This is a genomic window from Streptomyces sp. NPDC002537, assembly GCF_053594975.1.
On sequence record NZ_JBSFWT010000044.1, the window covers coordinates 19,696 to 62,473 of the forward strand.

The 42,778-nt window shown below is 71.1% G+C and carries 35 protein-coding genes and 1 CRISPR repeat array; of the genes, 17 read left to right on the forward strand and 18 right to left on the reverse strand.

The genetic code is table 11. The annotated features are described in order from the left end of the window. Nucleotides 1-368: 368 nt before the first annotated feature. The 6 genes from ACWD4A_RS20465 to ACWD4A_RS20490 all read right to left on the reverse strand — a co-directional run bounded on the left by ACWD4A_RS20465 (nt 369) and on the right by ACWD4A_RS20490 (nt 9,303). Nucleotides 369-2,159: a trypsin-like serine peptidase gene (locus ACWD4A_RS20465; RefSeq protein ID WP_451195739.1), complete on the reverse strand. Its 1,791-nt coding sequence runs from the start codon at nt 2,157-2,159 to the stop codon at nt 369-371. 145 nt (nt 2,160-2,304) lie between these two features. Beyond that, nucleotides 2,305-3,459, reverse strand: a complete 1,155-nt coding sequence (locus tag ACWD4A_RS20470; protein WP_451195741.1) for an XdhC family protein — start codon at nt 3,457-3,459, stop codon at nt 2,305-2,307. Nucleotides 3,460-3,811: 352 nt separating this feature from the next. Then, a complete protein-coding gene (locus ACWD4A_RS20475; RefSeq protein WP_451195743.1) occupies nt 3,812-5,275 on the reverse strand; it encodes an NCS2 family permease in 1,464 nt (487 codons plus the stop codon). A gap of 182 nt (nt 5,276-5,457) precedes the next feature. Beyond that, nucleotides 5,458-7,848 carry a xanthine dehydrogenase subunit D gene (gene pucD, locus ACWD4A_RS20480; RefSeq protein WP_451195745.1) on the reverse strand — a complete coding sequence of 797 codons (2,391 nt, stop codon included), beginning with the start codon at nt 7,846-7,848 and terminating at the stop codon, nt 5,458-5,460. A gap of 1 nt (nt 7,849) precedes the next feature. Continuing rightward, nucleotides 7,850-8,425: a (2Fe-2S)-binding protein gene (locus ACWD4A_RS20485; RefSeq protein WP_451195747.1), complete on the reverse strand. Its 576-nt coding sequence runs from the start codon at nt 8,423-8,425 to the stop codon at nt 7,850-7,852. Further along, nucleotides 8,416-9,303 (reverse strand): FAD binding domain-containing protein, encoded by an 888-nt coding sequence (locus ACWD4A_RS20490; protein WP_451195748.1) that lies wholly within the window; start codon nt 9,301-9,303, stop codon nt 8,416-8,418. The genes ACWD4A_RS20485 and ACWD4A_RS20490 overlap by 10 nt, the downstream gene beginning before the upstream one ends. Nucleotides 9,304-9,548: 245 nt before the next feature. Between ACWD4A_RS20490 and ACWD4A_RS20495 the strand changes: the two genes are divergently transcribed. Next, complete coding sequence (locus tag ACWD4A_RS20495) at nt 9,549-11,246, forward strand: PucR family transcriptional regulator (RefSeq protein WP_451195750.1); 1,698 nt, start codon at nt 9,549-9,551, stop codon at nt 11,244-11,246. A gap of 107 nt (nt 11,247-11,353) precedes the next feature. Here the strand turns inward: ACWD4A_RS20495 and ACWD4A_RS20500 are convergent, their stop codons facing one another. Continuing rightward, nucleotides 11,354-11,794: a hypothetical protein gene (locus ACWD4A_RS20500; protein WP_451195754.1), complete on the reverse strand. Its 441-nt coding sequence runs from the start codon at nt 11,792-11,794 to the stop codon at nt 11,354-11,356. 176 nt (nt 11,795-11,970) lie between these two features. Between ACWD4A_RS20500 and ACWD4A_RS20505 the strand changes: the two genes are divergently transcribed. From ACWD4A_RS20505 to ACWD4A_RS20515, 3 genes are all read left to right on the forward strand, one after another. Continuing rightward, nucleotides 11,971-12,588 (forward strand): hypothetical protein, encoded by a 618-nt coding sequence (locus ACWD4A_RS20505; protein ID WP_451195756.1) that lies wholly within the window; start codon nt 11,971-11,973, stop codon nt 12,586-12,588. 5 nt (nt 12,589-12,593) lie between these two features. After that, nucleotides 12,594-13,352, forward strand: coding sequence for an isocitrate lyase/PEP mutase family protein (locus ACWD4A_RS20510; RefSeq protein WP_451195758.1), 759 nt, complete (start codon nt 12,594-12,596; stop codon nt 13,350-13,352). A gap of 109 nt (nt 13,353-13,461) precedes the next feature. Beyond that, nucleotides 13,462-13,845, forward strand: a complete 384-nt coding sequence (locus ACWD4A_RS20515; RefSeq protein WP_451195760.1) for a VOC family protein — start codon at nt 13,462-13,464, stop codon at nt 13,843-13,845. A gap of 49 nt (nt 13,846-13,894) precedes the next feature. Here the strand turns inward: ACWD4A_RS20515 and ACWD4A_RS20520 are convergent, their stop codons facing one another. From ACWD4A_RS20520 to ACWD4A_RS20530, 3 genes are all read right to left on the reverse strand, one after another. Further along, nucleotides 13,895-14,083 (reverse strand): DUF397 domain-containing protein, encoded by a 189-nt coding sequence (locus tag ACWD4A_RS20520; RefSeq protein ID WP_451195762.1) that lies wholly within the window; start codon nt 14,081-14,083, stop codon nt 13,895-13,897. After that, the gene (locus ACWD4A_RS20525) at nt 14,080-14,889 is read right to left on the reverse strand and encodes a helix-turn-helix domain-containing protein (RefSeq protein WP_451195764.1); all 810 of its coding nucleotides are present in this window, start codon (nt 14,887-14,889) and stop codon (nt 14,080-14,082) included. The genes ACWD4A_RS20520 and ACWD4A_RS20525 overlap by 4 nt, the downstream gene beginning before the upstream one ends. Nucleotides 14,890-15,002: 113 nt before the next feature. Further along, complete coding sequence (locus ACWD4A_RS20530) at nt 15,003-15,596, reverse strand: nucleoside deaminase (protein WP_451195766.1); 594 nt, start codon at nt 15,594-15,596, stop codon at nt 15,003-15,005. A 199-nt stretch (nt 15,597-15,795) separates the two neighbouring features. On the opposite strand from ACWD4A_RS20530, the gene ACWD4A_RS20535 reads away from it, so the two are divergent. From ACWD4A_RS20535 to cas2e, 8 genes are all read left to right on the forward strand, one after another. Continuing rightward, complete coding sequence (locus tag ACWD4A_RS20535) at nt 15,796-16,251, forward strand: pyridoxamine 5'-phosphate oxidase family protein (RefSeq protein WP_451195768.1); 456 nt, start codon at nt 15,796-15,798, stop codon at nt 16,249-16,251. Nucleotides 16,252-16,769: 518 nt separating this feature from the next. Next, nucleotides 16,770-17,409: direct repeats of the CRISPR family, unit length 30 nt; unit sequence GTGATCCCCGCGCATGCGGGGGTGGTCCCG. A 330-nt stretch (nt 17,410-17,739) separates the two neighbouring features. Continuing rightward, complete coding sequence (gene casA, locus ACWD4A_RS20540) at nt 17,740-22,557, forward strand: type I-E CRISPR-associated protein Cse1/CasA (protein ID WP_451195769.1); 4,818 nt, start codon at nt 17,740-17,742, stop codon at nt 22,555-22,557. Next, complete coding sequence (gene casB, locus ACWD4A_RS20545) at nt 22,554-23,441, forward strand: type I-E CRISPR-associated protein Cse2/CasB (RefSeq protein WP_451195771.1); 888 nt, start codon at nt 22,554-22,556, stop codon at nt 23,439-23,441. The genes casA and casB overlap by 4 nt, the downstream gene beginning before the upstream one ends. 162 nt (nt 23,442-23,603) lie before the next feature. Further along, nucleotides 23,604-24,818 (forward strand): type I-E CRISPR-associated protein Cas7/Cse4/CasC, encoded by a 1,215-nt coding sequence (cas7e, locus tag ACWD4A_RS20550; protein WP_451195773.1) that lies wholly within the window; start codon nt 23,604-23,606, stop codon nt 24,816-24,818. Continuing rightward, on the forward strand, nt 24,815-25,561 hold the full coding sequence (cas5e, locus tag ACWD4A_RS20555; protein WP_451195775.1) for a type I-E CRISPR-associated protein Cas5/CasD: 747 nt from the start codon (nt 24,815-24,817) through the stop codon (nt 25,559-25,561). The genes cas7e and cas5e overlap by 4 nt, the downstream gene beginning before the upstream one ends. Next, the gene (gene cas6e / locus ACWD4A_RS20560; RefSeq protein WP_451195777.1) at nt 25,561-26,283 is read left to right on the forward strand and encodes a type I-E CRISPR-associated protein Cas6/Cse3/CasE; all 723 of its coding nucleotides are present in this window, start codon (nt 25,561-25,563) and stop codon (nt 26,281-26,283) included. The genes cas5e and cas6e overlap by 1 nt, the downstream gene beginning before the upstream one ends. Next, nucleotides 26,280-27,227 carry a type I-E CRISPR-associated endonuclease Cas1e gene (gene cas1e / locus ACWD4A_RS20565; RefSeq protein ID WP_451195778.1) on the forward strand — a complete coding sequence of 316 codons (948 nt, stop codon included), beginning with the start codon at nt 26,280-26,282 and terminating at the stop codon, nt 27,225-27,227. Before cas6e ends, cas1e begins: the two co-directional genes overlap by 4 nt. Further along, on the forward strand, nt 27,224-27,589 hold the full coding sequence (gene cas2e / locus ACWD4A_RS20570) for a type I-E CRISPR-associated endoribonuclease Cas2e (RefSeq protein WP_451195779.1): 366 nt from the start codon (nt 27,224-27,226) through the stop codon (nt 27,587-27,589). Before cas1e ends, cas2e begins: the two co-directional genes overlap by 4 nt. Nucleotides 27,590-28,020: 431 nt before the next feature. Here the strand turns inward: cas2e and ACWD4A_RS20575 are convergent, their stop codons facing one another. Together ACWD4A_RS20575 and ACWD4A_RS20580 are read right to left on the reverse strand one after the other, a co-directional pair. Beyond that, nucleotides 28,021-28,773 carry a hypothetical protein gene (locus ACWD4A_RS20575; protein WP_451195781.1) on the reverse strand — a complete coding sequence of 251 codons (753 nt, stop codon included), beginning with the start codon at nt 28,771-28,773 and terminating at the stop codon, nt 28,021-28,023. A gap of 137 nt (nt 28,774-28,910) precedes the next feature. After that, nucleotides 28,911-29,456: a Uma2 family endonuclease gene (locus tag ACWD4A_RS20580; RefSeq protein WP_451195783.1), complete on the reverse strand. Its 546-nt coding sequence runs from the start codon at nt 29,454-29,456 to the stop codon at nt 28,911-28,913. A 129-nt stretch (nt 29,457-29,585) separates the two neighbouring features. On the opposite strand from ACWD4A_RS20580, the gene ACWD4A_RS20585 reads away from it, so the two are divergent. Then, the gene (locus ACWD4A_RS20585; RefSeq protein ID WP_451195785.1) at nt 29,586-30,464 is read left to right on the forward strand and encodes an ATP-grasp domain-containing protein; all 879 of its coding nucleotides are present in this window, start codon (nt 29,586-29,588) and stop codon (nt 30,462-30,464) included. A 13-nt stretch (nt 30,465-30,477) separates the two neighbouring features. On the opposite strand, the gene ACWD4A_RS20590 is transcribed toward ACWD4A_RS20585, so the two are convergent. Both ACWD4A_RS20590 and otr(A) read right to left on the reverse strand, forming a co-directional pair. Then, nucleotides 30,478-31,458 carry a PrsW family intramembrane metalloprotease gene (locus ACWD4A_RS20590; RefSeq protein WP_451195787.1) on the reverse strand — a complete coding sequence of 327 codons (981 nt, stop codon included), beginning with the start codon at nt 31,456-31,458 and terminating at the stop codon, nt 30,478-30,480. A 94-nt stretch (nt 31,459-31,552) separates the two neighbouring features. After that, nucleotides 31,553-33,589 carry a tetracycline resistance ribosomal protection protein Otr(A) gene (gene otr(A), locus ACWD4A_RS20595; protein ID WP_451195789.1) on the reverse strand — a complete coding sequence of 679 codons (2,037 nt, stop codon included), beginning with the start codon at nt 33,587-33,589 and terminating at the stop codon, nt 31,553-31,555. Nucleotides 33,590-34,077: 488 nt separating this feature from the next. On the opposite strand from otr(A), the gene ACWD4A_RS20600 reads away from it, so the two are divergent. Further along, on the forward strand, nt 34,078-34,881 hold the full coding sequence (locus tag ACWD4A_RS20600; protein WP_451195803.1) for a hypothetical protein: 804 nt from the start codon (nt 34,078-34,080) through the stop codon (nt 34,879-34,881). Between the two features lie 101 nt (nt 34,882-34,982). On the opposite strand, the gene ACWD4A_RS20605 is transcribed toward ACWD4A_RS20600, so the two are convergent. After that, nucleotides 34,983-35,792: a GntR family transcriptional regulator gene (locus tag ACWD4A_RS20605; protein ID WP_451195791.1), complete on the reverse strand. Its 810-nt coding sequence runs from the start codon at nt 35,790-35,792 to the stop codon at nt 34,983-34,985. A gap of 454 nt (nt 35,793-36,246) precedes the next feature. On the opposite strand from ACWD4A_RS20605, the gene ACWD4A_RS20610 reads away from it, so the two are divergent. Then, the gene (locus ACWD4A_RS20610) at nt 36,247-37,293 is read left to right on the forward strand and encodes a DUF2637 domain-containing protein (RefSeq protein WP_451195792.1); all 1,047 of its coding nucleotides are present in this window, start codon (nt 36,247-36,249) and stop codon (nt 37,291-37,293) included. Between the two features lie 33 nt (nt 37,294-37,326). Here the strand turns inward: ACWD4A_RS20610 and ACWD4A_RS20615 are convergent, their stop codons facing one another. Both ACWD4A_RS20615 and ACWD4A_RS20620 read right to left on the reverse strand, forming a co-directional pair. After that, nucleotides 37,327-37,830: an ATP-binding protein gene (locus tag ACWD4A_RS20615; RefSeq protein ID WP_451195793.1), complete on the reverse strand. Its 504-nt coding sequence runs from the start codon at nt 37,828-37,830 to the stop codon at nt 37,327-37,329. A 152-nt stretch (nt 37,831-37,982) separates the two neighbouring features. Continuing rightward, nucleotides 37,983-39,038 (reverse strand): protein phosphatase 2C domain-containing protein, encoded by a 1,056-nt coding sequence (locus ACWD4A_RS20620; protein ID WP_451195795.1) that lies wholly within the window; start codon nt 39,036-39,038, stop codon nt 37,983-37,985. A 1,634-nt stretch (nt 39,039-40,672) separates the two neighbouring features. On the opposite strand from ACWD4A_RS20620, the gene ACWD4A_RS20625 reads away from it, so the two are divergent. Both ACWD4A_RS20625 and ACWD4A_RS20630 read left to right on the forward strand, forming a co-directional pair. Beyond that, entirely contained in the window at nt 40,673-41,371 is a 699-nt protein-coding gene (locus ACWD4A_RS20625; RefSeq protein WP_451195796.1) for a LuxR family transcriptional regulator, read from the forward strand. Nucleotides 41,372-41,471: 100 nt separating this feature from the next. After that, entirely contained in the window at nt 41,472-41,954 is a 483-nt protein-coding gene (locus ACWD4A_RS20630) for a DUF456 domain-containing protein (RefSeq protein ID WP_451195798.1), read from the forward strand. Nucleotides 41,955-41,997: 43 nt separating this feature from the next. Here ACWD4A_RS20630 and ACWD4A_RS20635 read toward each other — a convergent pair whose 3' ends face one another. Further along, the gene (locus ACWD4A_RS20635; RefSeq protein ID WP_451195800.1) at nt 41,998-42,495 is read right to left on the reverse strand and encodes a methylated-DNA--[protein]-cysteine S-methyltransferase; all 498 of its coding nucleotides are present in this window, start codon (nt 42,493-42,495) and stop codon (nt 41,998-42,000) included. Nucleotides 42,496-42,778: the final 283 nt, after the last annotated feature.

Here is a 42,778-nt window from a genome sequence, read left to right on the forward strand (position 1 = left end):
CAACCGGCGGGTTCAGCCGACCGGCGCCACCCGTTCATCGGCTGACGCTCAGCCGGCCGGTGAATGCCCGGCGAATCCCGGGCGTCCGGCGCCTCTTGCCCAGCTGACGCCGGATCAGCCGGTACCGACCGGCGGGTTCAGCCGGCCGATGCCCGTCGCCCTTCACCGGCCGACACCCGGTCGGCCGGTGAAGGGACGGCGTGCCCCAGAGGCCGATGGTCCCTGCCGTGGCTGACGCCGGCAGGCCGGTGCTGACCGGCAAGTTCAGCCGGCCTGCGCCGGGCTCTTCACCGGCTGACGCTCAGCCAGTCGGTAAGGGCCCGGCGAACGCCGGGCATCCGGCACTCCCCGCCGTGACTGACGCCGAGTCAGCTGCCGTTGACCAGTGGGATCCACGTGCCGAGGGTGTCCGCGGTGGTGCCTTCGTAGAGCGAGGTCTCGCCGTCGAGCCAGCGGACGAGGAGGCCGTCGGCTCGGCCCGAGCCGCTGAAGTCGCCCGCGGTCATCGCCGGGGACGCCCAGGACGCGTTGGGGGCCTGGAGCCGGGTGCCGGAGAGCCCGCTGCCGGTGAGCGTGAAGCTGCCCAGGGAGCCGTCGGCCCAGCGGGCGATCAGCCGCGAGCGGTCCTGGCCCGCGGGGAGCGCGCTGGTGAGGGCCGCGGAGTTGCGCCAGAACGAGCCGGGGTCGGCGAGGCGGCGCTCGGTGCCCGTGCCGGCCGGACCCACGCCGCTGTGCAGGGTGACCTTGCCGTCGGCCCAGCGCACGATCACGTCGTTCGCCCGGTCGGAGGTGTAGCGGCCGGCCGTGATCTGCGCGGCGTCCTTCCAGGCGGAGCCCCCGGCGGCGAGGGTGTACTCCTTCTTGTTGTCGAAGCCCGTCGGGTCGACGTCCTCGTAGTAGCTGACCTTGCCGGTGTCCCAGCGCACCATGACGTCGGGGCGGCCGGTGCCGCTGAAGTCGCCACTGGTGACGGCCTGGGCGCGCTTCCAGTAGCTCTGCGGCTTGGCGAGCTGCCGCTCGGCGCCGAAGCCACCCTTGCCGTCGCCGGGGTAGAGGGTGACCTCGCCGTCGCTCCAGACCGTCAGCAGGTCGTCGCGGCCGTCGCCGTCGTAGTCGCCGGAGACCGTGAACCTGGCATGGCTCCACGTAGACGCGCTGCCGGCCAGCCGGGCGCCGTCGGACGGCGGCTGGTACGGGTCGCGGACGGGCGTCCGGTCGGCGACCGCGTCCTGGTAGAGGTCCTGGATCTCGCGGCCGTGGACCGGGGAGTAGCTGATCCAGTCGTCGCCGGTGGCGTTGCCGCCGCCGTTCCAGCCGCCGAGGTTGCCGATGACGTCGCCAGTGCGGTTCTTGGCGTCGTAGTTGGCGATCCAGGGGCTGCCGGAGGTGCCGCCGTAGAAGCCGCCGCACACCATCTGGAGCTGGCGGTAGCCCGCGAGCCGCGAGGTGGGCACGGTGCAGCTGACGGCCTTCTGGTCCGGGTTGCGCGAACCCGGGTAGCCGGTCACGGTGACCGTGCTGGTCCAGCGCGGGGTGGGGGTCAGCCGGAGGGCACCGGTGCTGTCCTCCACGGTGGCGCCCCGGGCGTTCGGGGAGACGCGGGCGAAGCCGAAGTCCAGGTCGGAGTCCGGCCCCTTGCTGTTCCTGGTGTAGCGGGGGTCGGTGAAGACCCGGTCCACGGGGAAGACGCCGTACGGCTGGCGGGCCGCGTCCAGGCCCTTGCGGTACTGCGGCACGAAGATGCGCTGGCCGCCGCCCGCGAGGGACTTGGCGCAGTGGCCGGCGGTGAGCACGAGGTTGCGGCCCGCGCTGTGCACCACGCTGGCGGTGCAGTACGTGGGGCCGTCGGGGCCCGCGCTGCTGAAGAACGTCCCGACCATGGGCAGGCCGTCGCCGTACGTGCCCTGCGGCGTGCCGGACGGCGCGGCGGCGGCCAGGCCGCGGGCGCGCGGCGCCATGGCGGCGGGTGCGGTGGCGCGGACCGCGTCGGCGGGCTTGGCACTCGCCATGCGCTCCGCCGTCCAGTACTTCTCCGCCGCGCGCGCGTCGGACGGGGCGGGTGCCGGGGCGGCGAGGGCCGCGGTGGCGGCGGCGGTCGTGCCGCCCGCCGCCAGACAGAGCGCGACGGCGAGGGTCCGGGACCATCTGAAGGAAGCCAAGGTAACTCTCTGAGCTGGGAAAACAGGACAGTGCGGGGCATCGTGCCACACGGCATGAACACGCCCGGCAGCGGCGTCCGGAACCCCAGCTTCCGAGGTCTGCGAGATCTGCGAGATTTATGAGGCGTATGGGGTCTATAAGTCGTCAGGCCGCTCGCGCGTCCCGGTGGATGGGGGTGTGCGCCCCGGTGAGCGGTGTCCCCGTGCCGCCGCGGCGGGCGGCGACGATCTCGGCGGCTATGGACAGCGCGGTCTCCTCGGGGGTCCGGGCCCCGAGGTCCAGGCCGATGGGCGAGCGCAGCCGGTCCAGCTCCCGCTCACCGACCCCCGCCCTGCGCAGCCGCCCGAGCCGGTCCTCGTGCGTGCGGCGGGAGCCCATCGCGCCGACGTAGGCGACCGGCAGCCGCAACGCCCGTTCCAGCAGCGGGATGTCGAACTTCGCGTCGTGGGTGAGGACGCACAGCACCGAACGGCCGTCCAGCTCCTGGGAGTCGAGGTAGCGGTGCGGCCAGTCCACCACGACCTCGTCGGCGCCGGGGAAGCGGTCGGCGGTGGCGAAGACGGGGCGGGCGTCGCAGACCGTGACGTGGTAGCCGAGGAACTTGCCGACGCCCACGAGCGCGGCCGCGAAGTCCACCGCCCCGAAGACGACCATGCGGGGCGGCGGGAGGCTGGACTCGACCAGCAGCACCACCTGCTCTCCGCAGCGCGAACCGCTCTCCCCCGCCCCGTCGGCGCCGTACGCCACCCGCACGGTGCCCGTGTGCCCGAGGTCCAGCAGCGCCGCCGTCTCCCGCGCGGCGGCGTCGTCGAGCGCGCCGGGACCGCCGAGGGTGCCGGAACGCGTGCCGTCGGGCCCTACGAGCAGGGGGCGGCCCAACAGCGCGGGCGGGCCCTCGACGACGCGCGCGAGTGCCGTCGTCCCACCGCGCGCGGCGGCGGCCAGCGCGGCCGCGTGCACCGCCCGGTCCGGGGCGTCCGCCCGTACCGGGGTGACGAGGATGTCGATGACGCCACCGCAGGTCAGCCCCACCGCGAAGGCGTCCTCGTCGGAGTAGCCGAACCGTTCCAGCACGCTGGTGCCCGCGGCGCCGTCCGCCAGTGCCTCCCGGCAGAGGTCGTAGACGGCGCCTTCGACGCACCCGCCGGACACCGACCCGATGGCCGTACCGTCCCGGTCCACGGCGAGAGCGGCCCCCGGCTGCCGGGGCGCGCTGCCGCGCACGGCGACGACGGTGGCCACCGCGAAGTCTCTGCCTTCTTCGCACCAGCGGTGCAGGTCCTCTGCGAGGTCGAGCATGGTTCTGTCCCCTCGGTATGTATTCCAGTGTGCGGCCGGTGGGTGGCGGCGGGCTTTGTTCCCCAGCCCCGCCCCTTCCCGCAGCATCCGATGTGCGGCTCCGCCGCGTGGCGGGGGAGACCCCCGGACCCCCGACCGCGCTCCGCGCGATGTCGTCCTCAAACTCCCCCAGCTACCTCCCCCAGACTCCGTCCGGGGGGACCCCCAGGAGGTGCCCCCAGGACGGGCTGAAATGCCCGCAGGTTGCGGACTACGGCCGGCAAATCCAGCCCGTCCGGCGTTTGAGGACGCGGCCGCAGGCCGCCACCGCCGCAGGCGCGAACCGGCCCGCAGGCGACAGCCGACGTCAGGGCTACCCCACCCCCAACCACCCCTCGATCGGATGCAGCGCGAAGTACACGCCGAAAACAACGGTGAGCACCCACATGAAAAACCCGGGCTCCCGCCACTTGCCCTCCGCCGTCCTGATCGCCGTGTGGGCGATGATCCCCGCCCCCACCCCCGCCGTGATCGAGTACGTGAACGGCATCAGCACCACGGTCAGGAACGCCGGCACGGCCACCGCGCTGTCCCCCCAGTCGACGTGCCGCGCGTTGCTCATCATCATCGCGCCGATGACGACGAGGGCCGCCGCCGCCACCTCGCCGGGCACGATCCGCGTGAGCGGGGTGAAGAAGAGGCAGGCGGTGAAGAAGAGTCCGGTGACGACGGAGGAGAGCCCCGTACGGGCGCCCTCGCCGACGCCGGTGGCCGATTCGATGAAGACGGTCTGGCCGGAGGCACCGGCGACGCCGCCGATCGCCCCGCCCGCGCCGTCGATGAACAGGGCCTTGCTCAGCCCCGGCATCCGCCCCTTGTCGTCCACGAGCCGCGCCTCCGTGCCGACGCCGATGATGGTGGCCATCGCGTCGAAGAACCCGGCCAGCACCAGCGTGAAGACGATCATCCCGACGCTCATGGCGCCGAGCGAGCCCCAGCCGCCGAACTCGACGTGGCCGAAGAGCGAGAAGTCGGGCATGGAGACCGCGCTGCCCTTGAGTGCGGGCGCGCCGTTCTGCCAGGTCCTGGCCGGGAGGCCGGCGACGGCGTTGACGACGACCGCGAGGACGGTGCCGGCGACGATGCCGATGAGGATCGCGCCGGGGACCTTGCGGGCCTGGAGCATCAGGACGGACAGCAGGGTGATGCAGAAGATGAGGACGGGCCAGCCCGCGAGTTCGCCTGCGGGGCCGAGGGTGACCGGCCCGCCGCCGCCCGTGGCGGCGTGCACGAACCCGGCCTTGACCAGGCCGATCAGGGCGATGAACATGCCGATGCCCATGGTGATGGCGTGTTTGAGGGCCTGCGGTATCGCGTTCATGATGAGTTCGCGGAGGCCGGTGACGGCCAGGAGCACGATGACCGCGCCGTAGAGCACGCACATGCCCATCGCCTGCGGCCAGGTCATATGGGGGGCGACCTGGGTGGAGAGCACTCCGGAGACGCCGAGTCCGGCGGCGAGGGCGAGCGGCACCTTGCCGACGAGCCCCATGAGCAGGGTGCAGCCGGCGGCGGCGAGCGCGGTGGCGGTGATCAGGGCGCCGTGTCCGAGGGTGTGCCGGCCGGCGTCCGGGCCGGACAGGATCAGCGGGTTGAGGAGCAGGATATAGCACATCGCCATGAAGGTGGTGACGCCGCCGCGGATCTCGCGCGCGACGGTGGAGCCTCGCTCACTGATGTGGAAGTACCGGTCGAGCCGGGACCGTCCGGCGGGTGGACACGGGCCCGCGCCCGTGTGCTCCGCCGTGGTCCCGGTCTCCACGGACGAGTGGGTCATGATGCCTTCCCAAGGTTCAGAGGGGCACCCGCGGGCGACCGGTGGAACCGGTGGAACGGCCACGGGATTTGGGAGGTGGAGCGGCTGCACGACCCGGGGGACGGCCCGAGACGAAGGGAATTGGACCACACTGCTCGGACCGCACCACCCGTAGGGGGCTGACGGGCGCGGTCGGATGTCGGTCAGGTGCCGGTGAGGTGTTCGGGCCGCACCGGCACCCGGTTCAGCGGCAGCCCGGTGGCGGCGCGGATCGCGGCGACGACGGCCGGGGTGGAGGACAGGGTGGGCGCCTCGCCGACGCCGCGCAGGCCGTACGGGGCGTGGTCGTCGGCGAGTTCGAGCATGTCGACCGGTATGGCCGGGGTGTCCAGGATGGTGGGGATGAGGTAGTCGGTGAAGGAGGGGTTGCGGACCCTGCCGTCGGCCGCGACGACGATCTCCTCCATGACGGCCAGTCCGAGGCCCTGGGTGGTGCCGCCCTGGATCTGGCCCACGACCGAGAGCGGGTTGAGGGCCTTGCCGACGTCCTGGGCACAGGCGAGTTCGACGACCTTGACGAGCCCGAGTTCGGTGTCGACCTCGACGACGGCGCGGTGGGCGGCGAAGGAGTACTGCACATGCCCGTCGCCCTGGCCCGTCGTCAGGTCGAAGGCCTGGGTGGGGCGGTGCCGCCACTCCAGCTCGACGTCGACGGCCTCGCCCTCCAGCACATCGGCCAGGCCGGCGAGCGCCTCGCCCGATTCGGTGACCACCTTGCCGCCCTCCAGCAGGAGTTCGGCGTTCTGCCAGGCGGGGTGGTACGTCCCGAACCTGGCCCGGCCGATCCCCAGGACCTTCTCCCGTACGGCCTCGCAGGCGTGCCGGACGGCGCCGCCGGTGACATACGTCTGGCGGGAGGCGGAGGTGGAGCCGGCCGAACCGACCCGGGTGTCGGCCGGCTGGATGGTCACCTGGGTGACACCGAGCTCGGTGCGGGCGATCTGGGCGTGGACGGTGACGCCGCCCTGCCCGACCTCCGCCATGGCCGTGTGCACGGTGGCGACCGGCACCCCGGCCACGACCTCCAGCCGTACCCGGGCGGTGGAGTAGTCGTCGAAGCCCTCGGAGAACCCGACGTTCTTGATGCCGACCGCGTAGCCGACGCCCCGGACGACGCCCTCGCCGTGGGTGGTGTTCGACAGCCCGCCCGGCAGGGCGCGCACGTCCGGCGGGCCGCCCGCGCTCTCCCACTCCCGCTCGGGCGGCATCGGCATCGCCTTGACGCGACGCAGGAGTTCGGCGACCGGCGCCGGGGAGTCCACGATCTGGCCGGTGGGCATGACCGCGCCCTGCGCCATGGCGTTGCGCTGCCGCAGCTCGACCGGGTCCATGTCCAGCGCGGCGGCCAGCTTGTCCATCTGCGCCTCGTAGGCGAAGCACGCCTGCACCGCGCCGAAGCCGCGCATCGCGCCGCAGGGCGGGTTGTTGGTGTAGAGGCCGACGGCCTCGCTGTCCACGTTGTCGACGACGTACGGGCCGACGGACAGCGAGGCGGCGTTGCCGACGACCGCCGGGGTGGACGAGGCGTACGCGCCGCCGTCCAGGACGATGCGGCAGCTGACGAACAGCAACTCGCCGTCCCGGGTGGCGCCGTGCTCGTAGTGCAGCTTGGCGGGGTGGCGGTGGACGTGGCCGAAGAACGACTCGAAGCGGTTGTAGACCATCTTGACGGGCCGTCCGGTGCGCAGCGCGAGGAGGCACGCGTGCGCCTGCATGGAGAGGTCCTCGCGGCCGCCGAAGGCGCCGCCGACGCCGGAGAGCGTCATCCGCACCTTGGCCTCGGGCAGTCCGAGGACGGGGGCGATCTGCCGCAGGTCGGCGTGCAGCCACTGGGTGGCGATGTAGAGGTCGACACCGCCGTCCTCGGCGGGCACGGCGAGTCCGGACTCGGGTCCGAGGAAGGCCTGGTCCTGCATGCCGACCTCGTAGTCGCCGGTGACGACGACGTCGGCGCGGGCACGGGCGGCGGCGACGTCGCCACGCCGCACGGGCTGCCGGTGGACGATGTTCGGGTGGGGCACGTGGGGTGCGTGGTCGTCGGTGCGGCCCGGGTGCAGGACGGGGGCGCCGGGGCGGGTGGCGGACTCCTCGTCGGTGACGGCGGGCAGTTGCTCGTACTCGACCTTGATCTTCGCGGCGGCGCGGCGGGCGGTCTCGGGGTGGTCGGCGGCGACGAGGGCGACGGGTTCGCCGTGGTAGCGGACCACCCCGTCGGCGAGCACGGGGGTGTCCTCGATCTCCAGGCCGTAGCGGGTCGCGGCGGGGAGGTCGGCGTGGGTGAGCACGGCGTACACGCCAGGGGTGGCGAAGGCCTCGGAGAGGTCGATCGAGAGGATGCGGGCGTGGGTGTGGGGGCTGCGGAGGGTGACACCCCAGAGCATGTCCTCGTGCCACAGGTCGGAGGCGTAGGCGAAGTCCCCGGTGACCTTCAGGATGCCATCGGGGCGCTGGGTGGACTCGCCGATGCCGCCGCGGGTGCGGCTGCCCTGGGTGAGAGCGGTGGGGGTGCGGACGATTCCCGGTTCGGTGCCCACGTCAGCTCCCCTCACCCGCGCGGGCGGCCGCGAGGCGCACCGCGTCGAGGATCTTCTCGTAACCGGTGCAGCGGCAGAGGTTGCCCGAGAGCGCCTCGCGGATGTCGGCGTCGGTGGGATCGGGATTGTGCTCCAGGAGTTCGTCGGCGGCGACGAGCAGGCCGGGGGTGCAGAAGCCGCACTGGACGGCACCGGAGTCGATGAACGCCTGCTGGATCGGGGCGAGTTGAGTATCTGATGCATCATCAGGGCGTGGCTGCCAACGCCGGAACTCGTCCAGTCCCGTACCCTCGGCGCGGTCCGTGAGGCGCGTGCCCGCCACGCGCCGCTCCGCGTGGTCGGCGAGCCCTTCCACGGTGACGACCGAGCGGCCCTCGACCTGACCCGCCGCGACCAGGCAGGCGCACACCGGAACACCGTCGAGCCGGACGGTACAGGACCCGCATTCGCCTTGTTCGCAGGCGTTCTTGGAACCGGGCAGGCCCAGCCGCTCGCGCAGGACGTAGAGGAGGCTCTCGCCTTCCCAGACGTCGTCGGCCTGCTGCGGCCGCCCGTTGACCTCGAAGTTCACGCGCATCGGAGGTTCCTCTCCCTGCCACGGTACGCCTCCCAGGCCCAGCCGAGCGTCCGGCGGGCCATGACGCCCACCGCGTGCCGCCGGTACCGGGCGCTGCCGCGCACGTCGTCGATCGGACTGCAGGCACCGGCGGCGAGTTCGGCGAACCGCGCGGCGAGGGAGGGTGCGAGGGGCGCGCCGGATTCCCAGAGTCCGGCCTCCTCCAGCGCGGCGGCGAGAAACTCCTCCGCCGCCCGGGCCCGTACGGGCGTGGGCGCGGCCGAACCGATGCCGGTCCGCACGGTGCGGGTCTCCGGGTGCAGGGCGAGGCCGAACGCGCAGACCGCGATGACCATGGCGTTGCGGGTGCCGACCTTGGAGAACTGCTGCGGCCCGTCGGCCTTCCTGATGCGCACCGCCCGGATCAACTCGTCCGGCGCCAGGGCGTTGCGCTTCACGCCGGTGTAGAACTCGTCCACCGGGATCAGCCGGGTGCCGCGCACCGACTCCGCCTCCACCTCGGCGCCCGCCGCCAGCAGCGCGGGGTGCGCGTCCCCGGCCGGGGACGCCGCGCCGAGATTGCCGCCCACGCTGCCGCGGTTGCGGATCTGCGGGGAGCCGACGGTGTGCGAGGCGAGCGCGAGGCCGGGCAGCGGCCCGCGGAGCTCCGCGACGATCCGCGCGTACGGAACGGACGCACCGAGGCGGACGTCCCGCTCACCGACCTCCCATTCGTACAAATCGCCGATGCGATTCAGGTCCAGCAGATACTCCGGACGGCGCCGGTCGAAGTTGATCTCGACCATCACGTCCGTGCCGCCCGCGATGGGGACGGCCGCGGGGTGCTCCGCCTTCGCGGCGAGCGCCTCCTCCCAGCTGCCGGGGCGCAGGAAGTCCATGGATCTTCTCTTCTCGATCGGGTCCCGAGGGGCGGTTCGAGGGGGGTGGCCGGCCGGGCGCTTCATGTCCTGTTCACACGGCGTGGAACCAGTACATGCCCGGCCGAGCACCCGGGTGCAGTCACCGAAACCATGAAGCGGTTCGCTGGCCATGCCCCATGTCTTGTAGATTCGAACGAAAGACGGGGTTCAGAAACCCCACTGCATTCCATTGGTTACAACAAGACAGATCGGCGGCGACCACGATGCGGCTGCGCGCACTCCTGGAGACCGAAGCGCTGGGCCTTCGGCTGCTCGGCGGCGAGGACGAGCTGGACCGCTCCGTGCGCGGCGTGATGACCACCGACCTCCGCGACCCCAGCCGGTATCTCTCCGGCGGCGAGCTGGTGCTCACGGGCCTCGCGTGGCGGCGGGAACCGGAGGACTCCGAGCGGTTCGTCCGGATCCTCACGGCGGCCGGGGTGGCCGGGCTCGCGGCGGGCGAGGCGGAGCTGCGCTCCATCCCCACCGACCTGGTGGACGCCTGCGCACGGCACCGGCTCCCGCTGTTCTCGGTGGTCGAGGACGTGTCCTTCGCGTCCATCACCGAGCACGTGGTGCGACAGGTGTCCAGCGAGCGGGCCGGTGACCTGGCGGCGGTCGTGGACCGGCACCGGCGGCTGATGACCTCCGGCCCGGCGGGCGGCGGCCCCGAGGTCGTCCTCGACCTGCTGGGCTCCGACCTGGACCTGCGGGCCTGGGTCCTCTCCCCCACCGGCCGCCCGATCGCCGGCTCCTCCCTCGCGGGCTCCGGACCCGAGCTGCCCGCGGCCGTCTGCGCGGCCCTCGCGGGCGAGCACCTGGCCGCCTCCCGCACGGGCCGCCGCGGCCCGCACCGGGTGAGCGTCGCGGGCAACACGTACTCGCTCTTCCCCATCAGCGGCGGCGGGCGCGTCGCCGCCCGCGACGTCCGCGAGACCGTCCTGTCGGACTGGCTGCTGGCCGTCGAGGCGGACGCCGGTGACTGGCCCGCGGAGCGCCTCGACCTGCTCGACGGCGTCACCCAGCTGATCGCCGTCGAGCGGGACCGCCGCGACGCCGCCCGCACGGTGCGCCGCAGGCTCGCCCAGGAGATCCTCGAACTCGTCCAGACCGGCGCGGCCCCCGCCGAGATCGCGGCCCGGCTGCGGGTGGCGGCACCCGTGCTGCTGCCCGGCCTGGGCACGGCCCCGCACTGGCAGGTCGTCGTGGCCCGCGTCGAATGGGACGGCGGCGACATGCCCGGCGGCCCGGTCGCCCAGGCCCTCCTGGAGGAGATCCTCGTCGACCCGGACGCCTCGGGCACCGAACCGTCCGACCGGATCGCCGTCGCCCACCTCGGCGACGAGGCCGTGGCACTCGTCCCGCTGCCCGCGCTGCCCACCCGCCCGGAGGGCCTGGAACCCGAAAGCGCGACCCCGGTCGCCCCCGGACTGCACGCGGACACCCTCCTCACGGCCGTCCGCGAGCCCCTCTCCCGGGGCCTGGACGACGACGGCCGCCTCACCCTCGGCGTCAGCGCCCCCGTGCACTCCGCGGAGGGCCTGCGCGGTGCCCTGGAAGAGGCCCGGCACGCCCGCCGCGTCGCCGCCGCCCGCCCGGGCCGCGTCTGCGCCGCGGGCCACCAGGAACTGGCCTCACACGTCCTGCTGCTGCCGTTCGTCCCCGACGACGTCCGCCGCGCCTTCACCGCCCGGCTCCTGGACCCCCTGCGCGACTACGACCACCGCCACCGCGCCGAACTCATCCCGACCCTGGAAGCCTTCCTCGACTGCGACGGCTCCTGGACCCGCTGCGCCACCCGCCTGCACCTGCATGTGAACACCCTGCGCTACCGCGTCGGCCGGATCGAGCAACTGACGGGGCGTGATCTCTCGCGCCTGGAGGACAAGCTGGACTTCTTCTTGGCGTTGCGGATGAGCTGACGGGACATTGGTCTGAGGGGAGCGGCGCGCCCGCGTTCCCGGATGCGTCGAAGGGCAGGAGCCGTCGAACGGCTCCTGCCCTTCAGTTTCACCGGAATGCAGCAGAGCTACAGACCGAGCTTTCTCCGCGTGCCATCGTCTACTTCGACGGCGTAGAACTGCACCATCTTCGCGGCCTCCCTCCGCGTTCTCTCACCCATGAACGGAAGCGCTGTCTCAATTAGGCCGTGCGCATTGAGAAGAGGCTCCAGGCACTGGAAATACGCAGCCGACCGAATCCCACCCTCCGGGCTCTCCATCAGCTTCTCCACGAAGGCGAAGCACCGTGCGACGAGATCACGGTCCGGGTCGCCCGCACGCAGCTGCGGCAGCAGAATGGGGTAGGAGAACGCATTTCCGAGGAGGTTGAAGTAGTCGAGAGCGACGTCTTCGTCACGAACCGCCTTGTGGACGGGCATGCCGGTCTCCTCCTCGATCGTTTCCGCCGCCTCGGGCACGAACTCGAGGAGGAGGGCCGGGATTTGACGGTAGGAGGTGACAACGGTCACGGAGTTTGTCCTTCGTTGCTTGCTTGGAGCCGTGCTGCTGCACGTCTGACGCCCCGCCCTGGATGATCCACTTTAAGGGGTTTGGCAACTTGCCGGCCCGCGCCCTTCGCGCCGCGAGAAACTCACGCCGGTCGCGGCCCAGCCGCGTTGTCAGATCCGCCCGCTAACCTGGCGCCATGCCCTTGATGAGCCACGCCGTGCTGACCGACCCGGAATTCGTCGTCCCACCGGTTCCCCACTCCTCACCTGGTGGCATCGCCTGGCTGAGGTCGTCCGTCGCGCGCTTCAGCAGTGGCGCCGCTCACCGCCGAAGGCGTGCGCTGGCGGTGGCCGAACTGGCGTCCGTCGACCCGGGCGGTCTTCGGCTGCGGGCGGCTGAGCGTGGGGACGGTCCGGTTGAGGTGCTCGCCGGAGCACTCGGCCTGCCTGCGGACGTCGCCGACGATGTCGCAGTGGTGGCGAAGTCCTACCAGCCGCATACAACGATCACCGAGGAGGCGGATCGGGCGGTCGCGCGGCTGGTCGAGGCCTGCGGCGGTGTCGCCGACGAAGCCACGGCCGGCCGGATCGGGTTGCTCGTTCAGGCCTGCGACGCGACCAAGGCCCTGGTGGCGAACACCGTGGCCGGTCGAACCGATCCGCCGGTGCCCCTGACCCGCCGAGTAGCGCCGGACGGCACTCTCGTGGAGGTCAGCCTCGCAGAAGCGCCTTTCGGGATCGGCTCCCACGCATGCCCTGGCCGTGAGCACGCGCTCGCGCTCGCGGCCGGCCTGGTGGAAGCGAGGACCCGTTGAGCACCTTGTTCCACGCATTGCACCACGCGGACCGGCCGTTGCTGCTGCCCAACGCATGGGACTTCGCGTCGGCCGCAGCGCTGGCCGCCGCCGGGTTCGCCGCTGTCGGCACGACCAGTCTCGGTGTGGCCGCGGCCAACGGCCTGCCCGACGCCGCGGGACTGGCCCGCGGCGAAACCGTCGCTTTGGCGAGGAGGTTGGTCCGGTTGCCGTGTTCGGTCACCATCGACATCGAAGGGGGCTTCAGCACCGACCCGGGGGAAGTGGGTGACCTGGTATCCGAGTTGGCCGACCTCGGGGTCGCCGGGATCAACCTGGAGGACGGGCGTGGCGACCGGCTGGCCGACCCCGCGACGCAGGTGGCGTTGATCCGCGAGGTCAAGAGACGTGTGCCCGAAATGTTCCTCAACGCCCGTGCGGACACCTACTGGACCGGGGTCGACGCCTCGGTGCCCGCGACGCTGGACCGCACGCGACGGTACGTGGACGCGGGCGCCGACGGGATCTTCGTGCCGGGCCTGGTCAGGGCGGAGGACATCGCCGCCGTGACCGCCGCCGTACCGGTGCCGGTCAACGTGCTGCACCTGCCCGCCCTCGGCCTCGACCGGTTGGCGGAATTGGGCGTGCGGCGGGTCAGCACCGGCTCCCTGCTCTTCCGTGCGGCCCTGAACGCCACGGTCGCCACGGCAGTCGCGGTCCGGGAAGGCGAACCGTTGCCCGCCGGCATCCCCAGCTATGCCGAGGTCGACGCGCTCAGTCGCTAGGCCATCGCTAGGCCACGTCTCTCCGATCAAGCCCAGAGCCTGCTGGCGGTGGTCTGCGGAGGCAGGCCGCCTATGGACGACAGGGGGCGTTCATGATCGGATTGCGGGCATGAGTTCCTTGATCCGCCATATCACCGTCGACTCGACCGATCCCTATCTTCTCGCGAGCTTCTGGGCCCAGGCCCTTGACGGCTCACTCGCTGATGACGACATGCCGGGGGATCCAGAAGCCACGGTCACGGCTGCGGGAGCCACCCTGCTGTTCATCAGGGTCGATGACCGCAAGACAGTCAAGAACCGTGTGCATTTGGACCTCCAACCCCAAGACCGCACCCGGGACGAGGAGGTCGAGCGCCTGCTCTCGCTCGGCGCCACGCTTCAGGGGGACCGTCGAAAGCCCGACGGAACGGGTTGGGTAACGCTGCACGATCCTGAGGGCAACGAGTTCTGCGTGGAACGCAGCGCGGCGGAGCGGGTCCAGGGGGTCAACTAAAGGCGAGCCCGAGCGGCCCGGCGCACCCGGACCCCTTGGAATCGATCAACTAGGTGGCAATGCTGGACGCGTAGCGTATGAAGGCTGCCCAGGCGGAGGTGGCTATGGCCAGGCGGGGGCTGCTTCTGCGTTTGGAGTCGCGGAGGTGGATGGTGAGGAGGTGGGGAGCGGCTTCGAGGCACTGGCCACCTTCGCTGTCGCTGTAGCTGGACTTGAACCATGCCGGTTCGGCACTCATAGCTCCGCTGCCAACCTCTTGATGAATCGAGCCGATTCCAGGGTGTCGAGAGCACTCATACGGATCATGGAGTAGCACTTTACGAAGTCGCTCACTCGCTTCGGCTCTGTGAGCAGAGTGCTGACCCCCTGTGCTTCCTGATAGCCGTAGAGCTTGCTTTCAGAGGTCTCCAGAACGGTGAACGAGCCGTCGAGCCCAGGGGTAGCCCCTTGGCCAATAGGCAACACCTGGATGGAGACATTACGGAACTCGCCAACCCTCAAGAGATGGTTGAGTTGCCCTTTCATCACCTCGGGTCCGCCCACCAGGCTCCTCAGCGCTGCCTCGTGAATCACGAAGCTGAACAGTGTGGTCGCCTTCGTCAGCAGCTCTTGCCGCTGCATTCGGGCCACCACTTGCGTCTCGACGGTCTCATCGTCGACGGGAGGGCAGTGACTGCCCACCAGTACACGCGCATAGTCCTCGGTCTGCAGCAGACCGGGGATGAGCAGGACCTCGTACCAGTGGATCGCGATCGCCTCAGCCTCAATGGCCATGTACTCGCGCACGCGGCTGATGAAAGGCTCCGGATCAAGGTACGGATGGGCCGCCGCCAACTTCCCCTTGGCCCCGCACATTTCATCCGCTACTTCGAGCAGATGCTGCGACGGCCGCCTCCGTCCCTGCTCCATGGACTTGACGGTCTCGGGCCCGTACCCGGCCTCCTCCGCGAGCTGCTCACGCGAGATGTCGGCCTCCGTCCGCCACAACTTGACCTGGTTCCCGGACAGTCGCCAGGCCATCGGCGGCTGGTCGTACACGCTCATGCTGAAACCCCAGACTCTCGTACCTTGTCGGTACCAACGGAAGCTAGAGCACACAAGTCGCATACGGGCCAGGGTCGAAGGAACACTCCCCGCACGGGTGAACGCTGTCCCCGTCACATGGCGAGGCCGAGGTAGAGCGGATCGGTGAGGTCCGTACGCACGTCGCGGCCCAACGCGGGCTGCCCTGGCAGCAGGGAGTGCCGGGCGATCTCGGGGAAAGGCAGGTCGATCTGCGGGACGCCGTAGGAGATGAGCGTGGCGACGGACGTCCCGTAGGCGACGGCCCGTACCCCGGTCCACAGCAGCGCTCCCGCGCACATCGCGCACGGTTCGGCGGTGCTGACCACCGCGTACGCGGAGAGGTCACGGCCCGCCGCGGCGGCCTCGCGCAGCAGGTTGACCTCCGCGTGGGCGGTGTTGTCGCCGGACAGGTCGGACGTGTTCCGGGCCCCGGCGACGACGGCCCCGGTGCCGGCGTCGACCAGGACGGCCCCGAAGGGCCAGCGCGCCGGACGGGCCCACTCCACGGCGACGGGCATGGCCCGCACCACCGCGTCCTTCAAGACGGCGGGCCAGTCGCCGGTCCACTGTCTCTCCTCGGCGAACACGGCGCTCGCCGTCGGAGCGAGTGCCGCGAGCGCCGGCAGCGGGGCCACGGCCGCAGCCGTGCGCAGGAAGTGACGTCGGGATGCTGCTGAGGAAGTCATCTTCCCTGTGTAGCGATCCGGGCGAAACCTGGGCAGCTGTTCGGGGCGCCGCCACTCCTTCGGCGGGTCAGGCGTCGCTCGACGCATGTCCCTGGGCCGATCTGGGCAGCGACGCCCGCTGATCGGACCGGCCCTACGTCCCGGGACGTACTGCCCTCGCCCGATGCGATCGGATCATTTGCTGGCTATCGTCCCGAACATGATGGAATATCCCCCGGCGCGCAGCACCGAACAGCGAAAGCGGGACGTGCTCGCGCGGCTCGAAGAGGACGTGGACGCCTGGGTCTCCACCGCTGGCGAGGACGGTATACCCCACCTCATACCGCTGTCGTTCGTCTGGCACGACGGAGCCCTGCTCATGTGCACCCGGGGGACGAACCCGACCGCCCGCAACCTCTCGCCCACCGGAACGTGTTGGATAGCCCTCGACCGGACGCGCGATGTCGTGCTCATCGAGAGCACGGCCGAAGTCGTCGCTTCCGCCGACCTGCCGACTGCCGCGGGCGACGCCTTCACGGCCAAGCTCAACTGGGACCCGCGCCCCAACGCCAATTATGTCTTCCTTCGCTTCCGGCCGCGCCGGGTACTGGCCTGGCGGGAGGAGAACGAGCTGCGGGAGCGGGAGTTGATGCAGGGTGGGGTGTGGCGCGTATGAACTCACGTTGCGCCAAGGGCGCGGGCTTACCTGCTCCGGATCCCCATGCGGCATGCCCGCCTCCTGGCCTTCCTCACACCCGTAGTGCTTGCGCTCGGGAGTCTCCAGCAGGATGAACTGGCCACACGAAGCCCCATAGGTAACACCTGAATTGACACATTGCAGGCCATACCCACAACCAGCAGGTGCTTGAGGTGAGCCCTCATCCCCTCACAGCCCCCCACCCACCACCAGACAAGGAACACTCTCCGCACGAGTGAACACCCCGACCACCACCGCTACGGGTAGGCTCGACCACGCCTGGGGTCCTTCCCGCAAAGGAGGACCCCATTGATCCGCCGCTCGACACGGCCCCGAGCTACTGCCCGTACAGGCAACGGCACTTCAGGAGATCGAAACGTCGGGGTGAGTAACAGCTACCGCCTCGCCCCGGGAGGCGCCGAATGACCGCAATGCCGGAATCCACTGTAGTGAGTAAAAACGGGTCTCCCGCAAGACAAAGTTGCTGGTCACCTCCTGTGATCCCCGCGCATGCGGGGGTGGTCCGACGCCCTGGCGTACGACAGGACGGAGCGGCAGGTGATCCCCGCGCATGCGGGGGTGGTCCCCGCGCCCTCGCTCGCTCGCTGGACGGTCATCTGTGATCCCCGCGCATGCGGGGGTGGTCCCGCGCGACGCATCCGGGGCCCTCACTGAAGTCTGTGATCCCCGCGCATGCGGGGGTGGTCCTGCTCTCGGGGCTGCTCCCGTAGAAGACGAGGTGTGATCCCCGCGCATGCGGGGGTGGTCCCAAGCCGACCAGCGATCCCTCCGTGTAGCGGGAGTGATCCCCGCGCATGCGGGGGTGGTCCCGGCTCGACAGCGGTGAACTGTCGTCCGCGGCCGTGATCCCCGCGCATGCGGGGGTGGTCCCGTCGCCGGCATCCACGACGCCCTGGTCGGCCTGTGATCCCCGCGCATGCGGGGGTGGTCCCGAATGATGTGCATCCAGTCCGGGCGCCTGATCGTGATCCCCGCGCATGCGGGGGTGGTCCCGCGTGGGTCACCGGGCGCCGCCGGCCGCGCTGGTGATCCCCGCGCATGCGGGGGTGGTCCCGCGTCGAGCATGAGGGTGAGGACCATGGTCTTGTGATCCCCGCGCATGCGGGGTTGGCCCCCGCTGACCCTTGGCGCCCTGCCACAGGTAATCGTGGTCCCCGCACGCGCGAGTGACCCGGTGAAGAGTCCAGAAGGCTGTGAGCTCCCCCGCGTCTGCGGGGCTCATTGCGATGCGATCTGCCCACCACCTTGGCAACGCGGCCCTCGATCCAACCGGAAGTTCTCACGTCCGCAGCCCAGCGCCAAGTCATCCAACTGAGGGCCACAGAGGCCAAGTAGCCTTTCGCCTGGGAGATTTGATTACCCGCGAGCAGTACCGTAATAGTAGTGGCGCGCCCATCGCTTCAGGACCACACGCTCCAGCGCACCGCATTTCCAAGGGGCACAGCCATGCCAGATTTACCAACGCGCACCGCACCCCCCACCTCAAGCCCGCCCTTCCCTCGCCTCTCCCCTACCGCCCGCATTATCTGGGCCAAGCACGACCGTCGGACCGACGACTGGCTGCCGCTGTGGCGGCACATGGCCGACAGCGCTGCGGTGGCCGGAAAGCTGTGGGATGAATGGGTTCCGGACAGCATCAAGGCTCTTGCAGCAGAGCCCATGCCGGAAGGGCATGAGGACGCGCGACGTCTCGTCGTCTTCCTCGCCTGCGCCCACGACATCGGCAAGGCGACCCCCGCCTTCGCCTGCCAGGTGGAGCCCCTCGCCGACCGTATGCGAAGCGCCGGTCTCGACATGCTCTCCGCCAAGGAGTACGGCACCGACCGGCGAATGGCTCCACACGGCCTGGCCGGTCAACTGCTTCTCCAGGAATGGCTTTCCGAGCGCCACGGAATGAGCACGCGCGCCTCCGGGCAATTCGCCGTCGTGGCGGGCGGGCATCATGGGACGCCCCCCGAGCACCAGCAAATCCACGACCTTCAGCTCCGCCCCCGCCTCCTCCGGCATCCCGGTGCGAGCGAAGCCGCGTGGAAAAAGGTGCAGGAAGAATTATTGGAAGGATTCGCCGAACTCACCGGCGTATCCGAGCGGTTCGCCGCCTGGCATGCGGTGCGGTTGCCGCAAACCGTCCAGGTATTGCTGACCGCGATCGTTATCCTGTCCGACTGGATTGCCAGCGCGCCCGAGCTGTTCCCGTACGACCCCTCGTCCTGGCAGCCCGTTGGGCCGGTCGGTGAAGCACGTCGACTCCGGGCGGCGTGGGAGGGTCTCGATCTGCCGGGGCCCTGGTCGCCGACGGAGCCCGACCAGTCGGCCGAGGCATTATTCGCCGAGCGGTTCGACCTGCCCGCCGGTGCCGAAGTCAGGCCGGTCCAGGCCGAAGCCGTACGGATGGCCCGGCTCATGCCCGCCGCCGGGCTGTTGATGATCGAGGCGCCCATGGGCGAGGGCAAGACCGAGGCGGCTTTCGCCGCGGCGGAGATCCTGGCCGCCAGGACGGGGGCAGGCGGATGCCTGGTGGCCCTGCCGACCCGCGCGACGGGGGATGCCATGTTCCCCCGCCTCCTGAAATGGCTGGAGCATCTGCCGCTCGACGGCCCGCGGTCGGTAGTCCTGGCGCACGCCAAGTCCGCGCTCAACGACATCTGGGCAGGCATGCTGCGATCCGGCTCCCGCGCCATCGCCGCTGTCGAGCTGGACCGTTCCGACCGGGTGAGCGACGTACGAGCCGCCTGCTCCGAGCCGGCAGGACTGCACGCTCACCAGTGGCTTCGCGGACGGAAGAAGGCACTCCTGGCGTCATTCGCGGTGGGGACCATCGACCAAGTCCTGTTCGCCGGGCTGAAGAGCCGCCATCTGGCACTGCGGCACCTGGCTGTGGCGGGCAAGGTCGTCATCATCGATGAAGTTCACGCGTACGACGCGTATATGAGCCGCTATCTGGACCGTGTCCTGGAGTGGCTCGCCGCCTACCGCGTACCGGTCGTGCTGCTCTCCGCGACCCTCCCGGCGGACCGGAGGCGGGCGCTGGCCGCCGCCTACTCCGGGTCGGCGGGGGCGGCGGACGATGTGCCCACCGAGACGTACCCCCTGATCACAGCCGTCGCACCGGGATCCCCGATCCTTACCGCCCAGCCCCCGGCCGCTTCCGGACGCCGTACGGAAGTGACATTGGAACGACTGGACGAAGACCTCACCCTCCTCGCCGACCGGTTGGAGACAGAACTGGCAGGCGGTGGCTGCGCATTGGTCGTACGCAACACCGTCGACCGGGTGCTGGAGGCAGCCGACGTGCTGCGCGAGCGGTTCGGGGCGGACGCGGTGACCGTCACGCATTCCCGCTTTCTCGCCGCTGACCGGGCTGCCAAGGACACCTGGCTGCGGGAGCGTTTCGGCCCCGACGGGGACCGGCCCGTCGGGCCGCACATCGTCGTGGCCAGCCAGGTCGTCGAACAGTCGCTGGACGTGGACTTCGATCTGCTGGTCACCGATCTGGCCCCGGTCGACCTCCTGCTCCAGCGCATGGGCCGGTTGCACCGGCATCCGCGCAGTCGGCCCCCGCGACTGGCTCAGGCCCGCTGCCTGGTGACGGGAGTGGAGGGCTGGCAGGCGGAGCCCGTGCCGGTGCAGGGATCGTGCGCTGTCTATCAAGGTTTGTACACCCTGCTGCGAGCACTCGCGGTGCTGGAGCCACACCTCGCCGGGGCGCCGCTCGTGCTGCCGGACCACATCAGCCCGCTGGTGCAGTCAGCCTACGGTGAAGGTACGACGCCCCGCTCTGAAGAGTTGGACAAGGCTCATGCAGATCATCTGCAACTCCTGGCGGAGAAGCGGGAGAAGGCCGAGGCGTTCCTCCTCGGACCTGTCCGCCGGGCGGGGCGGCCGGTGTACGGCTGGCTTGGAGGCAACGCGGGAGACGTGGACGACAGTCGCGCAGGCCGCGCCCAGGTACGGGACAGCGAAGAGAGCCTGGAAGTTCTGGTCGTGCGGCGACTGCGCGACGGCCGGCTGACCACCGTCCCGTGGCTCGACGGCGGTCGGGGCGGTGTGGTCCTGCCCACGGACTTCCCGCCGGACAGGCGAGCCGCCGAGGCCGTCGCCGCGAGCGCAATCACCCTGCCCTGGCAGTTCTGCAAAAAACCGTGGGTGATCGACCGGACCATCGACGAACTGGAGCGATTCGTAGTTGACGCCTGGCAGGTGAAGGAATGCCCGTGGCTGGCAGGCGAGTTGCTGATCGTCCTCGACGAGGATTGTCAGACCCGTCTGGCAGGCTTCGTTCTCAGGTACAGCAGCGCCGACGGGCTGCGGGTGTCGTCCGCCGACGTGCCCACGCCCAGGGTGCCTGAGAACGGGCTCGGTTCACGAGAGGACTCCGATGATCGCCAGCAGACGCCGGAAAGCCACGCCGCCCTCGGCTCCTCCGCTCACGCAACCCCACGTGACCGCCCTGCGCCCGGGTCCAACAACGTGGAAGAAGTGAGCCTCTTGGAACCGGCAGACACCCCGTTACCCCAACCGCCCTCCTTCGACCTCACCACCTCCCCCTGGCTGCCGGTCCAGCGCCTCGACGGCAGCACGGAGGAGCTGTCCCTGCGGGACGCCTTCGCTCAGGCTCACCACATCCGGCGTCTCGTGGGCGATGTCCCCACCCAGGAGTTCGCCCTGCTCCGACTGTTGTTGGCGGTCCTCTACGACGCGTTCGACGGCAAACCGGAGGAGCTGGAGGAGTGGAGCGAGCTGTGGCACTCGCGGGATCCGTTCGCCGAAGTTCCCGGCTATCTCGACCGTCACCAGCACCGCTTCGATCTGCTGCACCCGGAGCGACCGTTCTTCCAGACTCCGGGCCTCCGCACGGGGAAGGATGAGGTCGCCTCGCTCAACAGGATCGTCGCCGACGTCCCGAACGGCGACCCGTTCTTCGCCATGCGCCGCCCCGGCGTGGATCGGCTGGCCTACGCGGAAGCGGCCCGGTGGCTGGTGCACGCGCACGCCTACGACACATCCGGCATCAAGTCCGGTATGGCGGGCGACAAACGGGCCAGGAACGGAAAGGTCTACCCGCTGGGCGTAGGGTCCGCCGGAAACCTGGGCGGGGTTTTCGCCGAGGGCACGAATCTGCGCGAAACCCTGCTGCTGAACCTGATTCCCCTCGACGAAGGCATCGTGGGGTGGGCGAGCGGCCCAGGCGAAAAAGCCGACGACCGGCCCGCTTGGGACCGCGAGCCCCTCGCCCCCGGGGAAGACCCGTACGACCGTAGGCCCGGTGGTCTGCGTGATCTCTATACGTGGCAGTCCCGGCGCATCCGCCTCCACACCAAGGACGGCGCTGTGACCGGGGTCGTCCTCGGTTACGGTGACCCGCTCAATCTGCACGCGCCCTGGAATCTGGAACCCATGTCGGCTTGGCGGCGCAGCCCCACCCAGGAGAAGAAGCAGGGGCGTCCAACGGTCTACATGCCGCAACAGCACGACCCGAGCCGGGCAGCCTGGCGTGGGCTGGCGGCTCTCCTCCCCGCCCGGCGTTCGGCCACGGATGACGCAGGCGGCGGGGAAGCACCCCGCACTCGTCCCTCCGGTGTCGTCGCCTGGTTCTCGATGCTCACCACGGAAGGGGAACTCGATCCGCTCACGCTGATCCGCGTGCGGACCATCGGGGCCGTGTACGGCACTCAGCAATCCGTCGTGGACGAGATCGTGGACGACTCCGTGGTCTTTCCCGTGGTCCTGCTCCACCAGGAGCACCCCACTTACGGGGACACCGCGGTCGACGCCGTGGCCGACGCGCAGAACGCGGTGGCAGCTCTGAGCCAGCTCGCGGGAAATCTGGCCGCAGCTGTCGGCTCGGACCCCTCCCCGGCCGCATCAGCCGCCCGCGATCTCGGATTCGGGGTGCTCGACGGCCCGTACCGGAGGTGGCTGCAGAGCCTGGCCCGGCACTCCGACCCACAGGTCGCCCGACGGCAATGGCAGACCGACGTACGTCATCGCGTCGCCCGGCTCAGTCGGAGTCTGCTCGACTCCGCGGGCCCGGCCGCGTCGGAGGGACGGGTCGTCGATGTTCCCGGCATCGGCAAGCGCTGGATCAACGATGCCCGCGCGGACCTGTGGTTCCGTCGACGGCTGAACCGGGCCCTGCCCCTGGCCGCCGGGCAGCGGGAGGTTCCGGTCTCCTCGGGGGCGGGTGTCACGGCAGACGGAGCCGTCCCGCTTCCCGTTTCCCAGCCCGGCACCCGCCATGACGACCAGGGGGTATCTGTATGACCATCAACGCGCAGCCTTCAGGAGGTACCGCCTCGGGCGGACCGTCCAACAGCCGCTCTTCCGGCCGTCATCACCATGGGCCGCGGCCCCTCCCGGGGCGCGCCACGGCCCGCTGCGTCGGCCGGCTCCAGGCTCTGTACCGCCAGGACGATCCGGTCGCCGTAGCGACTCTGGCACGGCTGCGGAGAGGCATTGGACAGCGCGCACACGAGTCCCCCGGCACCTGGGGCATCGACGGTCTCGAGGAGTTGGCCCGCCTCCGGGAAGAGCAGGGCGCCGAGTCTCTCCTGGAAAGGGGCGAAGCACCACCCAGGTTCTTCTCCGCGGACGAGGGTGGCAGGGTTGAAAGAAGGGAGACCGCAGAGGAGGAGGCGGTCCACCTTGCGGTGACCCTCTGGGCTCTCCACCAGCAGTCCGTCAGGGACGCGAATATGCACGAGTTCGAGTGGAGTCTCGGGCGGGCGGTCCGGCGCCTGGCATGGGGGAAGAGCGGTACGACAGATCCTGTCACCACGACGGACCAGGAAGGCCGGAAGGCCGGTCCTCAGTCGGATGATGAACTGAGCGAGTCGCTTCGCAAACGCTTCGTACGCGTCGGCACTGCCAACTCCTTTGATTCACTGGCTGTCCGGCTCCGTGAAATGGTGGTGCTGCTGCACAACGCACGGATTCCCCTTGACTACGGACGCCTGGCCGACCAGCTCTGTACCTGGCAGGACGAGAATCGGCGGGGGGAAGTGCGCCGGGAGTGGGGGCGCGAATTCCACTTGTCCTTCAGTGAGGGCGCACGGTCCGGTTCCGGTATACGAGTCCCGGGAGCGCCTCCCTCGTCTGCCGACGCACACGACGAATCCGGGGCCGACATGCACGACCCGGGGGATTGATCTCCTGCTTTCCCTCCCACCGTCCCGCACGTCTCCCCGGTCGTTCGGGGAATTGTGGATCCAGGGACCGAAGATATGTCCGTCGGCCCCATCAGTCTTCCCTTGAACTACTTCGCTTGACCACTACTTCACCTGTCGGCCCGGCCAGGAATGGAACTCTCAGTGACGCGAACCATCCTCGATATCCACATCCTTCAGACCGTCCCGCCGAGCAACTTGAATCGTGATGACACCGGGAGCCCCAAATCGGCCCTGTACGGCGGCGTACGGCGGGCGCGAGTCTCCAGTCAGGCATGGAAGCGTGCCACGCGGGAGACCTTCAAAGAGCTCTTGCCCGCTTCCGAATTGGGAGTGCGGACGAAGAAGGTGGCCGAGGCATTGGCCGAGCGCATCATCGAACGGGATCCGGCGCTGGCACCGTCCGTGGCGATCGAACTGGCCGCCGAGACCATGCGGGCCGCGACCGGCTCCAGGATCGAGACGCCGAAGAGGAAGTCGAAGGGGGATCCGGCCGATACGGACGGGGGCGGCGAAGCGGCTCCGGAATCGTCCTACCTGATGTTCCTCAGCAGGCGGCAGCTCGACGCGCTGGCTGCGCTGGCTCTGGAAGGCAGCCCTGAGGGCGACGTCAAGGCGTTGAAGAACTACCTGGCGGCCAAGGAGAACAAAACCAGGGCGCGACAGGCCGCCGACACCCGGCATTCGGTCGACATCGCGCTCTTCGGCCGTATGGTCGCCGACTCCACCGACCTCAATGTGGAAGCGGCAACGCAGGTCGCGCATGCGATCAGTGTGCACATGTCGGAGACCGAGTCCGACTACTACACCGCGGTGGACGACAAGAACACCGACGCCGAGTCGGGGGCCGGGATGATCGGCTCGATCGACTTCAACTCCGCGACGCTGTACCGCTATGCCGCCGTGGATGTCGATGAGCTCCACCGGAACCTCGGCGCGGGGCTGAGGGATGATCAGTCACCGACGACGCCGGTGCAGAAGGCGGTGGGTGCGTTCCTCGAAGGTTTCGTCACCTCGCTCCCGACCGGAAAGATCAACACTTTCGGCAACCACACGCTGCCGGCCGCGGTGATCGTCAAGCTGCGCACACGACGTCCGATCAGTTTCGTCGGTGCCTTCGAGGAGCCGGTGAGGGCGGGTGAGTCGGGCGGGTTCCTGCGGAACAGCTGCAAGCACCTGGTCCGCCATGTTGCGGACCTCGAGAAGAAGTACGGGGTGGCAGCGAACGAGCCGAGCTGGGTCGTCCGCGTCGGCGAGGAGACGAAGGCACTCGAGAGCCTGGGCACCGAGGTGACACTGGCGGAGCTGGTGAAGGACGTGGAGGCCGCCGTCGCCGAACGGCTGGGGTCCGGCGCATGAGCGTGCTTCTGCTACGGCTCGCGGGACCTCTCCAGTCCTGGGGTTCCGCGGCCCGCTTCGCCCGGCGCAGCACCGAGAACGCCCCGACGAAGAGCGGTGTGATCGGCCTCCTCGCCGCCGCCCTGGGCCGCACTCGGGAAGCCGACCTCTCGGACCTGGCGGCCCTGAGGTTCGGCGTGCGCATCGATCAACCGGGCTCGCGGCTGCGTGACTTCCAGACAGCACACCACGCCGATTCGGGCAAAGCCATGCCTCTGTCGGAGCGCTTCTATCTCGCGGACGCGGTGTTCGTGGCGGGCGTGGAGGGCGACGCGCGGTTGCTCCAGCGGCTGTACGAGGCGCTGCTGGAGCCCCGGTTCCTGCCGTATCTCGGTCGCCGATCCTGCCCTCCTTCACAGCAGATCGACATGGGGCCGCCTCTTGAGTCACCTCTGGAGGATGCCCTGCGCGACGCCGAGTGGCAGGTGTCGAAGTACGCCAGAAAGCGCGTTTTGCCGACAGGGCGCGAAGAGCTGGATCTTCTGATCGAGTGCCTGCCCGACGAGATCCCCGACTTCTCGCTTCGCGACGCACCGCTCAGCTTCGACCCGCGCCACCGCCGGTACGCGCTGCGCGGTGTTCGCGGAAGGTCCACCCCGACACCGCCCCACGACCCGACCAGCGTATTCGCCCGTGCCGCGCCGGTTGCCTCCGGCTCTACCGACGCCCCCGAGCCGCCTGTCACGCCCTCGAGGTCCAGCTGATGTACCTGACCCGCTTCCGTATCAACACCGCTCGCTCCGAGGCCCGTAGGCTGCTCGGCTCGCCCCACCTGCTGCACGGTGCCGTGAACATGGCATTCCCCGAGCTCCCGGCTCGGGACGGTCAGGGGCCCCGGGTCCTGTGGCGCGTCGACGGCGATCACCACGCCGACATGAAACTCTTCATCGTCAGCCCCGCCCGCCCCGACCTCACGCACTTGGTGGAACAGGCCGGCTGGCCAACCCTGGAGACCCCGGGCTGGACAACTTTCGCCTACGCCGAATTCCTCAACGCTCTGGCAGCCGGGGACACCTGGGGGTTCCGTCTCACGGCCAACCCCATACATCACATCAGTAGAGAGAAGGACAAGCCCGGGGCCCCCACGAAACGGGCCGCGCACCAAACGCCCCGGCACCAATTGAAGTGGCTGCTGGACCGGCAGGAAAGAGCGGGCTTCGAAGTGGTGCAGAAGCCTGTGGACCGCCAGTTGACGGAATACGGTGACGAATACGAACTGATCGTGCGGGACAAGCGTCCGCTCCGGTTCATTCGGCCTCCGGCAGGCCGTTCCGGGCATGACGTCCGCTTCACTCAGGTCACCTTCGACGGTCGGCTGCGGGTCACCGACCCCACCGCCTTCCGCCGTACCCTCACCCACGGCCTGGGCAAGGCGAAGGCGTACGGCTGCGGCCTGATGACGCTCGCCCCGGCGAGGGGGGCGTGAGCACCGTCGGCCGCCGGGGCACCTCGTCACCCCGGGAACTCACCAGGGTCGGGGACCGGATCTCCTTCATCTACCTCGAACGGTGCACCGTGCACCGCGACGACAACGCCATCACCGCCACGGACACGGACGGGGTGACCCACATCCCGTCCGCCACCATCGGCACCCTGCTTCTCGGCCCAGGCACCCGCGTGACACATCAGGCCATGTCGGTCCTCGGGGAGTGCGGGGCCGGAGTGGCATGGGTCGGTGAGCACGGTGTGCGCTTCTACGCGGGCGGGCGCGCGCTGACCCGTTCCTCCGGCCTGGCCGAAGCGCAGGCCACGGCGTGGGCGAACCGCCGCACCCGGCTGGACGTGGCCCGAGCCATGTACCGCCTGCGTTTCCCCGACGAGGACCCCGTCGGCCGCACCCGGCAGGAACTCCTGCTCATGGAGGGCCGACGTCTCAAGGAATGCTATCGCCGTGAATCCGCCCGTACGGGCGTTCCTTGGCGGCGCCGCGAATACCACCGCGACGACTTCTCGGCCGGGGATGCCCCGAACCAAGGCGTCACAGCGGCTGCGCAGTGCATGTACGGCATCGCACACGCCGTCGTCTCGGCACTCGGCTGCTCACCCGCGCTGGGCTTCGTCCACTCCGGTCACGAGCGGTCCTTCGTCCTGGACGTAGCAGACCTGTACAAGACCGATGTGGCGATCCCAGCGGCATTCGACGCGGCAGCCGAGGGCGAGGAAGAGGTCGCGTCGCGCACGCGCAGGGCCCTGCGGGATCGCATCAACGAAACCGGTCTGCTCAACCGCTGCGTCCAGGACATCAAGAATCTGCTCGGCTACAACGACACTCATGACGCTGCGGTCGGCCAAGACCGCATGACCTTGCAGTCGGACGGCGGCATCCACGTCGAGAGCGGCCGCAACTACGGGGACGAGCCGATCTGGTGACCGTCATCATCCTCGCCAACTGCCCTGCAGGTCTTCGCGGTTTCCTCACCCGCTGGCTCCTGGAGATCTCCCCCGGGGTCTTCCTGGGCTCCCCATCGGCCCGTGTACGCGACATCCTGTGGGCGGAGATCCGCCAATACTCGGGCCAGGGGCGCGCCCTGCTCGTCCACCAGGCCGACAACGAGCAGGGTTACACCTTCCACACCCACGCCCACGCCTGGCACCCCACCGACCACGAGGGCTTGACCCTCCTCCGCCGCCCTTCCCCTGCGATCCCCCCGAAGCACGCCCTGGCTCAGCCGCCCCCGCCGCGCCAGGGCTGGAGCAAGGCGTCCAAGCGACGGCGCTTCGGGGGGCGGTAGCGTGCGGCGAGAGGGTTGGCTTGAGCTTTGCGACGAAAGGTACTAAATGGTAGTGATGCCGGAATCTGCTGCAGTGAGTAAAAACGGGTCTCCCGCAAGGTAAAGCGGCTGGTCGGGCCGTGGTGGTCCCCGCGCATGCGGGGGTGGTCCCGAGGAGACCCCCATGGCAGGCGAGACCACCATGTGGTCCCCGCGCATGCGGGGTGATCCCGTGGCCCCGGCCAACAACGTGTGGTCGAGGCTGCGGATACGTCGCCCCCTTGTCAGCGACCCGACTCCGAACCGGGAGGTCCTCGCCCGCACCACCGAACCCGACCAGCAGCTCATGGTCATGACCGCCGAACCCTGCCCCCTTCCCCGAGCCCTGCGCTTCCTCGCCTCCCGGACCTCCAACACCCGCTCCACGATGGCGCCACCGGCTGATCGACAGATCAAGGCGGCAGCTCCCACACTGTTACGTCCAGGCTCTGTCGGCCGCTCCTCCCCCCGCCGCCCGACTTGAGGAAGCCGACGCGGCCGGCCTCGGTGCCGAAGCAGGCCAGGGAGCCTGCCGGGACGTCCGCCGTCCGTTGTCCCGGGTGCGTGTTGAGGAGGTCCACGCACTGTTGCCGCTTCGGTGGGGTCGAACCGGTCCAGACGACGATCGTGTTGCTGACGAGTTGACCCGGTGCGCAGCTGAGTTGGCAGGCGAGTCCGAGGTCGCCCAGGGGTGCCCGTTGCGGCGGGACGGGGTCCAGGGACCAGCCCGTCGTCGGCATCCCGTTCGCGCTCCCGTCGTCCAGCGTCAGCGTCCCGTGCCACCGGACGCGTACGGCAGGAGGGGCCGTCGGGGGCGCGGGGTCCGTGGTGGGCGGCTCGGTGGGCGGGGTGCGCGGGGGGGCCGGCGGATGAACAACCGGGGGCGACGTACGGACCGGCGGCGGCAGCGGACCCGCCCCACCCACCGAACCACCGCCCACCGAACCGCCTCCCGACGAGCCCCCGTCCGACGGCGATCCCTCGTGCCGGAACAGCACCGTCCCCAGCACGATCGCCGCCACTCCGATGAGCGCGACTGTCCACCGTGCGGCAGTCGTCGGGATCGCCGGGATCTCCGCTCCGCCCAGTTTCACCGGATTCCCGACGGCGGCGGCGACCAGGCACGCCACCCCGCCGATCCACAGCGGCGCAACGTAAGCGAGCACAGCCGATGCCTCCCCCGTGTGTTCACGCCAGGTGGGATCCGACGGTAGCGGCGAGGAGAGTCCGCAGCCAGAGAAGTGACGTGACGTCAGACTGCGCCTGCGCCACGGGTCAGTGCGGCCCTTGCCGCAAAGCCCGGTTAGTAAGGCCGGAGAGCACCGGTGTCGAGGGTGAAGCCGAAGGGTTCGGGGATGTGGACGGTCTCGCCGAACGCGGCCTCTTCGCGGAGCCGGTAGCGGCCGCTCTCGGGCTCGCTGAACAGCGTCACCGTCTTCTGCCGGGCATCGACGATGAGATACAGCGGGATACCCATGAGCGGGTAGTCCCGGAGCTTCCCCACCCAGTCGTTCTCCGGGTTGGAGGGGGAGACGATCTCCACGGCGATCAGGGCGTGCTCCGCTCCGATGCTGCTCTCCGCGGTGTCCATCTGCTCCTCGGGCAGGTAGGTGAGATCCGGGTTCCGGACCTTCGCGGTCTGAGGAGACACGAGATCCGTGTTGCCGGTGTCGATGTACCCCTCCGGGACGTAAGGGTCGAACTGCTTCCTGATCTTGCTGAGGTTGAGTTGATGGATCGCGGAGGGGGACGCTTGCACGATCAGGAGGTCGCCGGACAGCTCCGTCTTGAAACCGTCGGGGAGCGCGCGTCGGGCCTCTTCCAGCAGTTCGAAGTGCTGCGGGTTCATCGGGATCCTCCTGGGGGGGGTGCTCCACCAGCGTATCCAAGGGAGGAGCCGTGCCTGGAGTTTTACGGGCCGGGCCGCCCCAGCGCACCCATGTGAAAGAGTCCCCGCGTGCGAGGACAGGAGAAAGACATGAGCGCTGTGCGGATCGCGGTTGTGACCAGTGGTATCGGGGTCGCGGGGGATGCGGATCTCCCGTTGGTCGTGGACGCGTTGCGGGCCCGCGGATTCGCTGCGGAAGCGGTCACCTGGGACGCGGACGCCGTGTCGTGGGACGCGTTCGATCTGGTGGTGATCCGGTCGGCCTGGGATTACGTGGTGCGGCCCGGCGAATTCCTGGAGTGGGTGGATGCGACGGCCCGCGTCACCCGGTTGTGGAATCCGGCGCCCGTGGTGCGCTGGAACAGCGACAAGCGTTATCTGCTGGAGCTCGCCGGGCGTGGAGTTCCCGTCGTGCCGACGCGGTTCATCGAGCCGGGCGGACAACCGTACGGCGACGAGGATTTCGTCGGGCCCGACGGAGTGGTGGTCAAGCCCGCGATCTCCGGGGGTGCGCGCGATACCGCGCGTTATGAGCCCGGTCGGCACGCGGACGCCGTACGCCATGCCCGGATGCTGCTCGACGAGGGCCGTACGGTGATGGTCCAGCCGTACATGCGGCGCGTGGAGGAGGGCGAGCGCGCGCTGGTCTTTCTCTCCGGCACCTTCAGTCACGCGATCCGGAAGGAGCCGGTATTGACCGAGCCCGGAGTCATCGACAACGACAAAGAGGCACACCCCGGCGTCGCCCCGTACCGGCCGACCGAGCGGGAGATCCGTACGGCGCGGGAGGCCTTGGCGGCGGTTCCGTCGTCGGAGGTCCCGCTGTACGCCCGGGTGGACCTCGCGCTCGGCGAGGCCGGGGAACCCCTGGTCATGGAGCTGGAACTCATCGAGCCCAACCTGTTCCTCCAGGACAACCCGCAGGGGTTGAAGCGCTTCGTCGAAGCCGTGGCGGCCAGGAGCCGATGAGCCGCTGCCCCCCCTACGGGTCGCCCCGCCCCGCCCGCCGCGTCAGCGGCAGCAACCAGGACAGCCCCAGCAGGGCGACGATGATCAGCCCGCCGTCGGAGAACACCGTGTAGAGATGTTTCTGTTCACCGGTGGGGTGCGGGATGTAGCCGTTCGCGAAGAGCGTCCGCTGCTGGGTGCTGGCCGTCAGCGCGTACACCACCCAGACGGCGATGCCGTTGACCGAGTCCCAGAGGGCGTGCAGCAGCGAGACGCCGACGTACGTCGCGACGACCCGGCCGGTGAACCGGAAGCGGCCGTCGCGGCGGTCGGTGAGGAGGGCGGCGCCGAGGATGGCCGTCCACAGTCCGTGCCCGAACGGGGCGAGGACGCCGCGCAGGATCTCCGTCTCGACGAGGTCGCGCAGGGACAGTCCGTGGAGGGTGAGGAGGGCGTTGAAGGCGTAACCGGAGCTCTCGAAGGCCGCGAAGCCGAAGCCGACCGCGGCGCCGAGCACCAACCCGGCGCGCAGGCCCCGTACTTGGGGGTAGCGGCGCAGGACGAACATCAGCGCCGCGGCCTTCACGGCCTCCTCGATCAGGCCCACGCCGACGAAGAGCAGCACCGAGGGGTGGAGCAGGTAGTACTCCAGGACGGACGCGCCGAGGACGCCGAGGATCCCGCCGACGACGAAGCAGCTGATCAGCAGGTGTGCGCCGAGGACCTTGCCGTACTTCTCGTGGGCCCACAGGGTGAAGCAGCCGGGCACCAGGAAGCTGCCGAGCAGGATGAGCGTCGGCAGCAGGTTGGTGTTCTGCGTGGTGTACGTGACGACGATGGCGAGGATCCACAGCGCCGCTCCCCCGAGCAGGCACCGCCACCACAGGCCGGGCCGCGCCCCGGTGACGGGGGCGGGGCCGGGGGCCGGCGGTGGGACGGGGGCGGGGCCGGGGGCCGGCGGTGGGACGGGGGGTGACTGCTGTGACCTGTTCGGCCATCCTTGCGCCTGGCTCATGGGCTACCCGGGGTGCGGGGACGCTTGACGGCCCCATTCTCGGCCCGCGTCGCGCCCGTCGCACCCCGGGGCGCCCGACCGGGCACCAAGGCCGTCATTGCCGCACCGCCGACAGGTGCCGCAGGTACTCCGCCCTGTTCAGCGGGTTCCCGTCCGTGCGGACCCGGCGCGGCGGCGGGCCCGCGCAGGGCCGGTCGGCGGACGGGGTCGACCACCAGACCGCCTCGCCGCGGCCCAGCGCGGGCAGGCGCCGTTCGAGGTCGCGCACCCGGGCCGCCGGGACGACGCCCTTGAAGACGCACGCCGTCGGCCCGGCCACCGTGTCGTGGAACTCGGCGCCCGCCGCCGCGAGCGCGCCGCTCACCGCGCTCAGGACGTCCGGCGGCACCTCCAACTCGTAGGCGTGGCACGGCTCGTACACCCGCGTGCCCGCCTCCGCCAGCGCCGCCATCAGGACCAGCGGGGTCAGGTTGCGGAAGTCCGCCGCGGTGCTCACGGGGCTGGCGTAGCCGGAGCGGGTGAGGGTGACGGCGCAGTCGGTGACCGGCCAGCCGTACAGGCCCTGGGCGAGGGTGCGGTGGACGGTGTCCTCGATGGCCCGGTCGAAGGCGAGGGGGAGGGCGCCGAGTTCGGTCTCGCGGCGGAAGACCGTGCCGGAGCCGGGCGGGCCGGGTTCGACGCGCAGGCCGACCGTCGCCCAGAACAGCTGGCCGCCGTGGCGTTCGATGCCCTCGTCCGCCTCGCCGGTGCCGGACGGGCGCTCCCGGTGGACGGTGCTGCTCGGCTCGAAGAGCGCGTCGACGCCGAACTCCTCGGCGAGCGTCGCCGCGATGATCTCCTTCTGCACCTCGCCGTAGAGGAGCACGGAGATGCCGCCGCCGTCGGGCAGGGTACGGGTGGCGATGAGCGGGTCCTGGTCGGCGAGGGCGGCGAGCGCGGAGTGCAGCCGGGCCGCGTCACCGGGGCGTACGGGCCGGACGACCGTCTCCAGGGTCGGCGCCGCGAAGTGCGGTGCGCGATGCGGCGCGAAGTGCGGCGCGCGGTCGCCGGTCGCGCCCCCGAGCCGGTCGCCGACGCGGACGTGGGGCAGTCCGCGGACCCTGGCGATGTCGCCCGCCGTGAGGCCGCGGCCGCCGCCGACCGTGTCGAGGGAGGTGATCCGGCCGGAGTGCTCGTCCGGCGCCCCGTCCGCCGTGCGCCGGTGCAGCGTGATGCGTTGACGTTCCGTCAATTCGCCGGAGAAGAGCCGTAGATACGCGGTCTTCTCCCCGGCCGGGCCGCGTTCGACGGCGAAGACCGTACCGGTGGGCCCCGCGTCCCCGGCCGGCCGCTCCGGGATGTACGTCACGATGCCGTCGACGAGCGCCGCGACCCCGTCGCCGGAGAGCGCCGAGCCGAAGTAGACGGGATGGAGCAGGCCGCGCCCGGTCCGGTCGGCGATCAGGTCGCCCAACTCCCGCGCACCGGGCGGCGGTCCGTCCACGAAGCGGGCGAGCAGCGCGTCGTCGGCCTCGGCGAGCGCCTCGCAGGCCGTGTCGCGGAAGGCCGGGCCGGTGCGGGGGTACGGGACCGCGCGGGCGGTGGGCGTGCCGATGCCGTGGACGGTGCCCATCGGCACGACGGCGGGGGTCAGCCGACGGCGGATGCCGTCCAGCGTCCCGGCTTCGCGGGCCCCGGGGCGGTCGGTCTTGTTGACGAAGAGCAGCGTCGGCAGCCGCAGTCGTCGCAGCGTCTTCATCAGGACGCGCGTTTGCGCCTGCACACCCTCGACGGCGGACAGGACGAGTACGGCCCCGTCGAGCACGCCGAGGGCGCGCTCGACCTCGGCGATGAAGTCGCTGTGGCCGGGCGTGTCGATGAGGTTGACGCGGCGGTCGCCGACCCGGAACGGGGCGACGGCGGTACGGATGGTGATGCCGCGGCGGCGCTCCAGTTCACCGCTGTCGGTGAGGGTGCTGCCCGCGTCGACGCTGCCGAGCCGGTCGAGGGCGCCGGCGTCGAAGAGGAGGCGCTCGGTGAGGCTGGTCTTGCCCGCGTCGACGTGTGCCAGGACGCCGATGTTCAGCGTGCGGCGGCGGGCGTCACTCGCGGGGTTCCGGGTGTGCTGAGTACGAGTACGGGTGGTGTGCATGTGCGAAGAAGTCCTCGGGAACGGTCGTCCGGTCAGGGCGCTGGAGGTTTCCGAGGCGTCGGCGCATGTTCCGGGTCTCCTGTGGGTCTGTCGGACCCGTCGGGCCCGTGGGACTTCTTCGCGTTGCTTCTTCGCGTCGCCGTCTTCGCGTCGCTTCTTCGCGCCGCTTCTTCGCGTCGCTTCTTCGCGCCGTCCGCTCCGCGCGGGGCGGCGGTCGGTGGCGCGCGGCCATCCTGCCAGTCGCGCGCCACCGGATCGAGGCATTTTCCGCGCGCCCTCCAGGAGTTCCTCACATACCACATGAGCACCCCGCCGCTCATAAGGCTGCTCACTCTCCGGTAATGTGCGACTACCGCTGGAAGTCGGCGCAACTTTGTGAATTGCTTCACACCTGACCCTTGGCCGCGTCCGGGTCTTCGTGCTGAGATTCGGAGCACGGCTTCCAGCTCGACGGCGCGCTTGGGGAGGGCACTGTGGCGGACACCGCCATGCGGAATTCTGGGTTGTCGGAGGAGCCAAGGGGACCGCAGGGGCCGGACCCGCAGGGGGATGATCCACTCGAACGAGCCGTGTGGCGCCTGCGGTCGCGCGCCTGCTGGGACGACGCCGCGGCGCTGCTCGCGCCGTACGCCGCGGAGGAGCCCGGCGCGGCGCTGCGCCGGACGGCGGTGCTGGTCGAGCGGTGCATGTTCACGGCGGAGGGCTGGGGTCCCGCGGAGGACGCGCTGCGCTCGGCGGAGGCGCTCGCCTCGGACGACGAGGAGCGGGGCGCGGCGGCCTGCGAGCGGGGTCATCTCGCGTACGCGGCCACCCTTTTGGGCGTACGGGACCGGGCGGACGAGGCCCGCTCGGCGCTCGGCCGGGCGGCGGCGCTGCTCGCCCCCGGCTCGCCGACGCGGCCACTGCTGCACTTCCGGCGGGGGCTGATCGCCCAGCACCTGTCGGACAACCCGTCCGACGCCACGGCCGCCTTCCAGCGCGCCCACGCCGGGGCGACGGCGCACGGCCAGCGGCTGCTGCTGTCCTTCACCTGGCGGCACGTGGCGGCCATGGCGGAGCACGACGGAAAGCTCGCCGAGGCCCGCTACGGGTTCGCGGAGTCGCTTCGCATACGGGAAGAGCTGGGCTATCTGGTCGGCATCGCCCCCGCGCTCGCCTCGCTGGCCGCCGTCCTGCCCGACGCGGACGAGGCGGCCCGGCTGCGCGAGGAGGCCCGTCGGCTGGTGCGGCTGCTGGGCGGCGTCCCGGCGTGGCTGGCCGACCGCCTGTCCTCGACGACGGCGCCGGACTGACCGGACTTGCCGACCGGACCCTGCCGACCGGCATCTCGCGGCGCGCCCGGCACGGGGCCGAGTCGGGCCGGGCCGGGTCGGGCCCTTCGGCGGGACGGGGCTCAGCGCGCCCCGGTGAAGTGGCCGGCGATCAGGGACTCGACCCGTTCCAGGTCGCCCGCCGCCAAGGCGTCCAGCAGGGTCAGGTGTTCGGCCGCGTCGGCCATGAGGCCGGCGGCGCGGGCCGCGGCCCCCTGGACGGCGGGCCACTGCGCGCGGCGGTGCAGTTCGTCGGCGACCGTGACCAGCTGCCGGTTGCCCGCGAGGCCGAGCAGTGCGCGGTGGAAGGCGCGGTCGGCCTCGGCGTAGCGGGCCCGGTCGCCGGTCGCCGCGACGGCGGTCGCCGCCTCGGCGAGCGGCCGCAGTTCGGACCAGCGCGCCGCCGGTGCCGTGCGGGCCAGCCGCAGCACGGCCGGGACTTCGAGGAGGGCGCGGACCTCGGCGAGCTCGGCGAGGTCGCGCGGGGTGCGGCTGGTGACGCGGAAGCCCCGGTTGGGGACGACCTCGACGGCGCCTTCCAGGGCCAGCTGCTGCATCGCCTCGCGCACGGGCGTCGCGGAGACGCCGAAACGCTCGCCGAGCGCGGGCCCGGAGTAGACCTCACCGGGTATCAGCTCACCGCTCAGCAGGGCCGTGCGCAGGGCGTCGAGGATCTGGCCGCGCACCGAATAGCGCTGCGGCACGCGGCGGACGGGAGCGGACGGCGCGGCCGGGGTCCCGTACGCCTCTTCGCCGTAGGTCTCCTGGCTATGGATGTGCTCACCGCGGACGTGGCCGTCGCCCTGCGTACGGTACGCGGCCGACGCGGTGTCCCGTCCGGGTGCGCCGGGAACGGGCCGTGCTACGGCGCTGTGCGGTCTGCCCTGCTCCATGTGGGGTCCTCCTGTGTCCATCCGAACCATAGGCGTCCGTTCTGACAGTTCAAACCCCGATCCATCCGGGTAAGGTAAGGCTTGCCTGTAAACGATCGCGATGCGATGCCGTGGAACCGCCGCCGGCAGGCGACGGCCGGGTGACCGCGACCGGGCGAGCTGCCGCCTCTTCTGCACGCCGCGCCCCGATGACACCTGCCTCACCCGCCCCCGTACCGGTGACGCGGTAAGCGTAGAACGTATGACCACAAGCTAATGGGCTTCACACCACTCGATCGAGTGGTGCAAATCGAACTCAATTCTCTTTCTCTTGAGTGGAGTTCGAATTACCCCACACCTATCTGTATGCCCTTCGGGTCCGTTGGCGGGCAGTTGCCCTGAAACCCTTTGGCGAACGGTCCGGTTCCGTCAGGATGGCGCGCGAAAGGCCGTACAGCTATGCAAGGGACGCGACATGAGAGTGACCGATATACCGCTGAATTGGATGATCCCCAGCGTCGTGGCGCTCGCCGGTGCCGTGGTGGCGGTGACGGTGCTCGCGCGTGGCAAGCACGGGGGTGTGGACGACACGGGGGCGCCCACCGACTCCTGGGAACGCACCGAGGAGCGCAGGCGCCGCAAGGAGGCCATCTACGGAAGCGCCTCGTACCTGCTGCTCTTCTGCTGCGCCGCCGTGGCCGCCGCGCTCTCCTTCCACGGGCTGGTGGGCTTCGGGGTGCAGAACCTGGGGCTGTCGGGCGGCTGGGAGTACCTGGTGCCCTTCGGTCTCGACGGCGCCGCCATGTTCTGCTCGGTGCTCGCCGTGCGCGAGGCCAGCCACGGCGACGCCGCGCTCGGCTCCCGGATGCTGGTGTGGACCTTCGCGGGTGCGGCGGCCTGGTTCAACTGGGTGCACGCACCACGGGGGATGGACCACGCGGGCGCCCCGCAGTTCTTCGCGGGCATGTCCCTGTCGGCCGCGGTGCTCTTCGACCGCGCGCTCAAGCAGACCCGCCGGGCAGCCCTCCGCGAGCAGGGACTCGTACCCCGCCCACTGCCCCAGATCCGCATAGTCCGGTGGCTGCGCGCTCCCCGCGAGACCTTCGGAGCATGGTCGTTGATGCTCCTGGAGGGCGTGCGCACGCTGGACGAGGCAGTCGAGGAGGTCCGCGAGGACAAGCGGCAGATGGAGCGGGACCGGGTCCGGCGCCGCGAGGCGGGCAAGCTGGAGCGGGCCCGCATCAAGGCGTACAACCGGCAGCACCGCGTCTGGGGACGCGCCCGAGGGCGGCAGGTGGAAGTGACCACCGGGCCCGCCGTCCCCGCCGCGGCGCAGCCGCCGCAACTCGGCGCGGAGCCTTCCATAGCTCCCGAGGGGCAGCTCCCCGTACGTGCCCGTCCGCTCCAGGCGGTGAGCGGCCCTGACCCGATCGACCTCACCGCGGAGGACGACACCCAGGCCATTCCGCGACTCGACTCGCTGGAGGCCAAACTCGCCCAGATCGAGCGACAGTTCGGCTGACGACCAAGAGCCCTGAACCGGCCGTGCGGCGGTTCAGGGCTCTTGCGCGTCCAGCTCGAACCAGACCGTCTTGCCCACGCCGTGCGGGCGCACCCCCCAGCCGTCCGCGAGGGTGTGCACGAGCAGCAGGCCGCGCCCGGACGTCGCGACCTGCTCCAGGTCGCCGTCGGTCCCGTCATCGATCCCGGCGTCGGTCCCGGTGCCCCCGTCGCGCAGGGCCGGGCGTCTCGCGACGAAGTCGCGCACCTCGACGCGCAGCAGGCCCTTGGCCCACGCGCCCGCGCCGCCGGTGAGCACGGCCCGCACCACCGCTCCCCCGTCGGTGTGCACCAGGGCGTTGGTGACCAGCTCGCTCGTCAGCAGCTCCGCGGTCGCCGCCCGCCCCGGCGCGCCCCAGTGCGCCAGCAGGGCGCGCAGCTCCGCCCGTATGCGCCCGACCGCGGTGAGGTCGCGGCGGCCGAGCCGTCTTTCGAAGCACGGCGCCGAGTGCGCCGGTGGGTCCTCCTCGCCCGCCAAGCCCGTGATCCGCCGTTTCATCCTTCCCTGCCCCGACCCCTCCCCGGCGCCCCGGCATCGAACACGCTCACGCACCACTCAGGTTCATGCATGCCCCGGCCTCCGGCGGGCTATCCCGACTGCGCGCCGGTTCGCGCCCGCGGCGGGGCGGGGAGCAGGTCCGCCGCAGGCGGTCAGGCCTCCCAGAGGGCGCAGGCCGTGCGGTCGTCGGCGTAACCGGTGACGCGGAGTTGGGTGTCACCGAGGAAGGCCGCCAGTCCGGGCGGCTCGCCACCGGTCCACCGCCGGGCGAGCTCGCGCCCCAGCTCCGGTTCGCCCCGCAGCGGCTCCGCGAGCCCGGCGCTGCACAGCAGCAGCGTGTCGCCGGGCCGGGCGACCGACGCGCGGAAGCGGAACGGCTCACCCGGTACCTCGGGCGGTTCCACGGCCGGGGTGATGCCCGGGGTGGGGATGCCCAAGTCGATGGTCATCCGGTCCTCGGGCGCCGGGCCGTAGCCGACGACCGGTTCGCCCGGCGTCTCCGTCCCGCCCGGCTCCGGGTCGAGGTCCTGCCAGGCGTTCTCCCTGAGCCGGAAGAGGCCGCCCGCGCCGACGCCGAAGAACACGCGCGTGCGGCAGCCGGGGTCGGCGGTCAGCAGGAGGCAGCGCACGGCGGCGGTGTACTCCTCGGGGAGCAGGCCCAGTTCGGCGGCGCGGGCGCGCAGCCGCCCGTACGAGCGGTCGGTGAGCCGGTGCAGCCCGGACTTCAGCTCGCCGCGGCGGCCGCCGCGGATGTCGTCGGCCAGCCGGGCGTGGCTGCGCCCCACGGCGCCGCCCAGCCAGGCGCAGATGTCCCGCGCCGCGCGGTGCGCCTGGCCCGCCGTACGGGTGCCGCTGGCCATCGCGACGAACAGCAGCGCGCCGTCGCCCTCCCCGAAGCGGGTGGTGAGCATGGCGTCCCTGCGGGGCTCGCCGCGGTAGCGGGCGGAGTCGCCGCGCAGCGAGGCCGCGCGCAGGGTCACCGCGCCGTAGGCAGCCCCGTCGAGCACGGTGTCCGGCACCGCGTGCGTCAGGTCCCTCGGGTCGCCGGCGGGCCAGGCGGTCGGCTCGGCGTCGTAGGTGGGCGGGCGGTCTCCCACGAACTCCGTGACGCGCGGCGGCTTTCGCGACTGCCGGGGCACCGCGGGCAGCCGGGGCCGCCGGGGCTCGGGCGGCGCGGAGGGCGAGAAGAGGGTCTCCCAGGGCTGCATCGGCTGGGACGGCGGGGGAATGTCGTCGGGGTCCGGGGGCTGCGCGCCCCGGCCGTTCCGCGAGTTCCGCGAGGACAGCGGGGTGTCCCGGGGCTGCGGGGACCTGGCGGGCGAGAGCGGCTGACGCGACTGCCGGGGAATGGGGGCCGGGAGCGTGTCGCGGGGTGGCTGGGAGCCGGAGGTCGGGAGTGAATCGCGGGGCGTCTGTTCGACCGGCGCCCTTTCGACCGGCGCTGCCCTTTCGACCCTTTCGACCGGCGCCCGGTCGCGGGATTCCTGCTCGCGCGGGGCTTGGTCGCGCGGGGCTTGGTCGCGCGGGGCCTGCTCACGTGGCGCCCGGTCGCGCGACGTCTGCTCACGTGGGGCCTGTTCTCGTGGCGTCTGCTCACGTGAGGCCTGTTCTCGTGGGGCCTGCTCACGTGGCTGTCGTGAACTCTCCCCGTTCTTGCGGGCATTGTCGCCCGCCTCCGGGGAGTCGGGGAAAGCGTCCGGCTCGTCCGGTTTGTCCGGCTGCAGTGCGGCGGTCGGCGGAAGCGGGTGGCGCGTCTGCTTGGGCTTCCTGGGTTTTTCGGACCTCGGTGCGGGTGGTGGGCCCTCCGGCTGTCCGTCTTCTTCCGGAAGCGGCGCCGCGGGCGTCTCGTCCTCCCGTGCGCTGTGCGACGAGGACTTCGAGGGCCAGAGAGGCTCCCGTGACTGCGGGGGCCGTGGTGGGAGCGGTGCCTCCCACAGCTGTTCGGGCTCCGGGGGCGGTGGTGTCTCCGCCGACCGGGGGAGGTCGGAGGGCGGGAGCGCCTCCCGCGCGGGGAGCGCCGTACCCGACCGCGGGTCCTCCGATGACGGCGACGGGAGCGACTCCCGGGGCGCCCCGGGCTGTTGGGTTTCCGCCGGTGGCCTTCTGATCGGCTGCCGCTGCGCGTTCATCGGCCTGAACGTCGGCCTCCGTACGTTCACCGGCCTGGGCGCGCTCGCCGGTCTCGCGACGTTCGCGGGCCGCAGCGACTCCGGGAGTTTCAGCGGTTTCTCGGTCGGCCCCGTCGGGTCCGCCGGTTCGGGGAGCCGGGGCGGCGGTGCGGGGGCGCGGGGCGGCGGGACCTGTCCCCGGGGATCGGGCGGCGGCCCGTTCCCGGTGATCCGCTGCGTCCGGTCCGGCGCCGGGGGCCGGGGCGGGTCCTCGGCATCGGGGGGCGCCTGTGCTTCCGGGGGCGAGTGGAGTTCGGGAGGCCCCGGCAGGCCGCGGGTGTGCGGGGCGCCGTAGCCCATCGACAGCGAGGGGAGTCCTCCCGAGGGGGGAGCCGGCCGGCCGGGCGGCCCGTCACCGCCGCGCTCCCTCGTCGGCCGTGCCGCCGTCCCGGCCGGTTCCGGCTCGGGTACGGACCCCGGGTCCGCGCGCACCACCGCGGCGACGGAGGTGAAGCGCTCGTCGAGACTGTCGTCCCCGACGGCGGAGCCGGTGTCGGGCTGGTTCTTGTCGTACAACTCGCCCCACCAAGCGTCCTCTTGGCCGGAGCGTTGTTCCCCCTGCTGACTCATGCCCTTATTGTCCACACCTCGGGGCATTCGGGAAGAGTGCACGAAGGAACCGCCCACAGGGATGATGTCCGCAGTCGAAACACGGTCGCGGGGAGGGATGTCGTGTGCTCAGTGGCATAGGTCTGGACGCCGTCCGGGAGACAGTGCGGTGCGAGCAGCTGACGGAACGGCCCGTCGGTGACGGCACGGTGGAACTGGTGACCGGTTCACCCGCCATTACCGAACGTCTGTCGCGCTTGCGGCTCGCCGCCACCCGCGAGATTTGCACGCTGATGGCGCACAGATCGTGGCCCACTACGGGTGACGCGGTCAACGGCGTACCGGAGCGCGCCGTTGTGGAAAGCGGCGCGCGGGGCGGCCGTCCGCCGGGTCCCGGCGGGCACGGCGTGCGGGTGCGGGCCGTCGGACGGGTGCCCGCCGAGTTCGTCCTCACCGACCGCGCGGTCGCGCTGGTGTCGCTGTCCCCACGGGCCGACGGGGCCGGGGAACCCGCCGCCCTGCTGGTCCGCCCCGGCGAGCTGCTCGCCTCCCTCACCGACCTCTTCGAGGACGTGTGGCAGCGGGCGCTGCCCGTACGGGGCCGCACGGGCGAGGACCCCGCCGAGGGTCCGGACGCCGTCGACCTGGAGGTGCTCTCCCTGCTGCTCATCGGGCTGACCGACACCAGCGTGGCCAGACAGCTCGGGCTGGGGCTGCGCACGGTGCAGCGGCGGGTCAAGCGGCTGATGGAGCTGGCCGGGGTCACCACACGGCTCCAGCTGGGCCGCCACGCGGCGGAGCGCGGCTGGACGGACGGGCACTGACCTGCGCCTCGTCACGGGGCGGAGACTAGCGGAGACTATCGGCCACACTGGCCGCAATCGTCCGGAAGCGGTGCCGGACGGCTTCCGGCAACCTTGGTCCATGGGGACGTGGCAGCTGCTCCTGGTCGGCCTGGTGATGCTGCTCGGCCTGCTCGGCGTGGTGACCCCGGGCGTACCCGGACCGCCGATCGTCTGGGCCGGCGTCCTCTGGTGGTCGATGACCACGCGGACCACCCTCGCCTGGGCCGTACTGGCCGGCGCCACGGGTGTGCTGCTGCTGAACCAGGCCGTCATCTGGCTGCTGCCGCCCCGGCGGCCGAGGGGCGCGGGCATCACCCGCCGCGCCTTCCTCGTGGCCGGGTCGGCCGGGATCGCGGGATTCTTCCTCGTACCGCTGCTCGGCGCGGTCCTGGGCTTCGTCGCCGGGATCTACGGAGTGGAACGGCGGCGGCTCGGCGGCCACGGCGAGGCGTGGGCGTCGACCCGGTATGTGATGCGGGCGCTCGGGACGAGCGTCCTGGTCGAACTGTTCGCCTGCCTGCTGGTCGTGGGGGCGTGGATCGGATCAGCGGTACACGGGTGATGCGCTGTGCGCTCGATTGACGTGGCGTCCAGCCGAGTTGACGTCAGCGTGCGACCGCTTCCAGCCCGAGCAGCAGCCGCTTGCGCTCCAGGCCGCCCGCGTATCCGGTGAGCGAGCCGTCGGCGCCGATCACCCGGTGGCAGGGGCGCAGCACCAGCAGAGGGTTGGCGCCGATCGCGCCGCCCACCGCGCGGACCGCTGCGCGCGGGGCTCCGATGCGGGCGGCGATCTCGCCGTACGTGGTGGTGGAGCCGTACGGGACGGCGTCGAGGGCGTCCCACACCCGCTGCCGGAACTCCGTCCCCTGGACGGCGAATTCCAGGGTGAACCCCTCGGCCTCCCCCGCGAAGTAGGCCGCGAGCTGGCGGGCCGCCTCCGCGAAGGCGGCGTCGTCGCGCCGCGAGTCCGGCCGGAGTTCGGGGGCGTTCTTCTGCCCGGGTACGGACAGCGAGGCGATGGCCGTGCCGCCGGGGGCGGTGGCGGAGGGCCGCCCCGTGAGCAGCAGCGGGCCGATGGGGCTGTCGATCTCGGTGTGGAGCATGTGTTCCAGTGTGCGGGGTCCGCTGGCGCGGGGCTGGCGGAAATCCGACGTGACGTTTGCGACGGCAGGCGCGGGCCGTCTTGCCGCCTGCGGCGGGAGCGCCCTGCGGGCACGTCCTCAATCGCCGGACGGGCTGAGTGTGCGGGCGTAGTCCGCAGTCTGCGGGTCGCAGGCCAAAGAACCACGGTCCGCAAATCCAGCCCGTCCGGCGTTTGAGGACGCGGCCGCAGGCCGCCCCCGCCGCAGGCGGCGAACCGGCCCGCAGCCGGGCCCGGGGGCGCGC

What these genes read in the sequence shown, in the direction of transcription:
- ACWD4A_RS20470 (WP_451195741.1), bottom strand. Translation starts at nt 3,459, where the DNA reads ATGCTCGACCTCGCAGAGGACCTGCACCGCTGGTGCGAAGAAGGCAGA.
- ACWD4A_RS20475 (WP_451195743.1), bottom strand. Translation starts at nt 5,275, where the DNA reads ATGACCCACTCGTCCGTGGAGACCGGGACCACGGCGGAGCACACGGGC.
- ACWD4A_RS20485 (WP_451195747.1), bottom strand. Translation starts at nt 8,425, where the DNA reads ATGCGCGTGAACTTCGAGGTCAACGGGCGGCCGCAGCAGGCCGACGAC.
- ACWD4A_RS20490 (WP_451195748.1), bottom strand. Translation starts at nt 9,303, where the DNA reads ATGGACTTCCTGCGCCCCGGCAGCTGGGAGGAGGCGCTCGCCGCGAAG.
- ACWD4A_RS20495 (WP_451195750.1), top strand. Translation starts at nt 9,549, where the DNA reads ATGCGGCTGCGCGCACTCCTGGAGACCGAAGCGCTGGGCCTTCGGCTG.
- ACWD4A_RS20505 (WP_451195756.1), top strand. Translation starts at nt 11,971, where the DNA reads ATGCCCTTGATGAGCCACGCCGTGCTGACCGACCCGGAATTCGTCGTC.
- ACWD4A_RS20515 (WP_451195760.1), top strand. Translation starts at nt 13,462, where the DNA reads ATGAGTTCCTTGATCCGCCATATCACCGTCGACTCGACCGATCCCTAT.
- ACWD4A_RS20520 (WP_451195762.1), bottom strand. Translation starts at nt 14,083, where the DNA reads ATGAGTGCCGAACCGGCATGGTTCAAGTCCAGCTACAGCGACAGCGAA.
- ACWD4A_RS20525 (WP_451195764.1), bottom strand. Translation starts at nt 14,889, where the DNA reads ATGAGCGTGTACGACCAGCCGCCGATGGCCTGGCGACTGTCCGGGAAC.
- ACWD4A_RS20530 (WP_451195766.1), bottom strand. Translation starts at nt 15,596, where the DNA reads ATGACTTCCTCAGCAGCATCCCGACGTCACTTCCTGCGCACGGCTGCG.
- ACWD4A_RS20535 (WP_451195768.1), top strand. Translation starts at nt 15,796, where the DNA reads ATGATGGAATATCCCCCGGCGCGCAGCACCGAACAGCGAAAGCGGGAC.
- casA (WP_451195769.1), top strand. Translation starts at nt 17,740, where the DNA reads ATGCCAGATTTACCAACGCGCACCGCACCCCCCACCTCAAGCCCGCCC.
- casB (WP_451195771.1), top strand. Translation starts at nt 22,554, where the DNA reads ATGACCATCAACGCGCAGCCTTCAGGAGGTACCGCCTCGGGCGGACCG.
- cas5e (WP_451195775.1), top strand. Translation starts at nt 24,815, where the DNA reads ATGAGCGTGCTTCTGCTACGGCTCGCGGGACCTCTCCAGTCCTGGGGT.
- cas6e (WP_451195777.1), top strand. Translation starts at nt 25,561, where the DNA reads ATGTACCTGACCCGCTTCCGTATCAACACCGCTCGCTCCGAGGCCCGT.
- ACWD4A_RS20580 (WP_451195783.1), bottom strand. Translation starts at nt 29,456, where the DNA reads ATGAACCCGCAGCACTTCGAACTGCTGGAAGAGGCCCGACGCGCGCTC.
- ACWD4A_RS20585 (WP_451195785.1), top strand. Translation starts at nt 29,586, where the DNA reads ATGAGCGCTGTGCGGATCGCGGTTGTGACCAGTGGTATCGGGGTCGCG.
- ACWD4A_RS20590 (WP_451195787.1), bottom strand. Translation starts at nt 31,458, where the DNA reads ATGAGCCAGGCGCAAGGATGGCCGAACAGGTCACAGCAGTCACCCCCC.
- ACWD4A_RS20600 (WP_451195803.1), top strand. Translation starts at nt 34,078, where the DNA reads ATGCGGAATTCTGGGTTGTCGGAGGAGCCAAGGGGACCGCAGGGGCCG.
- ACWD4A_RS20605 (WP_451195791.1), bottom strand. Translation starts at nt 35,792, where the DNA reads ATGGAGCAGGGCAGACCGCACAGCGCCGTAGCACGGCCCGTTCCCGGC.
- ACWD4A_RS20610 (WP_451195792.1), top strand. Translation starts at nt 36,247, where the DNA reads ATGAGAGTGACCGATATACCGCTGAATTGGATGATCCCCAGCGTCGTG.
- ACWD4A_RS20615 (WP_451195793.1), bottom strand. Translation starts at nt 37,830, where the DNA reads ATGAAACGGCGGATCACGGGCTTGGCGGGCGAGGAGGACCCACCGGCG.
- ACWD4A_RS20620 (WP_451195795.1), bottom strand. Translation starts at nt 39,038, where the DNA reads ATGCAGCCCTGGGAGACCCTCTTCTCGCCCTCCGCGCCGCCCGAGCCC.
- ACWD4A_RS20630 (WP_451195798.1), top strand. Translation starts at nt 41,472, where the DNA reads ATGGGGACGTGGCAGCTGCTCCTGGTCGGCCTGGTGATGCTGCTCGGC.
- ACWD4A_RS20635 (WP_451195800.1), bottom strand. Translation starts at nt 42,495, where the DNA reads ATGCTCCACACCGAGATCGACAGCCCCATCGGCCCGCTGCTGCTCACG.